This is a genomic window from Neobacillus sp. Fa239, assembly GCF_055395235.1.
Genome location: NZ_AP041611.1, coordinates 3,358,531 through 3,416,201, shown reverse-complemented (window position 1 = coordinate 3,416,201; position 57,671 = coordinate 3,358,531). Strand labels below are relative to the sequence as shown.

46 protein-coding genes (2 of these 46 only partly in view) are annotated in these 57,671 nt (G+C 39.4%); 32 read left to right on the top strand and 14 right to left on the bottom strand.

Going from position 1 to position 57,671, the window contains the following annotated elements; translation table 11 throughout:
* Positions 1-203: the beginning of an HAD family hydrolase gene (locus ACZ5XR_RS16585; RefSeq protein WP_464497411.1), read on the bottom strand. Its footprint begins 625 nt before the window's first position; the window shows 203 of its 828 coding nt (coding positions 1-203); its start codon is at positions 201-203; its stop codon lies off the left edge, out of view.
* A gap of 237 nt (positions 204-440) precedes the next feature.
* Here ACZ5XR_RS16585 and ACZ5XR_RS16580 point away from each other — a divergent pair, with 237 nt between their 5' ends.
* Together ACZ5XR_RS16580 and ACZ5XR_RS16575 are read left to right on the top strand one after the other, a co-directional pair.
* Positions 441-1,265, top strand: a complete 825-nt coding sequence (locus tag ACZ5XR_RS16580) for a formate/nitrite transporter family protein (protein ID WP_464497410.1) — start codon at positions 441-443, stop codon at positions 1,263-1,265.
* 137 nt (positions 1,266-1,402) lie between these two features.
* Positions 1,403-2,644, top strand: coding sequence for an aminopeptidase P family protein (locus tag ACZ5XR_RS16575; RefSeq protein WP_464497409.1), 1,242 nt, complete (start codon positions 1,403-1,405; stop codon positions 2,642-2,644).
* Between the two features lie 51 nt (positions 2,645-2,695).
* Here ACZ5XR_RS16575 and ACZ5XR_RS16570 read toward each other — a convergent pair whose 3' ends face one another.
* From ACZ5XR_RS16570 to ACZ5XR_RS16550, 5 genes are all read right to left on the bottom strand, one after another.
* Complete coding sequence (locus ACZ5XR_RS16570; protein WP_464497407.1) at positions 2,696-4,045, bottom strand: TldD/PmbA family protein; 1,350 nt, start codon at positions 4,043-4,045, stop codon at positions 2,696-2,698.
* Positions 4,046-4,048: 3 nt separating this feature from the next.
* Positions 4,049-5,437, bottom strand: coding sequence for a TldD/PmbA family protein (locus ACZ5XR_RS16565; RefSeq protein ID WP_464497406.1), 1,389 nt, complete (start codon positions 5,435-5,437; stop codon positions 4,049-4,051).
* A gap of 178 nt (positions 5,438-5,615) precedes the next feature.
* The gene (locus ACZ5XR_RS16560) at positions 5,616-6,677 is read right to left on the bottom strand and encodes a Ger(x)C family spore germination protein (RefSeq protein ID WP_464502347.1); all 1,062 of its coding nucleotides are present in this window, start codon (positions 6,675-6,677) and stop codon (positions 5,616-5,618) included.
* On the bottom strand, positions 6,677-7,765 hold the full coding sequence (locus ACZ5XR_RS16555) for a GerAB/ArcD/ProY family transporter (protein ID WP_464497405.1): 1,089 nt from the start codon (positions 7,763-7,765) through the stop codon (positions 6,677-6,679). The genes ACZ5XR_RS16560 and ACZ5XR_RS16555 overlap by 1 nt, the downstream gene beginning before the upstream one ends.
* Before the next feature lie 17 nt (positions 7,766-7,782).
* Complete coding sequence (locus ACZ5XR_RS16550) at positions 7,783-9,267, bottom strand: spore germination protein (RefSeq protein WP_464497404.1); 1,485 nt, start codon at positions 9,265-9,267, stop codon at positions 7,783-7,785.
* A 211-nt stretch (positions 9,268-9,478) separates the two neighbouring features.
* Here ACZ5XR_RS16550 and ACZ5XR_RS16545 point away from each other — a divergent pair, with 211 nt between their 5' ends.
* Positions 9,479-9,889 (top strand): hypothetical protein, encoded by a 411-nt coding sequence (locus ACZ5XR_RS16545; RefSeq protein WP_464497403.1) that lies wholly within the window; start codon positions 9,479-9,481, stop codon positions 9,887-9,889.
* Between the two features lie 54 nt (positions 9,890-9,943).
* On the opposite strand, the gene guaC is transcribed toward ACZ5XR_RS16545, so the two are convergent.
* The gene (gene guaC / locus ACZ5XR_RS16540) at positions 9,944-10,927 is read right to left on the bottom strand and encodes a GMP reductase (protein WP_464497402.1); all 984 of its coding nucleotides are present in this window, start codon (positions 10,925-10,927) and stop codon (positions 9,944-9,946) included.
* A gap of 321 nt (positions 10,928-11,248) precedes the next feature.
* Here guaC and ACZ5XR_RS16535 point away from each other — a divergent pair, with 321 nt between their 5' ends.
* Positions 11,249-12,331 carry an anion permease gene (locus ACZ5XR_RS16535; protein WP_464497401.1) on the top strand — a complete coding sequence of 361 codons (1,083 nt, stop codon included), beginning with the start codon at positions 11,249-11,251 and terminating at the stop codon, positions 12,329-12,331.
* Positions 12,332-12,645: 314 nt separating this feature from the next.
* Here the strand turns inward: ACZ5XR_RS16535 and ACZ5XR_RS16530 are convergent, their stop codons facing one another.
* On the bottom strand, positions 12,646-12,786 hold the full coding sequence (locus ACZ5XR_RS16530; protein ID WP_464497399.1) for a hypothetical protein: 141 nt from the start codon (positions 12,784-12,786) through the stop codon (positions 12,646-12,648).
* A gap of 196 nt (positions 12,787-12,982) precedes the next feature.
* Between ACZ5XR_RS16530 and ACZ5XR_RS16525 the strand changes: the two genes are divergently transcribed.
* From ACZ5XR_RS16525 to ACZ5XR_RS16515, 3 genes are all read left to right on the top strand, one after another.
* The gene (locus ACZ5XR_RS16525; RefSeq protein ID WP_464497398.1) at positions 12,983-14,173 is read left to right on the top strand and encodes a MalY/PatB family protein; all 1,191 of its coding nucleotides are present in this window, start codon (positions 12,983-12,985) and stop codon (positions 14,171-14,173) included.
* A gap of 71 nt (positions 14,174-14,244) precedes the next feature.
* Positions 14,245-14,889, top strand: coding sequence for a hypothetical protein (locus ACZ5XR_RS16520; protein WP_464497397.1), 645 nt, complete (start codon positions 14,245-14,247; stop codon positions 14,887-14,889).
* A 59-nt stretch (positions 14,890-14,948) separates the two neighbouring features.
* Positions 14,949-15,452 (top strand): DinB family protein, encoded by a 504-nt coding sequence (locus tag ACZ5XR_RS16515; RefSeq protein ID WP_464497395.1) that lies wholly within the window; start codon positions 14,949-14,951, stop codon positions 15,450-15,452.
* Between the two features lie 408 nt (positions 15,453-15,860).
* On the opposite strand, the gene ACZ5XR_RS16510 is transcribed toward ACZ5XR_RS16515, so the two are convergent.
* The gene (locus ACZ5XR_RS16510; protein WP_464497394.1) at positions 15,861-16,436 is read right to left on the bottom strand and encodes an isochorismatase family protein; all 576 of its coding nucleotides are present in this window, start codon (positions 16,434-16,436) and stop codon (positions 15,861-15,863) included.
* A gap of 339 nt (positions 16,437-16,775) precedes the next feature.
* On the opposite strand from ACZ5XR_RS16510, the gene ftsZ reads away from it, so the two are divergent.
* The 6 genes from ftsZ to ACZ5XR_RS16480 all read left to right on the top strand — a co-directional run bounded on the left by ftsZ (position 16,776) and on the right by ACZ5XR_RS16480 (position 25,673).
* Entirely contained in the window at positions 16,776-17,984 is a 1,209-nt protein-coding gene (gene ftsZ, locus ACZ5XR_RS16505; protein WP_464497393.1) for a cell division protein FtsZ, read from the top strand.
* 685 nt (positions 17,985-18,669) lie between these two features.
* Positions 18,670-19,995, top strand: coding sequence for a group II intron reverse transcriptase/maturase (ltrA, locus tag ACZ5XR_RS16500; protein ID WP_464497298.1), 1,326 nt, complete (start codon positions 18,670-18,672; stop codon positions 19,993-19,995).
* Between the two features lie 177 nt (positions 19,996-20,172).
* Positions 20,173-21,720, top strand: a complete 1,548-nt coding sequence (locus ACZ5XR_RS16495) for an NAD(P)H-hydrate dehydratase (protein ID WP_464497392.1) — start codon at positions 20,173-20,175, stop codon at positions 21,718-21,720.
* Between the two features lie 241 nt (positions 21,721-21,961).
* The gene (locus tag ACZ5XR_RS16490) at positions 21,962-22,945 is read left to right on the top strand and encodes a proline dehydrogenase family protein (protein WP_464497391.1); all 984 of its coding nucleotides are present in this window, start codon (positions 21,962-21,964) and stop codon (positions 22,943-22,945) included.
* Positions 22,946-23,343: 398 nt separating this feature from the next.
* Positions 23,344-24,879, top strand: coding sequence for an NCS1 family nucleobase:cation symporter-1 (locus ACZ5XR_RS16485; protein WP_464497390.1), 1,536 nt, complete (start codon positions 23,344-23,346; stop codon positions 24,877-24,879).
* A 308-nt stretch (positions 24,880-25,187) separates the two neighbouring features.
* Positions 25,188-25,673, top strand: coding sequence for an HIT family protein (locus tag ACZ5XR_RS16480; protein ID WP_464497389.1), 486 nt, complete (start codon positions 25,188-25,190; stop codon positions 25,671-25,673).
* A 70-nt stretch (positions 25,674-25,743) separates the two neighbouring features.
* Here the strand turns inward: ACZ5XR_RS16480 and pepF are convergent, their stop codons facing one another.
* A complete protein-coding gene (pepF, locus tag ACZ5XR_RS16475) occupies positions 25,744-27,558 on the bottom strand; it encodes an oligoendopeptidase F (protein WP_464497388.1) in 1,815 nt (604 codons plus the stop codon).
* A gap of 465 nt (positions 27,559-28,023) precedes the next feature.
* Between pepF and ACZ5XR_RS16470 the strand changes: the two genes are divergently transcribed.
* Both ACZ5XR_RS16470 and ACZ5XR_RS16465 read left to right on the top strand, forming a co-directional pair.
* Positions 28,024-29,409, top strand: a complete 1,386-nt coding sequence (locus tag ACZ5XR_RS16470) for an amino acid permease (RefSeq protein ID WP_464497387.1) — start codon at positions 28,024-28,026, stop codon at positions 29,407-29,409.
* 183 nt (positions 29,410-29,592) lie between these two features.
* A complete protein-coding gene (locus ACZ5XR_RS16465) occupies positions 29,593-30,078 on the top strand; it encodes a PaaI family thioesterase (protein WP_464497386.1) in 486 nt (161 codons plus the stop codon).
* 257 nt (positions 30,079-30,335) lie between these two features.
* Here the strand turns inward: ACZ5XR_RS16465 and ACZ5XR_RS16460 are convergent, their stop codons facing one another.
* Positions 30,336-32,060, bottom strand: coding sequence for a sigma-54 interaction domain-containing protein (locus ACZ5XR_RS16460; protein ID WP_464497385.1), 1,725 nt, complete (start codon positions 32,058-32,060; stop codon positions 30,336-30,338).
* Positions 32,061-32,412: 352 nt separating this feature from the next.
* Here ACZ5XR_RS16460 and ACZ5XR_RS16455 point away from each other — a divergent pair, with 352 nt between their 5' ends.
* From ACZ5XR_RS16455 to ACZ5XR_RS16435, 5 genes are all read left to right on the top strand, one after another.
* Entirely contained in the window at positions 32,413-33,798 is a 1,386-nt protein-coding gene (locus tag ACZ5XR_RS16455; RefSeq protein WP_464497384.1) for an amino acid permease, read from the top strand.
* A gap of 329 nt (positions 33,799-34,127) precedes the next feature.
* On the top strand, positions 34,128-35,696 hold the full coding sequence (pruA, locus tag ACZ5XR_RS16450; protein ID WP_464497383.1) for an L-glutamate gamma-semialdehyde dehydrogenase: 1,569 nt from the start codon (positions 34,128-34,130) through the stop codon (positions 35,694-35,696).
* A gap of 71 nt (positions 35,697-35,767) precedes the next feature.
* The gene (locus tag ACZ5XR_RS16445; protein ID WP_464497382.1) at positions 35,768-36,682 is read left to right on the top strand and encodes a proline dehydrogenase family protein; all 915 of its coding nucleotides are present in this window, start codon (positions 35,768-35,770) and stop codon (positions 36,680-36,682) included.
* A gap of 32 nt (positions 36,683-36,714) precedes the next feature.
* A complete protein-coding gene (locus tag ACZ5XR_RS16440) occupies positions 36,715-38,007 on the top strand; it encodes a Glu/Leu/Phe/Val family dehydrogenase (protein ID WP_464497381.1) in 1,293 nt (430 codons plus the stop codon).
* A 131-nt stretch (positions 38,008-38,138) separates the two neighbouring features.
* Entirely contained in the window at positions 38,139-38,285 is a 147-nt protein-coding gene (locus ACZ5XR_RS16435; RefSeq protein ID WP_464497380.1) for a hypothetical protein, read from the top strand.
* A gap of 118 nt (positions 38,286-38,403) precedes the next feature.
* Here the strand turns inward: ACZ5XR_RS16435 and ACZ5XR_RS16430 are convergent, their stop codons facing one another.
* A complete protein-coding gene (locus ACZ5XR_RS16430; protein WP_464497379.1) occupies positions 38,404-38,724 on the bottom strand; it encodes a CotG/ExsB N-terminal domain-containing protein in 321 nt (106 codons plus the stop codon).
* 204 nt (positions 38,725-38,928) lie between these two features.
* Between ACZ5XR_RS16430 and ACZ5XR_RS16425 the strand changes: the two genes are divergently transcribed.
* The 3 genes from ACZ5XR_RS16425 to ACZ5XR_RS16415 all read left to right on the top strand — a co-directional run bounded on the left by ACZ5XR_RS16425 (position 38,929) and on the right by ACZ5XR_RS16415 (position 44,745).
* Positions 38,929-40,020 carry a CotH kinase family protein gene (locus ACZ5XR_RS16425; protein WP_464497378.1) on the top strand — a complete coding sequence of 364 codons (1,092 nt, stop codon included), beginning with the start codon at positions 38,929-38,931 and terminating at the stop codon, positions 40,018-40,020.
* Between the two features lie 277 nt (positions 40,021-40,297).
* Positions 40,298-44,200: a fibronectin type III domain-containing protein gene (locus ACZ5XR_RS16420; protein ID WP_464497377.1), complete on the top strand. Its 3,903-nt coding sequence runs from the start codon at positions 40,298-40,300 to the stop codon at positions 44,198-44,200.
* A 44-nt stretch (positions 44,201-44,244) separates the two neighbouring features.
* Positions 44,245-44,745: a hypothetical protein gene (locus tag ACZ5XR_RS16415; protein ID WP_464497376.1), complete on the top strand. Its 501-nt coding sequence runs from the start codon at positions 44,245-44,247 to the stop codon at positions 44,743-44,745.
* A 51-nt stretch (positions 44,746-44,796) separates the two neighbouring features.
* Here ACZ5XR_RS16415 and ACZ5XR_RS16410 read toward each other — a convergent pair whose 3' ends face one another.
* Positions 44,797-45,738: a TetR/AcrR family transcriptional regulator gene (locus tag ACZ5XR_RS16410; RefSeq protein ID WP_464497374.1), complete on the bottom strand. Its 942-nt coding sequence runs from the start codon at positions 45,736-45,738 to the stop codon at positions 44,797-44,799.
* A 166-nt stretch (positions 45,739-45,904) separates the two neighbouring features.
* Between ACZ5XR_RS16410 and ACZ5XR_RS16405 the strand changes: the two genes are divergently transcribed.
* Entirely contained in the window at positions 45,905-47,431 is a 1,527-nt protein-coding gene (locus ACZ5XR_RS16405; RefSeq protein ID WP_464497373.1) for a DHA2 family efflux MFS transporter permease subunit, read from the top strand.
* Between the two features lie 56 nt (positions 47,432-47,487).
* On the opposite strand, the gene ACZ5XR_RS16400 is transcribed toward ACZ5XR_RS16405, so the two are convergent.
* Positions 47,488-47,787: a hypothetical protein gene (locus ACZ5XR_RS16400; protein ID WP_464497372.1), complete on the bottom strand. Its 300-nt coding sequence runs from the start codon at positions 47,785-47,787 to the stop codon at positions 47,488-47,490.
* A 693-nt stretch (positions 47,788-48,480) separates the two neighbouring features.
* Here ACZ5XR_RS16400 and ACZ5XR_RS16395 point away from each other — a divergent pair.
* The 8 genes from ACZ5XR_RS16395 to ACZ5XR_RS16360 all read left to right on the top strand — a co-directional run.
* Positions 48,481-49,833: an NAD(P)-dependent oxidoreductase gene (locus tag ACZ5XR_RS16395; RefSeq protein ID WP_464502346.1), complete on the top strand. Its 1,353-nt coding sequence runs from the start codon at positions 48,481-48,483 to the stop codon at positions 49,831-49,833.
* 59 nt (positions 49,834-49,892) lie between these two features.
* A complete protein-coding gene (preA, locus tag ACZ5XR_RS16390) occupies positions 49,893-51,179 on the top strand; it encodes an NAD-dependent dihydropyrimidine dehydrogenase subunit PreA (RefSeq protein WP_464497371.1) in 1,287 nt (428 codons plus the stop codon).
* A gap of 18 nt (positions 51,180-51,197) precedes the next feature.
* Entirely contained in the window at positions 51,198-52,613 is a 1,416-nt protein-coding gene (gene hydA, locus ACZ5XR_RS16385) for a dihydropyrimidinase (RefSeq protein WP_464497370.1), read from the top strand.
* Between the two features lie 86 nt (positions 52,614-52,699).
* Entirely contained in the window at positions 52,700-52,912 is a 213-nt protein-coding gene (locus tag ACZ5XR_RS16380) for a hypothetical protein (protein WP_464497368.1), read from the top strand.
* Positions 52,913-52,934: 22 nt separating this feature from the next.
* Positions 52,935-53,168: a hypothetical protein gene (locus ACZ5XR_RS16375; protein ID WP_464497367.1), complete on the top strand. Its 234-nt coding sequence runs from the start codon at positions 52,935-52,937 to the stop codon at positions 53,166-53,168.
* Positions 53,169-53,240: 72 nt separating this feature from the next.
* Positions 53,241-54,854 (top strand): PucR family transcriptional regulator, encoded by a 1,614-nt coding sequence (locus ACZ5XR_RS16370; RefSeq protein WP_464497365.1) that lies wholly within the window; start codon positions 53,241-53,243, stop codon positions 54,852-54,854.
* A 162-nt stretch (positions 54,855-55,016) separates the two neighbouring features.
* Complete coding sequence (locus ACZ5XR_RS16365) at positions 55,017-56,477, top strand: CoA-acylating methylmalonate-semialdehyde dehydrogenase (protein WP_464497363.1); 1,461 nt, start codon at positions 55,017-55,019, stop codon at positions 56,475-56,477.
* A 114-nt stretch (positions 56,478-56,591) separates the two neighbouring features.
* A protein-coding gene (locus ACZ5XR_RS16360; protein ID WP_464497362.1) for an aminotransferase crosses the window boundary here: on the top strand, positions 56,592-57,671 show its 5' portion. Its footprint extends 276 nt past the window's final position; only the first 1,080 of its 1,356 coding nucleotides appear in the window; it begins with the start codon at positions 56,592-56,594; its stop codon lies off the right edge, out of view.

Here is a 57,671-nt window from a genome sequence, read left to right as displayed (position 1 = left end):
ATTGAACCGTTTATACAAAAAATCGGAATCTCCAAATCTTGAACCGCTTTTAGATGAATCACATCTGCCAACGCCCGGCCTGTGTTTAAAATCAGGCAATGGCCCTGTTCCTGTAATTCCTTTAAGGCTTTCACATTTTCTTCCGATATCACATGTTCAGAGTTTAATAGCGTTCCATCTAAATCAATTGAGATACATTTCATCTTTGTACTCCCCTCTTTCAATTTCTTCATTAAAACTACTATAACAGAATGAACACCAAATGGGGTTTTACAAGCACTGGAATCATTTTTAGTCCTAACCAATTTTATCTTACAAATAGGTGAGATTAATATTTAGATGGAAAAATTAAAAAAACGTTCACAGCGGTTGTGATGTGGGATAGGTTAAAATAAAGTATGTTCAATATTTCACATAAAAAATCTAAAGGAGTCATTCTTATGTCGTTCAGCAAACCGGAAAAAATTATGGAAATTACAGTGGAAAATGGGGTCAAAAAAACGAAACTCGCTCCTTTTCAAACCCTTATTTTAGGCTTTGAAGCCGGAGCATTTATCGCTTTAGGCTATTTACTTTTTATCCGGGTAACAGCTCCCTTACCTGATTCTTTACAAGGATTAAGCAGTTTAATAGGTGCATCTGTTTTTCCAATCGGGTTAATTCTAACCTTATTGGCTGGGGGAGAACTGCTGACAGGGAATATGATGGCCGTTCCCATTGCGCGCATGGCTAATAAGGTGAGTATGAGGCAGGTTCTTTTAAATTGGTTTCTTGTTACGGTGAGCAATTTTATCGGGGCCGTTTTTGTAGCCTATTTTTTCGGACATTTAATCGGGATGACGGAAACAGCACCGTTTTTGAACAAAACCGTTAATATTGCACAGCATAAATTGGAGGCATCCTTTTTGCAGGCTTTCATTTCAGGAATTGGCTGTAACTGGCTGGTGGCAGCGGCTGTCTGGCTATCCTATGGTGCAAATGATATGGCTGGAAAAATAGTGGGGATTTGGTTTCCAACGATGACATTTGTGGCGATAGGCTTTCAACACGTAGTTGCGAATATGTTCGTCATTCCAGCTGCGATATTTGCAGGACATTTTACGTGGTGGGAATACTTGCAAAACTTTATCCCGGTCTTTTTAGGAAATGCGGTTGGAGGGTCTGTGTTCATCGCCATGGCGTACTTCCATGCCTATAAGAAAAAAGACCTGCAGCACAATGAACCAAAGGTGATCCATCAAATGGTTAAAAGCTCTGGAAGATAGGATTTTGGGGGCTACCTATATGAGGCAGCTTCTATTATTTATTTTATCACTTAAGGAAAATTATTTAGTATGAATTTTTACATAATATAGTATAGTTAAAGAGTGTTGTTCACTCCTATTTGAAAAGAGGTAATGAAATGCAGAAGGATTTTTATGAGAAAAACCGTCATCGTTTATATGAGAATTTTGAGGAGAATTCTCTGCTTGTCATGTTTGCTGGAAAAGCTCCACAAAAATCTGCTGATGAGGAATATCAGTTCGTTCCTAATCGTAACTTCTATTACTTAACAGGAATAGACGAACCTAATATTATCTTTCTTGTACATAAAACAAATAAAAAAGTAGAAGAGTATCTGTTTATTGAAAAATCAGACCCTGTCTTAGAAAAATGGGTGGGAAAGACTATTTCAAAAGAAGATGCTGCGGAAATATCCGGAATTAACAATATTCAATTCATCGAGCAATTCGATTCCTTCTTGACTCGGACTCTATTGACCAACTCAATTTCGAATCTGTATTTAGACCTTGAAAGAAGAGAATTAGGTCAGCAAACAACAAAAGCTCAACAATTTGCTAGTAAAATCCAAGCTAATTATCCATACCTGCAATTAAAAAATGTTTATCCATTTGTCTGCGAGTTACGCGTTTATAAAACGCCTGAGGAAGTTGAAGAAATTAAGAAGGCCATTGCGATTACTTATGATGGGATCAAAAACTTAATGAGCCATGCGAAACCGGGTATGAAAGAATATCAGCTGGAAGCCTATTTTGATTTTTCACTTAAGTCAGAAGGCGTAAAACATTATGCATTCCCGACAATCTGTGCAAGCGGCAAAAATGGGACAATCCTTCATTATGGAAAAAATGATGCCACAGTTGAAGATGGCAGCCTTGTCCTTCTTGATTTAGGTGCACAATATAACTATTATAATGCTGATATTAGCTATACATTTCCGGTAAATGGTAAATTCACTGAAAAACAAAAAACATTTTATAACATTGTATTAAAAGCTTTACAAGAAACGACAGAACTAATCAAACCAGGTGTGCCATTTGCCAAGCTAAATGAACATACCAAGAAAGTCCTTGCTGAAGAGTGCATGAAAGTTGGCTTGATAAAGGAAGAAACTGAAATTGTAAATTATTACTATCATGGTGTCAGTCATTTCCTTGGATTAGATACCCATGATGTCGGCGATTATAAGGATTTAATCCTAAAGCCGGGTATGGTGCTAACCGTAGAGCCAGGATTATATATCGAAGAAGAAGAAATCGGCATCCGGATCGAAGACGATGTCCTAGTAACCGAAGACGGACATGAAGTCCTATCAAAAAACATTATCCGCTCTGTAGAAGAAATTGAAGAATTTATGAAATAGGGGGACTGACCCCCACCGCAGTAATACATTAAAGCGGTGGGGGTCAGACCCCTATTCTACTGTTACCGATAAAGATTTCACTAAGACGGATGGGGAGCCGGCTTGCTGGCTAAAGATTGGAAATGTTAAGTCAGATCCGATTTCTACTGCATCTAATAATAGTTGATAGAAGTTACCGGCGATGGTCATGAGGTTTACTGGAAACTGAATCTGTCCGTCTTTTATATAGAATCCATTGGCTGCAAGGGAAAAGTCTCCGGATACTTTGTTGGCACCTGAATGCAAGCCTGATAGATTGGTAATGAAGATGCCTTCGTCAATAGAACTGAGTAATTTGTCAAAAGATACCGAAGAAGGTTCGATATAAAGATTGGATGGACCAACCTTGACGGCGCTTTTATAGGAATCCTTATGTGCATGTCCTGTTGTAACGGTTCCATCTTTTTTGGCCGTTTTCTGATTATGAAGCAAGGATTGTAAAATGCCTGATTCGACCAATGTCAATTTCTTTGAAGCAACCCCCTCACTATCAAAGGTCCTGCTGGCAAGGCCATCCTCTAGTAATGGGTCATCAACAATCGTGATCTTTTGACCCGCAATTTGCTCGCCAAGCTTATTCTTTAGAGAAGAGAGGCCAGCTTGTGTCATTTCAGCAGAAAAATTGGCTGCAAATGTACCTAAAAGACTTGCTGCCGCATCATTTCTCAACAGTACAGGATACTCTTTACTCTCTATATTCCGTTGTCCCAATTGCGAAAGGGCTTCTTCTGCTGCTTTTTTGGCAATTTCCTTAGCATTTAAGCGTTGGAAGTCTTTTGTTACTCTAAATTCAAAAGCAGTTTTCGTTTCTTCTCCATCTCTCACAATGGCTTCTACCATCACGATCAATTGATTCATTTGATCAGTTAAAGACAATCCTTTAGAATTTACTATATTTCTAGTGACCGATTCTGTCTGAATTCCGCAATAATCGGTTGCAGCAATTCGAGGATCCTGCGCGTATAATTCACGTTCAATTTCTTGAACCAGTTGTATTTTTTCGGGAATGGTCACTTCATTTAAGGCTTTCGAGTAGAAGTTTCCTTGTTCATAATGCCGGCTCCCAGCAAAAATTTCCTCAGTGTCATCCTCTTGAATGAAGCTTGCATTTTCCTTTGCATTATTTAACAAGAAGGGGATAGAGGCATCGTCGATTTTTTCCGTATAAGCGTAGCCCATTTTTCCATTGATGATTCCACGGAAGGAGACGCCGCTATCTTCAGCGATTTCATATTGATCAATTTCACCCTTGAAAATTTGACAGCCAAAAATTTCTTTCTTTTCAAAATACAATTCAACATCGGTAAAACCGCTGTGTTCAGCCTGTGAAAAAAGCTTTGTCTGGAATTCTTTTATCGTCATCGGTTATTCCCCCTTTGTCCCGCCGACTGTAATTTCGCTTACCCGGATCATCGGCTGCCCAACGTTTACAGGAATACTTCCACTCTGTGAACCACACATCCCTGCACCATGTCCCAAATTATTTCCTACCATATCGACAAGCTGTAACGTTTTTGGACCATTTCCGATCAAGGTTGCGCCTTTTAATGGTTTTCCTAGCTTTCCATTTTTTACTTCATACGCTTCCATGACAGCAAAATTATAATCACCGGTAGCAGGGTTGACCTGTCCGCCACCCATATATTTTGTATAAATACCGCTTTCGGTATTAGCAATGATTTCTTCAGGCGTTGATTTTCCTGGAGCGATATACGTATTGGTCATTCTCGAAGTTGGGGCAAAACGGAAGGATTGTCTTCTTCCTGAACCAGTAGATTCCATACCCATGCGCCGGGAATTAAACTTATCAATTAAATAGCCTTTTAAAATACCATTTTCAATCAGGACATTTTTTCTCGCCATTTCACCCTCATCATCAATATTGATAGAGCCCCATTCATTCTGGAGTGTTCCATCATCAATATATGTAACGATATCCGGAGCAACTCTTTCACCGAGACGATTCGCAAAAATAGAATTGTTTTTCGCAACAGCCGTGGCTTCTAATCCATGTCCACATGCTTCATGAAAAATAACACCGCCAAATTCATTGTCGATAATGACAGGGAATTTGCCGCTTGGACACGGACTTGCATCCAGCATTGTCACTGCAATTCGGGCGGCTTCGTTTGCATAGTAGTCCATATTTTGATTTTCGAAAAATTCAAAGCCTTGATGGGCACCCGGTCCATAGAAACCCGTTTCCATTTTGTTGTCTCGAACGGCAACAGCCTGAATGGCCAGTCTTGAACGAACTCGTTTATCTTCAATAAATTTGCCTTCTGAATTTGCAATCAGCACATTTTGTTCTTCATCCATATAGCGGACGGTTACTTGCGAAATGCTAGAGTGATAGCTTTTGGCAGAGTCAAAAACGTTTTTCATGATGGCGATTTTTCTTGATTTATCGACTTCTTGAGGCAGGAATTGAACAGGATGAATGGTGTCAAAGGATTCTTGAATGAATGGGGCAAGTTGGATACTCGAGTTTCCATGAATGGCTTGTGCGGCATTTTTTGCTGCCTTTATCAGACTTTCCTTTCGAAAATCAGTCGTATAGGCGTAAACACTTTGCAGACCATTAAACACACGAATGCCGATTCCAAAATCACGCCCAGAAAGAAAGGTTTCAATTTTGCTGCTTTGCAAGGTCAATTGATTAGTAAATCGATCCTCTACAAAAATTTCAGCAAAATCTCCGCCAGTAGACAAAGCTGCGGTTAGGACATCTTCTATTAAGGCTTTACTTAGCATACGTTCCTCCTTAATCCTCTTAATAATAGAAAGATTCTGACTTTTAAAGATAGAATCTGTCTCCTCTTCGATTATATGATGGATTCAATTAATCATACAACATTCAGCCAATTTAATTTTTACTTAAAAAAATAGAGCCAAAGCATAGCACAAATTCTATGTTTGGCTCCTTCATTCATCATTCGATAACCCCTGATTCCATAATCTCTACATTTGCATGAACGCTTACTTTCAGGTTTTGATAGTCAGTTTTCCACTTATTAAAATCAAATTTCCTTGTCCTGCTTTTAACAAAATGACCAAATCCTACAGGATCAATCTTTTTTTGCTGAAATTCTTTTATTAGCTTGAGACACTCGCGCTCAATATCTTTTTTTAGTTTTTTCTCGACCGCTTCAATTTCCTTTGGTGTAACGCGGTTTCCGGAAAACTCATTCAATACTCCCTTTATTTTAAGCTGTACATCAACCGTATTAGGATTCCTTGAAACAAGTTTCATTTTGTATTTTGATTGAATACTATCAATGGCTGCTCTTTCCTTCCCAATTTTCGCTTTTAATGTTCCTTTACTATATTCGTCGACAAGGAGCTTGAAATAGAACATTTTATCAGCAGGAATGGAATGGACAACTCGGCCAATATTAAAAAAGCTGATTCCGCTTATTTCGATTTGATTTTTACCAAGTAATCTTATTGTGGGAAGATATGGTGCTTTGCCCTTTTGATAAAAATCAAATAAGAAACGCTGAAGGTTCGTTTTAGGGACATCCTTGTTTTTCATATTATGTCGAATCAGATTGGATAAATAAATGGCATTACCCCGTTTTCCATAATTCCCATCAACTAATTTTTTTGCCTCACCCTCTGTTACGGCTAGGTAAAGGGTGTCACCAACACTGGCATCCCGCATGAATGAGTCAATTAGGTCTAATATCCCTTTTTTTTTGGCAAGCTGTTCACCAAACAGGACCACTTTAAGGCTTCCTGTTACAAGGGGGTCAGAAGATTGCCGCTGTATATCTCGTAAAAAATCTCTGCTTAAATCAGAATAGGCCGTATAGGTTTTATTTTCTACCGTTTTATCCGGCAAATAAACAGGGACTAATGCGGTTCCTCGGATCTTATTGTCAATATAGTCATAGGCAGCTCCACTTTCCAAGTTGACATCATCGACTATTTCTTTTTCAACACAACCAGTCAAAAGAAAAGCTGCAATCATGAGAGCAAGGATGATCCTCATCACTTCTTTTTCACCTTCTTCACAATCAACATTACGAAAAAGAGGAGGGGGATATATCCGTAATTTAAGAAAAAGGAAATTTTTCCAGTATAGTCAATTAAGGTGTTAATTTGGTCCCTTGTTTGAAAAATACTAATCGTAAATAAACAAATAAGAGCCATTAAGATAACACCTTTTTTTTGCTTCAGATTGGTCACTCTTCTTAAAATACGGCTTGAACACCAAAGTGCAATACAAAAATTAGGGAGAATGACTATATTCCAATTGGCGATACCAATGTATTCAAACCGTTCTACAAAAGGCATTTCGACAATTTTCCACATTGTTAAGGTAGCCCAAATATTTTTTTGAAGCTGCTCCTCAGAAAAATAACCAAAAGTTATGACGGTAAGGAGTGTATAGAGAATCGTGGTATAAAGTACACCTAAATGGGCCCACTTTTTTGATTTTTGCGGCTCTTTGATATAAGGATAAATAAATAATAGAACTTCCCAACCAAGATAGGTAAGTGACATTTGATATGCGGCTAAAAGCAAATCTTTAATCGAATGATCTAAGATTGGCAGTAAATTTCGGAAGTCTGCATACGGTAGGGTAAAGAAAAAAGTAAATATTAAGTAGGAGGGAAGGACGACGCCAAAGAATCCGATTCCTGTTACGGTTCTAAATCCTCCGTAAATAATGTAGATGCCTAAACCGCAAAATGCCAAGGTATACCAAAAGGTACTGAGATCTTGAAACATCCAAACTTGGACAACCTCGATAAATGTTCTGAGCAATGTGTCTGCAATTAGAGCAAAATATATGATAAATGGTATGGACACGATCTTTCCGATTTTATTTCCAAGCACGAAAATATGAGCGGATACGATATCACCATCAGCTATCTCACAAATTTTGTACATCATCCATAAAATGATATGCACACATAAACCGGCAATGATGACAGAAATCCATGCGTCATATCCCGCGGTCAAGGCGATGATGCGCTGGAACCCTAGAACGCCAATACCAAATTGCATCGTGTGGAGTAGAAAAAAAACTAAAAAAGGAGATATTTTTGCTTTTTCAGGCACTAATTGTTCCATAGCCCTTCCTCCGCTTCCTATTCGTCGATATCGCCTTTTTTCTTAGCTTTTTCCTTAACGGTAAAACGAACAGGGTTTTGTGTCCTTAAATACTGTGGTCTAAGCCTGCTGAACGGAAGTCGAATCAAAGCATCTTTAAGATCCGACATTCTTGGTGGATATAATGGTTCTAAAAAAGGCTTATTTAGGGAAGTAAGCCGAATTAAGTGTGTCATTAAAATACAAAAACAATATACAATTCCCAATAGTCCCCACAACTCAGCGAAAAACAGGAATGGGAAACGCAATAAACGAATCGCATTACCCATTTTATAAACAGGTGTTGTAAAAGAAGCCAGGGCCGCCAAGGCCACGATAATCAATAGAACGTTACTCGTTAAGCCTGCTTCGACCGAAGCAGTCCCAATAACGATACCGCCCACGATACCAATTGTCTGACCGACCTTGGTTGGTAGTCGTGCTCCTGCTTCCCTTAGTAATTCAATGGTCAGCTCCAAAAAGAGAGCTTCCAAAATGGGGGGGAGTGGGATTTCCCTGCGGGAGGTTACTAAAGTATTCATTAGATCCTTTGGTATTAATTCGTAATGATAGGACAGGGTTGCTACATAAACAGGTGTTATTAAAATAGAAAAGGCAACCGAAAAAAGTCGAATCAACCGAAAAAAAGAGGAAAGGAGCCAATTTAAAAAATAATCCTCAAAGGAACCGAAAAACTCAACCAGCGTTGTTGGTGCAATTAGTGCTTGTGGAGACCCATCTACTAAAATGGCAATTTTACCTTCTGCCAGAATGGCTGTTACCCGATCCGGACGCTCGGTATCCAGAAGCTGAGGGAAGGGAGAATTTTTATTGTCAGAAATTAATTGGACGATATAGGAACTATCTGTAATAGCATCAAATTGAATGTTTTTAATTCTGTCTTCTACTGTTTTTACATTCTCAGGATCAGCAATTCCGTCCATATGTAACATGGCAATGCTTGTTTTAGATAGGGACCCAATTGTTACTTCTTTAATAATTAGTTCTTTAACCGGAAGTCTTTTGCGAATTAAATTTATATTTTGCGATAAGGATTCTACAAAAGCTTCCTTTGGTCCGATTACACTAAATTCAACCTCTGGCGTTGTAATGCCGCGGACAAGCTCTTTTTGGGCAGCGATAAAGGCAAAATTTTTACTGTCTGACTCAAGTGTTAAAAGAACATATCCATTAAACAATTTCTGTTCAATCACATTTGGGTCATTGCTGACTTGAACGTCAGTATTTGGAATGATTTTCTTTACATCCTCAATTTTTTCGAAATTCTTTTCCATTAAATATGGGAGTGCATTCTGTTGTAAAATGCTTTCATCAATAAGTGTTGAAATAAAAGAAAATGAAAAGGTTTTATTGGTTTGCTGGTTGCAATAGTGAACCTTTTTAAAATCATTGGAGCGCAATAAGTATTGTTCCAGTGACTCTCTATCGATCTGTTGGTCATGCTTTTTAGTAAACCAACCCATAATGTTGTATCACCACCGTTATCAGCATGATATTTATTGTTTCCTTATCTGGAGTGATTATTAATTTTTGTTGATAATTGGTAAAAAAAATTGTGGAGATCGTTAGAAAACGAAAAAGTCGAAGTGCCAAATCCAATGCATGTTAAATAGGCAACACAATAAATAGGGCTACACATAAAATAAAGAAGACTAAAGGGCTGGAGTGGGTTCAATGGATGATTCAAAAAATAATGGAAATGTCAGAAATGATTCCAACGATAAAAAGAGGCAAAAAATTATTGATCTGGAAAATGAATTAGCATTCGCACTTTGGATTCAAGTTTTAGGTCAAATCATTGAACTTAAAAGTTTATCTGCTCTATTGGTAATTGAAGAAGATACGAATATCATGGGAGAACAACAAATCCTGACCGGTGTTTGGATCAGGACAATCGGACAAATTTTAGAAGCTATTTCAGTATCAAAACAAATAAGAGAAACCAATCAAATAAAACTTATAGAAGAACAAAAACTCGCCATAGCCGGAGATCTCCTTGTATCAATCGGTTCAGCAATAGAAGTCATCGGGGGAATCCAAGTCCTTGAAGAAGAAACAGCTAAAATTCCTGGAATCGTTCCATAAAAAAAGGGGCCAGTCCCCCGTCGCTTTAAAGCGACGGGGGACTGGCCCCAAATATTAATATATTTTATCACCATTAAAGATTGAGTTTTTAACTATAACGTAGTCTACAGTGCGAATGGCTTCCAGTTTGTTTCCACCGGCGTAGGAAATGGAGGATTGAAGGTCTTGTTCCATTTCGATTAAAGTATCGATTAATGGACCTTTGTGCTCTACATACATTTTTTTACCTTCAACATTTTTCTTTTCGCCTTTTTGAAACTCGGAAGCGGATCCGAAGTATTCTTTAAAGCATTTTCCATCTTTCTCAATGGTTTCTCCAGGTGATTCCTCATGTCCGGCAAACAGAGAACCAATCATGACCATTGATGCACCGAAACGAATGGACTTAGCGATATCTCCATGTGTACGAATCCCGCCATCGGCAATTATTGGCTTACTTGCTGCCTTTGCACACCAGCGCAGTGCTGCCAATTGCCAACCGCCCGTTCCAAACCCTGTTTTGATCTTCGTGATGCAAACCTTACCTGGTCCGATTCCCACTTTCGTTGCATCTGCACCAGCGTGCTCTAATTCTCTTACTGCTTCAGGAGTTCCTACATTTCCTGCGATAACAAAGCTTTCAGGCAAGTGCTTTTTAATATGTTGAATCATCTCAATAACGGCATTGGAATGACCGTGTGCGATATCAATCGTAATAAATTCCGGAGTAAGCTGCTGTTCTGCCAATTGTAGAATGAATTGATATTCCTCCTCCTTGACACCTACACTAATTGATGCGATTAAACCACGTGATTTCATATCTTTAACAAAAGATAAACGCTTTTCGGGTTGAAACCTATGCATGATATAGAAATAACCATTTTCTGCTAAGAAAATTGCAATCTTTTCGTCAATAATCGTCTGCATATTGGCGGGCACCACTGGCAATTTAAAGGTATGTCCCCCAAAATTTACGGTTGTATCACACTCTGATCGGCTTTTCACCACAGATTTTGCAGGTATTAATTGAATATCTTCGTAATCAAACACATTTTCCATGTACCGCACCCCTAAACACGAATATTAAAGTTAAATTTGATAAAATTGTTCGCCCATAAGGTAATTTACCTTATTTTATGTAATAAGTCAAAGATTATTTATAAATCGTATGTTATGTTTTTCTTTATCTCTGTAAAGTGGCGGGGGACTGACCCCGAAAACTGCCTGAGAAAAAATCTGAATATTTTGTATTGATTATTAATGAAGGGGACTGTATAATAAGCATCATATAAAATTATTCCTACCCGAATAGTGTGAATTAAACGTTCAAAACATTGGGAATTATTTTACCTACAAATTTGACTGAAGGGGAGATTAAACATGTTTTGGACTTATATGGCTTATCTCATCGCTTTCTTTTTTGCAATGAATATAGGGGCAAGTGGAACGGCCGCATCAATGGGTTCTCCGTATGGTGCGGGTGCGATAAAGAGTAAGCGCATCGCAATGATTTTGGTGGCGTTGGCTGCTTTTCTCGGTGCGGTTCTCGGTGGCGGAGAGGTCGTAAAAACCATTGGAAATGGGATTATCCCTTCATCTGACCTCAGCATTAAATTGGTCGTCTTGATCCTTGCAGGAGCAACACTGACCCTGTTCATCGCGAATTTAATGGGGATTCCTTTATCAACAAGTGAAGTGACCGTCGGATCGATTGTGGGTGCAGGAATTGCTTTCAAAGACTTGTACATTGATAAGCTAATCGTGATTGTCTCCTTCTGGATAATTGTTCCGATTATCTCTTTTGTGATTACCTTTGTCCTTGGAAAGGTTATAGCTGCTTCAGAAAAGCGTTGGAATGGCTTGACGAAACAGGGGAGATGGAAAAAATGGCTCGCCTGGTTACTTGTGTTGGGTGGCTGTTTTGAGGCTTTTTCTGCGGGAATGAATAATGTTGCCAACGCGGTCGGACCTCTGGTCGGAGCCGGAATGCTTTCCACGAATAAAGGAATTTGGATTGGTGGGCTTTTCGTCGCCATTGGGGCCATATTGCTGGGCAGCAGGGTCATGGAAACAAACGGTAAGAAAATCACAAAACTATCTCTTTTAGAGGGAAGTGCTGTTTCCTTTACCGGAGGAACGCTTGTAACCATCGCTTCACTATTTGGACTGCCAATTCCGTTGACACAGGTTACCACCTGCGGGATTTTAGGGATTGGAGCATCGCAAAATGGATTCGGCATTTGGCAAAAATCGGTGATCAGTAAAATTATTAAAGTTTGGCTCATCTCACCGCTTGCTTCTTTAGTTATTTCTTATACGCTTATCAATCTGTTAATTCAAACAAACATTTATAATATTTTCATCATCTTGAGTACATTGATTGCGGGAGGCGGTGTGCTAAGCTTGTCAGCCAATGTTAAGGAAGAGAATCGTACAACACATGATGAGGGGGGAGGCATTTAATTAAAGCTCTGTTGGTGAAGTGGCCAACAGGGCTTTTTCATTGGATGCAAGGTCATCTTTTTTAAAAGGCTCGTTTAAACTTGATTGTTGATTGCAGCGAAGTGGCCTCGCTTTCCGCGGGGAGGTCCGGGAGCCTCCTCGGTGCTTAGGCGCCTGCTGGGTCTCCCGTGACCTCTACTTCCCGCAGGACATTGATTTACATCCTTGAATCCGCCCACGCACGAAGGAAATGCGATAGCATTTTCGTGGAGTCGAGCGCCCTTCGCTCCGATTAACTGTTGTACAAAAACAACATTCGCCTTTATCGCAGCCAATTAAAAAAACGACTTCACCCTTTCATGCTGTTTCTTACATTCTGTACAGGTATATTCAATCTCTAAAGCATCTTCTCTTACCATATGCTCGGTTTCTTTTTTACATTGATCACAATAAAGCTGTTTTGGCATTTCAATCATTCCGCAAGCCTCCAGTATTATTCGGATTTGTCAGCATTCCATTGAAGAATATTATCCCTAAAAAAAGGAAAAGAATAACGACATTTAAAAATGATTGATATTTACTGTCGATATAAATGGAAAAACTTGCCCTAATCGTTTACCATTTTAATTAGAATTCGCTCCATATTTTATATGTAGAGGAGGTTCATGATATATGAAATACAATTTTGATGAAATTGTTAATCGGAGAGGGACGTTTTCAGTAAAATGGGATGGAGGCAAGTTTATTAAAGAAGTTGGTCTTACTACAAGATATGACGAGGAGACGATTCCATTATTTACAGCAGACATGGATTTACCTGTTCCTCAACCCTTAATTGATGCCTTGCATATAACCGTTGACCACCGAATTTTTGGGTACTCCATCTTTCCTGACGAGTATTATGAGGCCATACAGCATTGGTTCAAGAAGCGCCATGATTGGACCATCCATAGGGAGGAAATCCTATACAGTCCAGGAACCGTTCATGCTTTGACGATTGCGGTGAGAGCATTAACAAAGCCAGGAGATGGGATTATGATCCAGCGTCCTGTTTATCCCCCTTTTACGTCAGTGATTGAAGCAAACCATAGAGAAGTTGTCAATAATCCCCTTAAATGCGACGAAGAGGGTTATTATCAGATTGACTTTGAAGATTTTGAAGCTAAAGCAAAACTGGAAACAACAAAGATGTTCATATTATGTAATCCTCAAAATCCGACAGGGCGAATTTTTAAAAGGGAAGAGTTACGGATGTTAGCCGATATTTGTTCGAAACACAATGTCCTCATTGTGGCGGACGAAATTCATGGTGACCTTATTCGGTGCAATCAAACCTTTATTCCGATTGTAAAAGCAGCTGAAAGTGTGGACCATATTATTACGTTTACTGCCATCAACAAGACTTTTAATGTAGCCGGGCTCCATTGTACCAATGTCATCATATCGAACCCGGAACTTCGCAAAACAATGAGTCAAGTATTGGGAATGCACTTACCATCACCCTTTACGGTTGCTGCCCTTATTGCCGTTTATCACGAGGGGGAAGAATGGTTAGACCAACTGAAGGAATATATTGATGGTACAATGAATTGGGTTGTAGAATTTTTAGCGGATAGGATGCCGAAAGTTAAGGTGAGAATCCCTGAAGGAACCTATATCATGTGGATGGACTTTCATGATTATGGCTTAACACCTGACGAAGTTCATGACAGGATTTATAATAAAGCCAATGTTTTATTAGAGGATGGGAATAAGTTTGGCGAAGAGGGTATGTCTTTTCAAAGGATTTGTATTCCGTCACCGAGACCTATGATCAAAGAAGCATTTGAACGAATCGCCAGAGAATTTGATGATATCAAATAGAAAATTAGTCCATAACACTTGTAATTGGATGGATAAAAAAGAAATTTTTTAATTGGAGAGGTTGTAGGATTATGTCGAATAGGACACAATATGTGTGGTATGCGAGTTATGGCTCGAATATTAATGAGGATCGATTTTTATGTTATATAAAAGGTGGAAGTCCGGCTGGTTCCTTGAGAATGGAGACAGGCAGCAAGGATTCATCTCTCCCTGTGGATGAGTCTACATATATTATCCACCACCCCCTATATTTTGCAAAGGAAGCTGAAGGATGGCATTCTCAAGGTGTTGCCTTTATCGGATTAAAGCAAAATGCAGAAAGTGTTACATATAGTAAGATGTACTTAATTACAATGGAACAGTTTTTGGATGTTGTAAAGCAAGAAAATAGTGGGATAGAAGTGGATATTGATTTAAGCGAGGTAATAGAGAAAGGAGCACTCATTTATCGGAAAAATTCTTGGTATGGAAATATTCTTTATCTTGGCGAACAAAAGGGGTTTCCAATTTTTACCTTTACTGCACCGTGGGATATTAACGACATAGATTGGAAGAAACCTTCTCATCAATACTTAGGCACGATTATTAAGGGCTTAAAAAAGAATTATACTACTGAAAAAGTCTATGATTACTTCAAAAATAAGCCAGGAATAAAGGGTAACTATTCAGATGAAGAATTAGCGAAATTAGTGGAGTCTGACCTGCTCCTTCTTTAACGCTTTAATGCACCGGGGGTCAGACCCCAAAATAGACCAAATGATGGAGGGATTTTCACATGTATACTTCTGTAGCTGAGTTTATTCAGGAATGGAATCAAGAGGGCGCTTCGACTCAAAAGGTTTTGGATGCGTTAACGGATGAATCTCTTGGGATGGAGGTTTCTCGGGAAGACCGATCGCTAGGGAGGATTGCCTGGCATGTTGTGACGAGTACACCTGAGATGTTGAATGAGTTTGGGATTAAGACTGAGAAGGTGGAAAACTCAACTTCCATTCCAACTAATGCTAATGTGATCGCTGACGCTTTTCGGAAGGTAAGTGCCGACACTGTGGAAGCCGTGAAGGAGCAGTGGACAGATGAATCATTAAAGGACATGGTAAATGTGTTTGGAATGACTATGCCTAAAGCAGTTACACTTTCTCTTCTCCTCAAGCATATCATCCATCATCGCGGACAAATTACCGTCCTTATGCGCCAGGCAGGGTTAAAGGTACCTGGAGTATATGGGCCTGCTAGAGAAGAATGGAGTATGATGGGGATGGAAGTCCCAATCATTTAGAAACAACGAAATACTTTTTTAAGCATACTGGAGACAGTGTGCTTATTTTTTTGCCGGAACCTTTTTGATGATGAATGGAGATAGGAATATAGGAGATTGAGATGTAGATTTATTTTTTACTTGAAAAAACGAATAATAAAATATTCGAGCAAAGCAAGAGGAAACAGACAATAGGAATAGAAAGTTTAGAATAGAGTGCACTTATTTACCTCCCTTTTAAATGTGAAGTAAGAATGCATGACTAAAAATTGTATTTCTATAGTTATAGTCTACGTTGAAAACGCTAAGGAATGATTGAAAGAGTGTAAATATTTCGTTAAATTTAATCAGAATTTAAGGAATGGTTTCAAAATGATGGTCTAAACAAACAGCCCTTTTTGATGAGCTGTTTGTTGTAGAAATACATCTTTAATTCGCTGATTCATTTACCTCAATTAAAAATTGCTCCAGCGTTCTTACCTTCCCGATACGTGGGAAAATATATTTAATGCTGGCCTCATGCTCCTCCTGACTGAAAGTAGTCATGGCATCTGTGATGAATATTTGGTTGTACCCAAACTGAAACGCCTCTCTGGCAGTGCTTTCTACCCCAATATTAGTCGCAATCCCGCACAGTACAATTGTATCGATGCCTCGACGGCGAAGCTGCAAATCTAAATCAGTTCCAAAAAAAGCTCCCCATTGACGTTTTGTAACAACATAATCACTGGTTCCAACACCAAGCTCCGGTGCAAATTCAGCCCAATCAGCAGGACGCTGAACGGAAGTGTTCGATGATTGGTCTGTTATCGGTTTTAATGCATCCTTCCCGTCCAGAAAATTTACTTTAACAAAAGAAATAAACCCTTCATGTTGACGAAATAAAGAAATTAGCTCAGTGGTTTTTTCGACTACCGCTTGACCGCCCGGCATAGCAATTATCCCTTTTTGGAGATCAATGATCACTAAAGCCGTTTTTTTAAAATCGATTTTCAATGAACTCATTCATAGGTCCTCCTCGATGGAAATCAAATCTTTTTATATCATACAAGATTAAAATGGTAAATACTAGTTTTTGCAATTTCTTCATAAATATAGTATAATTATCTGAAAATTTAGATATGTGTAATCTTGAATTAGCAGGAAAATGAAAAATAGCTAGAAAATTATACCTATTGGCCATGAATGACAAGAGTACTATATTAAAAAGCTTATTATTTTGATAAAATAAAAGAATATAAGCAATTATTTATTACATAATGCGAAAGTCTAACAATTCAAAAGGAAAATATGATTCTTTTCGAATAAAGGGCAGGTATTTTGAAGGATGTAGGAGGAAGAAAAATGTGGGATTTTGACATGGGCATAGATCAGGTTGCAAGAATAAAAGTGATTGGTGTCGGCGGTGGTGGTAATAACGCCGTTAACCGAATGATTGAGGATGGAGTTCAAGGTGTAGAATTTATTGCCGTGAATACCGATGCACAAGCGCTTAAACTATCAAAAGCTGAAATTAAAATGCAAATTGGGTCCGCTTTAACTAGGGGATTAGGAGCAGGTGCCAACCCGGAAGTAGGCAGATTAGCTGTTGAGGAAAGCAGGCTGCAGCTTCAAGAAGTCCTAAAGGGAGCCGATATGGTATTTGTAACAGCCGGTATGGGTGGCGGAACAGGAACGGGGGCTGCACCAGCCATTGCGCAAATTTCCCGCGAACTTGGCTCGCTAACCATTGGGGTTGTCACTCGTCCGTTCGGATTTGAAGGTCATAAAAGGTCTAAAAATGCTGCAAACGGAATAGAACAGATGCGCGAAGCGGTAGACACGTTAATTATTGTTCCTAATGATCGCCTATTACAAATTGTTGATAAAAGAACACCAATGATCCAAGCCTTTCGTGAGGCTGATAATGTCCTTCGTCAAGGGGTTCAAGGGATCTCGGATTTAATTGCTGTCCCGGGATTGATCAACCTGGATTTTGCAGACGTGAAAACAATCATGACCAATCAAGGAACGGCCTTAATGGGGATTGGCGTGGCAAAAGGTGATGGCCGTGCAGTGGAAGCAGCGAAAAAGGCTATTTCGAGTCCTTTATTAGAAACTTCTATTGATGGTGCATCAGGTATCTTAATGAACATCACTGGCGGAAGTAATTTAAGTCTTTTTGAAGTACAGGAGGCAGCCGATATCGTCGGTTCTGCAGCAGATAATGACTTAAATATGATATTTGGTTCGATTATTAATGAAAACCTAAAAGATGAAATCATGATCACAGTAATAGCTACTGGATTTGAGGAGAGAGAGAATCGCTCGTCCAATCCTCCATTGAAAGAAAGCAGGCCGCCACTATCGCGCCATAGCCGTGATCAGATGGTACATGAAACAGTATCACATGAATATGGTCGTCATAGAGAACATCCAGAACGAGATCGTCCAAAGAAAAGGCAGGAGCAAGAAGAAGTATCGCATGACAATGGCAGACAAAGACACCAACCAGAGGATTCACTCGAAATCCCAACCTTCTTACGAAATCGAAACAAACGTTTTAATAAATAATCTATTAAACAGCAGACCATCAGGCTGCTGTTTTTATGTGCGCTTGGCAGCGCATCGCTCTAATGGGTGAAAGTCCCTAACATGCCGTTGTGGCGGAAATGTATAGCTGACAGGTAGTGCGAGTATCGTGAGATTTCGTGCGGAGGACTTGAAGGCAAAACTCGGAACAGGTGGCTGTAACCATGTTGGCTGGTAAGGTGGGATAACCTTGCATAAAATGGGGATGTCCAATACCACTCTGTATCTTATTAGTTATGAGGACTGGATTCGAGTGAAAGGCGATGAACGTGACCCAAGGAGATCTCATCATCTCCACCGTAGGTGGTAACTCTTTTTCAAAGCCGCGAAGGACAAGAAATGGATTATGGAAGGTGAGAAGTCAGAGCAGGGGATAGTAGTGAATAAACTTGTTGGAAACGCCACAAAGACAAGTGACTTATCACAAAGTTGATAAGGCGGGCACTGACTCAAAAGGCAGTGGACTGATGCGAAGCCCGTCTGTCCATCGAAGAAAAGCAATACGAACTTATTTACTCGTCATGTACTAAACAGAAGTCGATGAGGCAGAAAGCCGAAGAATCGAGACCGAAAGAAAGTAGGTTGTTTAGGGCGAAGTACTAATATCAAATATCAGCCATTGGTTTACCTATTCAGTTGATATTGTATTGGGAAAGGAATCGAATGCATGAATGAATCAATAGGAAAACGAAGCTTACGTGTAGTGGAGAATTCTAAAAAGAAACGCAAGTGGTACAGCCTAATGGATAAATTATGGAACTATCAAAACCTGGAACAAGCTTTCTATGACGTGAAGAAAAATCGCGGTTCACACGGAGTGGATAAAGTAACGATTAAAGATTATGAAATTGAATTGGAACACAACTTAAGAGTGCTCCAAGAATCTTTGCGTTTGAAAACATATCGTGCAAAACCAGTTAGAAGAGTTTTTATTCCAAAAGCTGATGGTACAAAACGTCCACTGGGAATTCCAACAGTAGAAGACCGAGTTCTCCAAGCTGCAACTAAAAGAATACTTGAACCAATCTTTGAACAGAAATTCTTAGACTGTAGTTTTGGATTTCGTCCGAACCGTAGTGCACATATGGCGATAGACAAAATCCGAAAGGATTTGATGGATGGGTACACCTTTGTAATTGATGCCGATATAAAGACTTATTTTGATTCAATTCCTCATGATAAGCTTATCGAATTAATCAAAGAAGAAGTTGTGGATAATAGAGTATTGGCGCTAATTTTGCAGTTCTTAAAATCGGGAATCCTTGAAAATGGTATTTTCTATGAGAGTGACAAGGGGAGTCCTCAGGGTGGCGTAATCAGTCCATTGTTAGCGAACATCTATTTGCATCCGCTCGATGAAATGATGATGGAAAGAGGTCACCGTATTACAAGGTACGCGGATGACTTCGTCATCTGTTGCAAATCCCGAAAGGGAGCAGAAAGAGTACTAAGAACGGTAGTGAAGCTCTTAGATGAAAAGTTAGGATTGAAAGTGCACCCAGACAAAACTAAGATTGTAGACAACTACGAAGAACCGTTTATCTTCTTAGGGTATGTTTTCAAAAGAGGATATTTCCATTCTCCATCAGACAAAGCAGTAAAGAAGTTTAAGAAAAGTATCAAAGATGTAACGAAAAGAAATCTAACAGTTAACCTGGAAGAATTCGTCAAGCATCGATTAAATCCCATTATTAGAGGATGGGGAAGATACTTTGGAATTGGCTTTTCAAAAAAACTATTTCAAAAATTGGATACATGGATTCGAAGAAGGCTAAGAATGATTCAGTTAAGAAGCTGGAGAAAAATAAGAAAGCTCCACAGGGAGCTTCGGAAAAGGAATTGGAAGGGTGAACTTCCGCATCTTTCAATGACTAGATGGAGGAATTCTAAGACTGAGCACGTTCATTTTGCGATTCCGAATGAAAGGTTTCGGGAAATTAAACTTGTTTTTCTTTTAGACATATACAACGAACTACATCCCCAAAGGGGATAAAGTGGAGGAGCCGTATGCGATGACCCGCACGTACGGATCTGTGAGAGGCGCATGAAATTTCTCATGCGCCTACTCTATTCGTTTGGAATAATCTTAATTTAATAATCGAGTGGAAAGTGCAGCCTTCACAAAAGTTTTTTATAATGAAGAAAAGCATGTAAAAAGAAGGGAAAACAGATGTTAATTGCAGGGCAAAAAGAAATGCAGCAAATGGATCAGTATACGATCGAAAAACTTGGATTACCAGGCGTTGTCTTAATGGAAAATGCAGGAGCCATGGTAGTGGATGAAATACTTGCACACACATCCATTAAAAATCCGAAGGTAATCGTGCTTGCGGGGGGAGGAAATAACGGCGGCGACGGGTTTGTTATTGCCAGGAGATTAGCTGACCGGGGATGGACCGTTCTGCTTTGTGTGCTTGTAAAACCCGAAAAAATTAAGGGTGATGCAAAAATACATTTCGATGTTTATCGGAATCGTGGACTGCCCATCTTTTTTCTTCATGAAAGAACCTTTGCTGAACTGGAACATGTATTACAGGAGTCTAATATTATAGTTGATTCAATTTTAGGAATTGGGGTAAATGGGCCAGTACGTGACCCTTTTCACCAGGTAATTACAATGGTGAATGAGTTAGATGGGAAGAAACAAGTTATTTCTGTTGACATCCCATCAGGTGTTAGCAGTGATACAGGGAAGGTTGAAGGGGCTGCTATAAGAGCAGACAAAACCGTTACTTTTGTTTATCCAAAAAAAGGCTTCTTCTTGCAAGATGGCCCCATGTATGTCGGGGAGTGGAAGGCGGTGGACATTTCTGTACCGGCTGCAATTGCTAGTGACCTTGGACTGCTCCTTCCGAAACTCATAACCAAAGACCTTGTTAAATCATCTCTACCAATTCGTCCAGGGAATGGTCACAAAGGAACGTTTGGCCATGCGCTTGTTCTCGGAGGGTCTCGGCACTATGTAGGTGCCCCAATATTCTCTGCAAAGGCGGTACTCTATTCTGGTGCAGGATTGGTCACGCTGGCTGTTCCTGAAAGTATGTACACGATTGTCTCTTCCCAAAGTCCAGAATCATTACTCCTGCCTTTATCCGATGAAAATGGTCATTTTTCCAAACAAGCAATTGAGGAAATTGCACCAAGAATTGAGCAATTTGACAGCATTGCCATTGGCCCGGGCATGAGCAGGTTTCCTGGTGGCGATGAGTGGCTGAAATCCCTGCTGACCACTCTTACCAATCAGCCCATTGTTGTTGATGCTGATGCACTCTTTTTATTACGTAAAGAATTGGATAAGCTCCGGCAGTATAATGGAAGTGTGATTTTTACGCCGCATCCAGGTGAGATGGCTCAATTAATCAATAGAACCGTAAGTGAAGTCGAAGAAAATCGAATCGAAATTGCGAGCACTTTTGCAAAGGATTTTTCAGTGTTTTTACTTTTAAAAGGTCATCGACCGATTATTGCTTGTCCTGATGGCCAAGTATACATTAATCCCCACGGCCATGATGCACTCGGAAAAGGTGGGAGCGGGGATGTTCTGACGGGGCTCATTGCTTCGTTCCTGGCGCAGGGAGCTTCGCCAATTCAGGCGCTACTTTCTGCAAGCTACTTACATGCAAGGGCTGGGGAAGAAAAAGCAAAGCTTTTATCACACTATGGTGTTTTACCACTTGACCTTATTGATGGAATACGAGAACAATTAAATCTAATTTAAATGCTATTGCCAGTATAATTTTACAGTTAATAGAAAATACTAATTTTTGCTGTAAACAGTGCCTTTTCCTCTCAAAAAAGCACTGTTTTTTAATGGTCTAAGCCCGCTAAAGCCTTGACAATTGAACGATAAAGTTTAATTTTTGATAAAATCTATTTTGAGAAAATTCGCAAAATAAATTTTATTAATTTAGTATGCTATAATAAAAATATTAAAAACAATTTAGTTAGGAGTAATCGCGATGCTAAAAGATTTTTTTATCGGTTTATCTCAAAATCAATTTCTTAATAGCGCAGCTAAAAAGTACGGCTTAAAAATGGGTGCCCAAAGTGTGGTTGCTGGTACAAACATCCCAGAAGTCATCAAAAGCATTAAAGAACTTAATGCTCAAGGAATTTCCTGTACAGTCGACAACTTAGGGGAGTTTGTGTTTAAAAAAGAAGAAGCAACAGAAGCAAAAGACCAAATTCTTAATGTGATTGAAGCCATTCATGAGAATAAAGTTGATGCTCATATTTCTTTAAAGCCTACTCAATTAGGGCTGGACATTGAATATGAATTCTGTTTAAGCAACCTTAGAGAAATCGTTGACCGCGCAAGCCGCTATGATATTTTCGTTAACTTTGACATGGAAGATTATGGTCACCTTCAGCCATCTTTTGACCTTTTGGATGAACTTTCAAAGGAATATGATAATGTCGGCACAGTTATTCAAGCCTATTTCCATGAAGCTCAAGAAAACCTGGAAAAATATAAAAATTATCGTCTTCGAATTGTAAAAGGTGCTTATAAAGAACCAGAAGAATATGCCTACCAGGATAAGAAAGACATTGATAGAAACTTCATTAAATTAATTGAATGGCATCTTTTAAACGGAAAATTCACATCGATTGCCACACATGACCATCGAATTATTAATCATGTGAAGGATTTTGTGAAAAAGAATGACATTCCAAATGATAAATTTGAGTTCCAAATGCTTTACGGTTTCCGAAAAGATCTTCAATTAAAATTAGCGAATGAAGGCTACAACTTCTGTACCTATGTTCCATTCGGAAATGATTGGTACGGTTACTTCATGCGCCGTCTTGCAGAAAGACCGCAAAACTTAAATCTTGTCGCGAAGCAAGTATTTAACAAAAAAACCAACACGATGATCGGCTTGGCAGCTGGTGCATTCCTTTTAGGAAGAGTATCTAAGTCTCAAAAGAAAAAACGGAAATAAAGAGAAAGCGCTTAAAGAGGATGTCCCAAAAGGGTGATGGGACATCCTCTTTTTTTGATATTTTTGTAGAAATTTGTTGAGAGATTTTCTAGTAGAAAAGGAATAAATAATGGTAAAATAGAAGGTGTTTATTAATATAGGACAAAATGTAAGCCTTTACAAAACATATAATAAGAGGTAAAAATGATTTTACTTTTTGTCCAATGACAAATGCTTGTTCTCTCGATATATTATTTATATAGGTGTACGATTATGCACTAAAAATTCGGAATATTCCAAAAAACAGTAATATTATGTTATTTTATAAAGGTAGGTGAATGCCAAGATTTATTCTCGCTCGTATGTTGCCGCTTAGATTGCTGGAAGAGCTAGGAAAAACCAATAAGGGAGGAATTTTATTGAAGACGCAAATTGAGCAAAATGGAATTGTCATTTTGACGCCTGAAACAGCCAATAGTTTAAGTAACAGTGAGATGTGGAACGACGATTTAAGGCCTACCACTCTAAAGGAACATTCCTGGAAGGGACTTAACTTTGCCACTTTATGGATTGGGATGTGTTTGTGTATCCCGGCTTATACGATGGCAAGCGGAATGATTTCTTTAGGTATGAACTGGTGGCAAGCCATTGGCACGATTTTAATTGGTAATGTTATCGTACTTATCCCTATTTTATTGAATTCACACGCTGGTACCAAATTTGGAATTCCGTACCCGGTTTTTGCAAGACTATGGTTTGGCTCAAAAGGGGCACACATTCCAGCATTGGCCAGAGCGCTTGTTGCCGCAGGATGGTTTGGGATTAACACCTGGATTGGTACGGGCGCAATTGATACGTTGTTATCTGCTTCCTTCTCGTTCTGGAGCTTCCCTGGTCATACCGCCGTTGTCTTTGCATTATTTTGGATCTTAAACGTAGCCGTTGCCTATAAAGGGCCGCAAGCAATGAAATACTTAAGTTTAATTGCCACTCCTGTAGTTGGTGTATCAGCCATTATTCTTCTTATTTGGGCATTCACTCATTCTGGCGGCTGGGGACCGGTTTTATCAACACCATCCAAATTCCAGACCGTTGGTTCATTTTTAAAAGTATTTTTCCCTGCTGTCACTGGAGTTATTGCTTTCTGGGCAACACTTGCCTTAAATATTCCTGACTTTTGCCGTTATGCGAAAAGCCAAAAGTCACAAATGGTGGCACAAAGCTTCTCTCTACCACTGACGATGGCCATTTTCTCCTTCATTGGTATTGCGGTTACCTCCGCAACTGTCGTTATTTTCGGTCAAGCACTTTGGGATCCGGTAGCATTGCTTGCTAAGTTCCCTCCATTTGTCATCTTCTTAGGGACGATTGTAATTGTTATATCTTCTTTAACGATTAATGTTGGGGCAAACGTCGTAGCGCCTGCCCGTGCGATTGAAAATTTAAATCCAAAACGCATTACCTTTGGAATTGGCGCCTTGGTTACAGGTTTATTTGCCATCCTAATTCAACCATGGTACATCATGGAGAATTTCGGAAACTATATTTTTGGCTGGTTAGGAACTTACGGTGCTTTGCTTGGTCCAATTGACGGAATCGCGATTGCCGATTATTGGCTTGTACGCAAAAGACAAATGGCACTCCATGAGTTATATGATGTCAATGGCCGCTATAGTTATACAGGAGGCTTTAATAAAAACGGGGTTTATGCCTTGATTATTGGTGTCGTGATTCCAGTTCTCGGACTGATCATTCCTGGACTTCACTTCCTTTGGGAAAATGCATGGACATTTGGGTTGTTTATTTCCATTATTTCCTATACTTACTTAATGAAAGGCGATAAGAGCGTTCTTCAAAAAGGGGAATATGAGAGAATTACGATTTTCAAAGCATCCAGTGTAAATTCTTTCCAAGATTCAGTGGATAATAGTAACCCGAATGTTGATTTATATTAAGTTAAAAACTGCTGCCCCGAAGATTATATTGGGGCAGCTTTTTTATTTGCCAGTCTTTGAAAAAGGTGAATGTTGATTTTTTACTACTATTGATTGGAGAGGAGGGCGCTCGACTCCTGCGGGATGCAGAGGTCACGGGAGACCCCGCAGGCGCCTAAAGCGCCGAGGAGGCTCCCGGACCTCCCCGCGGAAAGCGAGGCCCTTCGCTGCAATCATCAACCAAGATTAACAAAACTATTTGCCAAAAAGTAGGTAAATAGTAAAATAAAACAGATTGAATTTTTTGGTTTTTTTTGGGAGTGGTAATAATGAGGACCATAACATTATCAAATGGAAAAAAAGTCGAAGTGGAGTGTTTAAGCTGCGCTATAACAAGTGGAATGATTCAGCCGGATGGCGGGGTTATTGTTGAAACAGAATATTTCCATGCCCATCAAGATGTTGCCTATCCAATCGAAGGATTAGTCATTCTAGCTTCCAAACGGCATATAAAGTACATGGATGAGTTAACAGAATTGGAAAAACTCGATTATATTCATCTGTTAACAAAGATTAGAAAAGCCCAAAGAGAAATTTTAGGAATAGATTATGTTTATTATTTTTACAATGAAGATACTACCCATCATTTTCATACATGGTTGGTCCCGCGGTATGAATGGATGTATGAATTTGGCCGCTCTGTCGAGTCTGTAAGGCCCGTGCTTCGATACGCGAGGAATCAATTGAACACGGAGGAAGATAATAAAAGAGTGTTAAAGGCTATTGAGGCCTTAAAAACAGAGTTGAACCATTAAACAGTCACTTACATTTTTCTTCAGAATCTAAAATAAAGTGCCCCAAAATTTATTTTGGGGCACACGTTTTTTATTCATAAGAACGTTCTAATGCATCAATTAATGAACCTACATATGAAACAGCTTTTCTGATAGGTTCCGGCTTTGACATGTCCACACCGGCATGCATTAAGAGATCATGAGGCTTCATGCTCCCGCCAGCCCTTAAAACTTCCAGCCATCGGTCTACTGCAGGCTGTCCTTCTTCTTGAATCAATTGAGCAACAGCGGTGGAGGCTGTCAATCCGGCTGAATAGGTGTATGGATATAGGCCCATATAGTAATGTGGCTGGCGCATCCATGTAAGATTAGCACCCTCATCGATCTCAACGGTGTCTCCCCAGAATTCAGAAAGAACAGCGCCTGTTACCTCGGATAAAGATTTTGCTGTCAAAGCCTTTCCGTTTTCAGCTAGGGTATAAACTCTTCTTTGGTATTCAGCTTCAAGCAAATGGGTGACAAAGTTATGATAATAGGTTCCGAGAAGTTGGAGAATAACCCAGCGGCGCATCTCCTTATCGTCATACTTCGCCAGTAAATACTGACCCAAAAGCATTTCATTCATTGTCGATGGGGCTTCAATAAAATACATCGATGGGCGTACATTCATGATCCGTTGGTTTTTATGAGCTAAATAAAAATGACCGGCATGACCAAATTCATGTGCCAATGTAAAACAGCCGCGCATATTATCCTGCCAGGTAATCAAAATGTAAGGGTGGGCACCATATGGACTTGAGCAGAAAGCACCTGTAGATTTTCCAACATTGTCCGCCAAGTCAACCCATCTCTCTTTAAAACCTTTTTCGATCATTTCACTGTATTCCGGTCCCATTACCTTCAAAGCTTCGAGTATTAATTGACTGGCTTCCTCGTAAGTTGTCTTTGGGTTGAAAGTGGAATCAAGAGGTGCTTTTAAATCACAAAACAGCAATTTATCAAGGCCTAATACCTTTTTCTTTAATTCGGCAAACCGACGCATATGCGGGGCTAATTCTTTGAAAATAATATCGATTTGATTGTTATACATTTCTAGTGAAACCTGCTGTGGTTCCAATAGCATATGTGTAACCGAATCATATTTTCTTAAGCGTGATAGGGTTACTTGTTTTGTTACTTCAGTGGAATAGGCCGCTGCTATGGTATTTTGATATTGTTTTAAAGTTGAAACAAAAGATTCATACGATTTCCGGCGTAAAGCTGTATCTGCAGAAAACTCATATCGGTTTTCAAATAAAGCGAAGGATACAGGTAATTCCTTTCCTTCCGTATCCTGGATGGGCGAAAATTGCATATCAGCCAATTTAGCCATTTGATAAATTTGATAGGGAGCTGCTTGAACCTCGCCAAGTGCTGCCAATACTTCTTCAGTTTCTGCTGACAGTCTATATTTTTTTGTTTCGAGAAGTTCATGAAGAGTTTTTTGAAACGGTTGAAGTTCAGGCTCATCCTGTAGATATTTTTCGATCGTTCCATCTTCAAGTCCGAGGATTTCTGAATTTATAAAAGATAAGGCAGCCATCACTTTTGTTCTTAATGCAGAGAATTTAGCCGAATTTGCCTGATTTACCGGATCAGTTCCATCAGCAGATTGCTTCAGGCTGGCATATGTCCCGGCTTTAACTATTTTCATTAAAAGCTGTTCTTGGGCGGTTAAGCATGCTAATAATGCTTTTGGATTCGTATGGAATGTCCCTTTAAAATGATTAATCTTTATCATTTCATCCTCAATAACCTCTAATTCAGTTTCCCAGGCTTGTTCGGAAACAAACAAATCCATTAGATTCCAAGTCAATTCCATCGGTACTTCTGAGCGAGTAAGTCGTTTTTCAACCGTTTTCTCCATGTAAATCCTCCTAAAATTAATTCGTATACCTAAATATTATCATATATTATTAGAAAATTAAGTCAATTTTAATTAAAGATTAGTAGGTAAATAGTTCTATTTTTTTGATGAAACTTGGGATATTTTCATTCGAGGATAGTTTTTCTGTTAAAGAATATGGTATACTTGAAAAGTAATATTAGTTAAATATTCTGAAATTAATCAGCCGTTTTTTAAGAAAAAACATCATTAAAACTTTACATCTTGTATGATGTATGCGCTTTCTGTTATAGTTATACTATAGAAAGATAATTCGAAATTTTCGTAAGAACTAGTTAACTCTAAGGAATTTTATTTTTCAAAGAGTAAAACACTAGTGAGAGAGAGGAGGATGGAATTTTATTATTCTAATACAGTGAAAATGAGTGGAGAAACGAACAAGTAATTATTTTAAAAGAAATAGTTCAAAACAAGGGGTGGGTCTTTTTGAGTCATAACCAAGAGAATTTAAGTAAAGATTTAAAAATCCGTCATATTACCATGATTTCGATTGGAGGAGTTATTGGTGCAGGTCTATTTATGGGAAGCGGTGCCGTTATCCATCAAGCTGGACCGGGAGCAATCGTATCTTATGCGCTAGCAGGATTACTGGTTATTTTTGTCATGAGAATGTTAGGAGAAATGGCAACTGTTAAACCGACTAGCGGCTCGTTCTCTACCTATGCACGTGAAGCAATCGGGCCTTGGGCTGGGTATACAATTGGCTGGTTATATTGGTTCTTCTGGGTAATCGTAATAGCCATTGAAGCTACGGCGGGTGCAGCCAATATTCAATTTTGGTTTCCTAATATCCCAAACTGGCTTTTAAGCTTGGTTCTAACGATTTTATTAACTCTTACAAATGTATACTCAGTTAAATCCTATGCAGAATTTGAATATTGGTTTTCCTTTATCAAAGTGGCAGCCATCACTTTGTTCCTGATCATTGGACTAGCAGTTATCTCAGGGATTATGCCTGGTGTTCATTCTCCTGGAACTCATAACCTCATAGGACTAGGCGGATTTATGCCGCATGGAATTGGTGCGATTCTTCTCGGCATTACCGTCGTTATTTTCTCCTTTATGGGTACCGAGATTGTTGCAATTGCTGCAGGTGAAACAAAAGAACCGGGAAAAGCTATTCGAATTGCCACTAATAGTGTAATTTGGCGAATCCTTATCTTTTACATTGGTTCCATCGCAATTGTTGCAACTTTGCTTCCATGGAACTCAGCCAATCTACTAAAAAGCCCTTTTGTGGCCGTGCTTCAAAATGTTGGAATTCCAGCTGCAGCACAAATTATGAATTTTATCGTTCTAACTGCTGTTCTATCTTGTTTAAATTCTGGTCTATACACAAACTCACGTATGCTGTTTGCTATGTCAAAATCAGGAGATGCTCCAAAAGCATTCTCCAAATTAAACAAAAAAGGTGTTCCTGTAAATGCGGTCCTTTTTGGAACTGTGTTTGCCTATATTGGAGTTATTTTCGATTACATTTCTCCAGATAAAGTGTTCTTATTTTTAATTAATGCCTCAGGCGGAATTGCACTATTAGTTTATTTAGTTATTGCTGTTTCACATCTGCGTATGCGTAGAGAAGTAGAAAGAACAAAACCGGAATTGTTAAAAGTAAAAATGTGGTTATTCCCTTATCTAACTTATGTAACAATCCTTGGTATTTTAGGGATTCTTGTGGCCATGGCTTTCATCCCGGACATGCGTCCACAATTCTACTTGACTATGCTTATTGCCGTATTGGTTGTCGGTTCCTATTACTTTGTGCGTAAGAAAAACGGAAACGGCACTGTAAAAGAGGATAAAGTAAGCTAAGTAATAATAATCTATATTGTGAAATTTGAGAAAAGGTGCAGGAGTAGTCCACTAATTGGATGCTCCTAGCACTTTTTTATTAGAAAATTTAATTCGATGATATTCGTACGAGTTGATAATGGTTATTGAAACATACCAATTTGGTTAAATATGTTATACTTTTTATAAAAAGGGGGAGAGACAATGGAAGAAAAAATAGTACATGCGATTCAAGATGAATACCCGGATGATTTTGCCTGGTGCTATGGGTGTGGTCGATTGAATGAACAGGGGCATCATTTCCGCACAGGCTGGCAAGGAGAACAGACTGTTACGATTTTTATACCCAAACCTGAGCATTTAGCGCTTCCGGGGTTTGTTTATGGGGGGATGATTGCCTCGTTGATTGATTGTCATGGAACCGGTTCCGCTTCACTTGCATTACATAGAAAAAATGGTCAAGAACCGGGTGAAGGGGCTGAGCCGCCCCGTTTTGTCACTGCTTCCTTAAACGTTAATTTCCTAAGGCCGACTCCCCATGGAGTGCCGTTAAAAGCCGTTGGAACAGTACAGGAGATCCATCCGAAAAAGTGGAAGGTTACGACAGAAGTGTTCGCCAATGATGTCCTTTGTGCAAGTGGAGAGGTTGTCGCAGTTGTCATGCCCAGTACATTTTTAAAAAAAGATTAATAGGTAGCTTTACTTGAAGAAGTCAATTAAAAAAGTCGGTTCCTTAACGTACAGGGAATTCGACTTTTTTATATTTGAATTTGCTTAGCGTACAAAGAGTAAAGTTTGCTATAGATACGCCAACTAAAATAAGCAAAGCAAAAAGAGTGCAGTTTGCTTTGCTTATTTTTCCCTTTTGCCTTCCAAATCTTAAAACAGCGCAAGCCTGCTAACCTTCCATCCGATAGGACACCGGAACCTTTATAGGGAGGGGGTTGTTACTCACTATTTGAATCTAGTCCGTATTCTTTAATTTTATTGTATAGAGTTCCTCTTGATATACCGAGTAACTTGGCTGCTGCACTTTTGTTTCCATATGTTTTACGTAAGACATCTTCAATCATTAAAGATTCTTCTTTTGCTAATTCCTCTACTTTTTTGTATGATGGGTCCTCCTGGTTTGGTACACCATTTATATTCAAAGACTGGGTGGAGGTAACGATCCCTCGTGGAAGATGTTCGAATGTAGTAATATCACTATCGTTAAGCAGGATCAAACGTTCTACTACATTTCGAAGTTCCTGAACGTTTCCAGGCCAATGGTAGTTTATTAAAGCGGTCATAACTGCAGGATCGATCGTCGGCATAGACTTCTTGTATTTAATCGTAAATTCCTGCATGAATTTTTGCACCAATTCAACAATATCTTCCAGTCGTTCACGTAATGGAGGAATATCGATTTTTATCACAGCCAATTGGTAATAAAGATCTTTATGGAAATTCCCTTCTTGTACCAGTTCTTCGATTCCGGGTGATGCAGAGGCAATAATTCGGGTTTGGGCTTTAATGGGTTTATTTCCCCCGAGGCGATGGAACGACTGACTCTCCAAATAATTCGAAAGTTTTACCTGGATGTCAATAGGCATCCGATCTATATCTTTAATGAACAATGTACCGCCGCCCGCTTGTTCCAGTTTGCCCGCTTGGCCTACTTGTCCCTCATCGGTAAAAGAATTTCTATGATATCCAAACAATTCTGCTTCTAAAAGTCCTGAAGGAACTGATAAGCAATTGACGGATAAAAAAGGTTCGTTCTTTTTGGAACCGCCAAAATGGATCGCCTGTGCCAGCGTCGCTTTTCCCGAACCAGATTCACCTGTCAGCAGGACAGGGATATCGGCTGTAGTGGTTTTTTGTGCCATTTGCAGGACTTGTTTGATCTCAGGATTCACCCCGATGATGGTGGAAAAGGGCTCTTCCTGATGGACTTGTTGTGGAAGCGATGAATACAGCTCTTCATTAAGCCGGACAATTCGGGTAATATCTTGCTCTGTGGCAACTCCTCCAATAATCTTATTATCTTGAATAATTGGAGAAGCATTTATTAAAACGTGAGTATTATTGTCAGGCCGATGGTATGCTTGTCGGACAGGGAATCCCTCATTTAAGATACGATGTAAGACAAGCGCCTCCGACTGGAAATATTCCCCTATTTTCCGGCCGAGAATTTGTCCGCGGGTGATTCCGTATGTTTCCTCTGCTGTAGCGTTCCAACAAATTACCTTTCCTTCCCGATCGACAGCCGTTACCGCATCGTTTACTGTTTCCGACAATGTATGGAAGTAAGCGCTTACTTCTATTTGTTTCGCTTGGAGGCAACGAATCCATTCTCCGGCGGTTAAAATGCCAACAATGTCCTTTTTTTCATCATTCTTTATCAGAACCGGACGTCTCCAATCTGCTTCTGATTCAGCAATTTCTGACAGTGTCAAGACTGTTGAGGGAATCCAGCGAAATTCTTCAAGAAAAGAACCGATAGGATAAGAGTCAGGGTGTGATGCAAAAAAATCTAATTCACTATTCATAATGATATAGTGTGTTTTCTCCGCGCAAACGACAACATAATGGAATTGCAGGAGCATGTTTTTCAGTTCCGCTAACGGTGTGGAAGGCGCTGTCAAAATAAAAGAGTCATCTATATTGACTTGTCCGGATTTAACCATATTAATCCTTTCTTAATAAAACATTATTATTTCTATCAATTTTATCACATTTGGGTATCAGTATCTAGAGTGTATAAAATTCCTGTATAAGGTGAACGTATGTTTACAAATATGTATAGTTGTATATTTTACTAAAGAATTAAACAAAATTGTTTTATTTGATTGACAGATGTGAACATTTTGTGTATAAAATTTTAATATATAAAATTTTGAAAAATTTAAACATTCACTCTCTTATTTCTGGATGAATGCAGGAGTTGATTTGCCAAAATAATGTAATCGCTTACAAGATGCGTGTTTACTAAACTATTATTTCATTAATACCAAAAATATTATAAAGGAAGTGTAGACCATGAATCACCAGCAAACGGAGTTAAAGAAAGACTTAAAGATTCGTCATATTACCATGATTTCTCTGGGAGGAATCATCGGTGCCGGTTTATTTGTAGGGAGTGGCTCCCTCATTAATGCATCCGGACCAGCTTCCATTTTTTCGTATGTCTTCGCAGGGCTGCTTGTCGTTTTGGTTATGCGGATGCTGGGGGAAATGTCCATCGTTAATCCAACCAGTGGTTCTTTCTCAACCTATGCCCGAGAAGCCTTGGGACCATGGGCTGGGTATACAATCGGCTGGTTATACTGGTTTTTTTGGGTAATCGTCATTGCTGTTGAAGCGATTGGGGGTTCCAATATCATTCAATACTGGTTTCCTTCCTGGCCATCCTGGTCTGTCAGCCTCACCCTCACTTTGTTATTAACGCTGACTAACTTGTATTCAGTTAAATCATATGGTGAGTTTGAGTATTGGTTTTCACTTATCAAGGTTGTAAGTATTGTCATATTTTTGGCTCTTGGAGGGGCTATTATATTCGGACTGATACCAGGTGTACATTCGCCAGGGACATCCAATCTTCTCCATAGAGGAGGATTTATGCCCCATGGATTCGGCTCGATATTTGTAGGGATTGCTCTTGTTATGTTCTCGTTTATGGGAAGTGAAATTGTAGCAATCGCAGCAGGGGAAACATCACATCCTGAAAAAGCCATTACAGTTGCGACAAACAGTGTTATTTATCGAATTATCATTTTTTATCTGGGCTCCATTTTAGTTCTGGTTACGATTCTTCCATGGGATTCTCATACTCTATTAAAAAATCCGTTTGTTTCTGTTCTTAATGTTTTACACATACCGGCTGCTGCTGAAATCATGAACTTTATTGTTTTGACAGCCGTACTTTCTTGCTTGAACTCAGGTCTTTATACAAGCTCCCGCATGTTGTTTGCGATGGCAGAAAATGGTGATGCTCCCCGTGTGTTTTCAAAGGTAAACAAAAAGGGAGTGCCGCTCTATGCGATCTTGGGCTGTACGGTAGTATCCTTTGTTAGTGTAATTTTTAATTACCTGTCGCCTGATAAAATCTTTCTCTTTTTGGTCGATGCTTCCGGAGGAGTAGCGTTGCTTGTTTATCTAGTAATTGCATTTTCCCAGCTGCGATTAAGAAGAAAATATGAAAAAGAAAACCCTGAAGCACTCAAAATAAAAATGTGGTTATTCCCTTATTTGACGTACGCAACCATTTTTGTCATTACCATAGTTTTAATAATGCAAGCATTTATTGATTCCCTGCGTTCACAATTCTTTTTAACCGCACTGATTGCTGTGTGTGTGGTCGGTTCATTTTTTATCTTTAGAAATAAACGCTCAACTAATTTAGCAACAGACAAGCAAGCGCTTTAGTCTATAGTTTTAAAAAGCCAAGAATTCACCTTGAATTCTTGGCTTTTTTGTATATCTTACAAAAACCCTTTGAACAAAACTGTCTATTTATTAATACTAAAAAACAAAACTGTTGAAAATAAAATAAATTTGAACAAAATTTAAAAAACATATGTACAAAAATGTATATTGCGTTTTATAATACAGTTGTGTTGAAAATTATAAATTATTGAATAATTCAAAAACAGGCGTGTGTTTCAGAATTTGAATTTTTTTGAAAAAACTCTTAAACAATTGTTTTCTATCAACTTTATAAAAAATAAATTATTTTTCAAAAGGGAGAGAATTGCATGATCACTGAATCTAAGAATACAATTAAGCCTTACAAACATGAACCATTCACAGATTTTACAATCGAAGAAAACAAACAAGCATTTGAAAACGCTTTAAATTTAGTCAACTCTCAGTTAGGTCAAGAGTATCCGCTTATCATCGGAAGCGAACGCATTACAACCGATAAAAAAACGATCTCGGTGAATCCTGGTAATAAGACAGAAGTCATTGGTACTGTTTCCAAAGCTGATAAAGAATTGGCTGAGAAAGCCATGCAAGTAGCACTTTCCGCATTTGAAACGTGGAAACAGCATGATCCGGAAGAACGGGCAAACATTTTATTTAGGGCAGCCGCTATCCTTCGTCGCCGCAAACATGAATTCTCAAGCTACCTTGTCAAAGAGGCTGGAAAGCCTTGGAAAGAGGCGGATGCCGATACAGCTGAAGCTATTGACTTTCTTGAGTACTATGCCCGTCAAATGATGCGATTAAAAGACGGTATGCCTGTAAACAGCCGTGACGGAGAAATTAACAAGTTTACTTACATCCCACTAGGTGTTGGTATTATAATTTCACCGTTTAACTTTCCATTAGCGATTATGGCAGGAACTGTAACCGCTGCCACCGTGGCAGGGAACACCGTTCTACTTAAACCATCTGACAATACACCGGTAATCGCGGCAAAATTCGTGGAAATCATGGAAGAAGCAGGACTTCCTGCAGGGGTGTTGAACTATGTTCCGGGAGAAGGTTCCGAAATTGGTGATTACCTTGTGGATCACCCGAAAACCCGCTTCATCTCCTTTACAGGTTCCCGTGAAGTCGGCTGCCGAATCTATGAGCGGGCCGCAAAAGTACATCCGGGGCAAATTTGGTTAAAGCGTGTGATTGCCGAAATGGGTGGAAAAGATACAGTAGTCATTGATAAAGACGTAGATTTGGATTTAGCGGCCTCTTCGATTGTTTACTCGGCTTTTGGATTTTCCGGACAAAAATGTTCCGCTGGTTCCCGTGCGGTGGTACATCAGGATGTTTACGATGAAGTGCTTGAAAAAGCAGTTGCCTTAACAAAAACATTAACCATTGGAAACCCAGAAGATGCCAATACCTTTATGGGACCGGTGATCAGTCAGGCATCTTACAATAAAATCATGAAATATATCGAAATTGGCAAAAAAGAAGGCAAATTGATGGCGGGCGGAGAAGGCGACGACTCCAAAGGGTACTTTATTCAACCGTCCATCTTTGCCGATGTCGATGAAAAGGCACGTCTCATGCAGGAAGAAATCTTTGGACCGGTACTTGCTGTTTGCAAGGCACATGATTTTGACCACATGATGGAAATTGCCAACAATACGGATTATGGCTTAACCGGCGCTTTAATTACAAACAATCCTGAACACATCGAGCGGGCCAAACGAGAATTCCATGTAGGAAATCTTTATTTCAATCGCGGCTGTACGGGAGCAATTGTTGGATACCAGCCATTTGGCGGATTTAATATGTCAGGCACGGACTCAAAAGCAGGAGGACCTGATTACCTGATCCTGCACATGCAAGCAAAAACAACAAGTGAATCACTATAAGAACAAATAGGCAGCTTTTCAAAAGCTGCCCATTATAAAAATAGGAATCAATCACTTTGGAGGGATCATCTATGTTGGCAGAAGTTTCAAAAAATGTTTTTCTTTACGCCTCCCAAAGCAAGGGATTAAATAAAGCAGCAAAAAAGTGGGGACTTCGATTTGGAGCTTCTCAGGTAGTTGCGGGAGATACGATTGAAAGCGCCATTAAAAAGGTTCAAGAATTAAATAATAAAGGCTTGGTTTGTACATTGGATCATTTAGGTGAATTCGTCTTTAGCGAAAGCGAAGCAACCGAAGCAACCGAATATAATGTCAGAACATTACAAGCTATTGCCAGAGCCGGGGTAAACTGTGGTTTATCGGTAAAAATGACCCAGCTGGGGCTCGATATTGACCGGGATTTTTGTGTGAAAAATATGCGCCGAATTCTTGAAACAGCAAAGAAGAACAATAATTTCGTCCGCATCGATATGGAAGATCATGCACATTGCCAAATGACATTAGATATCCTGCGAGAATTGCGTCAAACTTATGACAATGTTGGAACTGTGATTCAAGCCTACTTATACCGTTCTGAACAGGATGTAAAGGATTTAAAAGGGATCTCTCTTCGATTAGTTAAAGGTGCTTACAAGGAACCTCTTGAAGTCGCGTTTCAGGAGAAAGAAGAAGTGGATAAAAATTATATGCGAATTATCGAAAGGCATTTGCTGAGCGGAAGCTATACTGCAATTGCTTCCCATGATCATCACATTATTGCTAAAGTCAAAGAATTCGCCCAAAAACACAATATTCCACGGAGCCAATTTGAATTTCAGATGCTGTATGGATTTAGGACAGATATGCAACTGAGTTTGGTTAGGGAAGGGTACAAAATGCGCGTTTACGTTCCTTTTGGGAATGATTGGTTTGGATATTTTATGCGCCGGTTGGCAGAAAGACCACAAAATGTAGCGTTTGCTCTTAGGGGAATCTTCTCTAGGTAATCTAAAGAACTTGTTATTAAGGGGTGTAAAAAATGGGAGTTACGATTCTTTCCAAAAATGATCAAACTCAAAAATCAGACAATCAGCAATGTGAAACGTTAGGTTTATTGAATTCAACTCAGCTCATTATAAAAGAAGCTGTACAGAAGTTAGGCTATAACAATGATATGTACGAGTTATTAAAAGAACCAGTTAGAATCCTCACGGTACGGATCCCAATCCGAATGGATGATGGTTCCATTGAAGTATTTACCGGCTATCGTTCCCAACATAACGATGCAGTAGGTCCTACAAAAGGAGGCGTACGTTTCCATCCTGAAGTGACGGAAGAAGAGGTAAAAGCACTATCGATTTGGATGAGTCTAAAATGCGGAATAGCGAATCTTCCTTACGGTGGAGGAAAAGGCGGTATTATTTGTGATCCAAGAAACATGTCCTCTGGGGAATTGGAAAGATTAAGTCGTGGATATGTTCGTGCTGTCAGCCAAATTGTGGGACCGACAAAAGATATTCCGGCACCGGATATGTACACGAACTCTCAAATTATGGCTTGGATGATGGATGAGTACAGTCGTCTTCGAGAGTTTGATTCTCCCGGATTTATTACAGGGAAACCGATTGTCTTAGGGGGCTCAGAAGGCCGTGAAACGGCAACAGCACGCGGCGTGGTAATTTGCATTGAAGAAGCGGCAAAGAAGAGGGGAATTGATTTACAAGGTGCACGTATTGTAATCCAAGGCTTTGGGAATGCAGGAAGCTTTTTGGCAAAATTCTTGCATGATGCAGGAGCAAGAGTGATTGGAATTTCGGATGCAAATGGGGCTCTTTATGATCCAGAAGGGCTGAATATTGATTATTTGCTTGATCGACGCGATAGTTTTGGTACTGTCACTAATTTATTTACCAATGTCATCACGAATCAAGAATTACTCGTAAAAGAATGTGATATTCTCGTGCCGGCTGCTATCTCAAACCAGATTACAGCACAAAATGCTCATCATATTAAGGCTTCGATTGTAGTAGAGGCAGCAAATGGGCCAACAACTCTTGAAGCAACAAAAATTTTGGATGAAAGAGGAGTCCTCCTTGTGCCAGATATATTGGCTAGTGGAGGTGGTGTCATCGTTTCTTATTTCGAATGGGTTCAAAATAATCAAGGATATTATTGGTCGGAAGAAGAAGTGGCTGAAAAACTACAAAAAGTCATGGTCGATTCCTTTAAAGCGATTTATGAAACATCACTGGCCCATAAAGTGGATATGCGTTTAGCGGCTTATATGGTTGGAATTAGAAAACCAGCTGAGGCTTCACGTTTCCGTGGCTAGGTATAAAGTTTATTTTCTTATTTAAGGTGAGGGTCTCGCTGCCTTTAAAGCAGGATAAACAACAAATTTTTATCTATCAATCTATAGAAAAAGTATGAAAATAATTCTTTAAAATTGGAGGAACTTTTTTCATGTGGATCATCACTGTCCATTCCAAGAACAACATTACAATGTTTGAGTTTGAAAATGAAAAAGAAGCAAAAGCCACTTTTGAAAGAACACAAGGCTGTAAAATTCTTACTCAAGTGATTTATTTTAATGATGATTATTTTAATTAATTTACATAGCTTATGAATTGCAGGTTCCGCATAAGCGTGTGGATGTCTACTTTGAAGCTCCTAAAACAAATTAAAATAGGTGACAGGCACCATTTCGATGGTGCCTGTCACCTGTCTTTTAGGTTTGTTTTATCCGTAGTTCCCACATGTTGCCATCATCACAACAGGTACTGATTTGTTGGTTGCCCCTTGTAGTTGTATGCCAATTACGAGGATTTCTGCAAGGATTGTGATGTCTTGTTGTATTTTTTCGAGTAGTACTGCTGCTAGAACTGCTACTTGAACTGCTGCTAGAACTGCTCGATGTGTGTTGGTTTCTTGTTGTATTTCTGCGGGCAGTATTTCCAAAACCTGGATCACGGAACATGAAATCACCGAATTCGGATCTTCTTACTTCCTCCGCAGCGCTTTGGATTCCTTCTGCTGAAAAATCGCTCATTTTTGCACCTCCTTTAATTCAAGAAAAGGGAGTACGAAAACTGAAAAGACCTGTCTATTCCATAAAACCCTCTCTTCTCTTACTAAGTTACGTACGGATACCCCAATTTGCATGGGTCAAATGCCTAATGACGGGGAAATTGCCTGATGATAGGTGACATGCGTTTAATATCCCACATACGATTATTAGAGGGAGTGATATACAATGGACGAGGGTAAAAAAATAGCACAATACAAGCTTTTTATAAACTCCATTGATCTAAGAGAACTCAAAAGAGATATTTGGATTGACGATCCGATCCCGGCGCGATTGTCAGTAGATGGGAAAAAACTCGAGATTGACCTTAGTTACCGCGGCTCGCATATCCGGGATTTTATTAAGAAATCCTATCAAATCACTTACTATAAACCTGTTCAATTCAGGGGCTCGAAACAAGTCCACTTAAATGCTGAATTTAAAGATCCCTCCTTAATCCGCAATAAACTGAGCTTTGATTTCTTTTCTGAAATCGGTGTGCTCGCTCCACAATCAAGGCATGCTTTTTTAACGCTTAATGGGAAACCAGAAGGGGTATATTTAGAAATCGAATCTGTTGATGAAAACTTTCTGATAAGAAGAAAATTACCGAACGGGGCAATATTTTACGCGATAGATGGGGATGCCAACTTTTCACTCATGAGTGATTTAGATAAAAATACGAAAAAATCCTTGGCATTAGGCTATCTAAAGAAATGGGGAGCATCTTCAGATGACTTTTATTTACAAGATTTTATTTTTAAAATAAATACGTTTCAAAGATTAGAGTTTGAAAAAGAAATCGGGAAATATGTACATGTGGAAAAATACTTACGATGGGTAGCGGGGGTTATTTTTACCGCGAATTACGATGGGTTCGTCCATAATTATGCGCTTTATCGAAATGGGGATACAAGCCTTTTTGAAATCATTCCTTGGGATTATGATGCTACTTGGGGCAGGGATGTGAATGGCAAACGGATGGAGGCGAATTACGTACCGATTGAAGGTTTTAATACCTTGACTGCCAGGCTCTTGGATGTGGATCGGTTTCGTAAGTATTACCACAGCCTCCTAAAAAACATTATGAATGAACAATTTACGATAACGTATTGGATTCCAAAAGTAGAGAAGCTGCTTCAATCCATTCGGCCGTACGTATTGCTTGATCCCTATAAAAATCAAGTAATCGATACATTCGATAGGGAGTTGGAAGTAATAAAATTGTATATGATAGAAAGAAGAGACTATTTAACAAAGAAATTATCAACAATTGAATAAATACATGGAGCGTTCCTGGTAAATCGGGAACGTTTTTTTCGTATTTAAATTATTTTACTATTTTAATTTTATACGATTAATTAAACGTATATAAACTATTAAAACCTTAGAAACGTTGATTATACGTAAAAAATAAACTTTATAAAGAATTTATTGTTCTTTAAAAGAAATATATTATAATATTATTGTAGGGGATCTTTTTACATAAGCACCATATTCATCCATCCTTGATTCAAAGGTTCAATACAAAAAAATTAGGGAGAGATGCTGATGTCTTATGATTAATTTCAAAAAACTGAAAAGAGTCGGACGGAAAGTTCAAGGGAGCGTGATGGCGGGGCTTTTGGCAGTTGCTGTAATTCCAATTACAAGCAGTGCTAATGCTCCATCAGCATTAGCAGCGATGGCTCCTGATGGTACCCCGGATTATTACAACACGCCAAACTATGCCAACAGCCAGCTGCCAGAGGTTGATGCTAAAGGAAATATTGTTGCGAACACAGGAATCCGAAAATTTGTCGACGGACTGCCGGGATTGGGAAAAGCAAACGAAAATAACCTTGGTCAATATTTGCCGGTTGCAATCCCTGATACGACCACCTATCCTGGAACGGATTACTATGAAATCTCTTTAGTGCAATACACCGAAAAGATGCATAGTGATTTGCCGCCCACCACACTTAGAGGTTATGTGCAAACCAATACGACAGATGAAACCGTAAGTAAGCCAAGCTATCTTGGACCTATGATTATTGCTCAAAAGAATCGCCCCGTCCGTGTCAAATTTACGAATAAATTGGGAACAGGCAAAGACGGTGATTTGTTTTTACCTGTTGATACATCGCTTATGGGGACCGGAATGGGACCAGATAGGCAGCATATGTATACACAAAATCGAGCAACGCTTCATTTGCATGGAGGTCTAACGCCGTGGATCAGTGATGGAACACCGCATCAATGGATAACTCCTGCCGGGGAAGATACTCCTTATCCAAAGGGTGTTAGTGTGAAAAACGTTCCTGATATGCCTGACCCTGGAGATGGGTCAATGACCTTCTTTTACACAAATCAACAGAGTGCCCGCTTGATGTTTTATCACGATCACACCTACGGGCTTACCCGTTTGAATGTCTATGCAGGTGAGGCAGCAGGATATCTTCTTCGTGATGATGTAGAGAAGCGATTAATTAACGCCGGAATTATTCCGAAAGATGAAATTCCACTAATCGTTCAAGATAAGACGTTTGTGCCAACCGATAACCAATTAACAGCAACAGACCCAACCTGGGATAAAACCAAATGGGGAGGACAAGGAAATCTATGGTTTCCACACGTTTATATGCCAAACCAGAATCCTTATACCCTTGAAGGTTCCAGTCCAATGGGACGCTGGGATTATGGTCCATGGTTCTGGCCGCCAAACACAAGCTTAAAAAATGACCCGGTTGATAATCCTTTATACGATTCAAATGACCCCAACCATGTACAGCCGCTGAAGAACCCGGGTGTTCCCAAGGTTTCTGCCGTTCCGGAAGCATTTATGGATACACCAGTGATAAATGGCACGGCTTATCCAACACTGACCGTCGATCCTAAAGCATACCGTTTCCGAATTCTAAACGCATCGAATGACCGGATGTGGAATCTTCAGCTATATCAATCAAAAGCAAGCTTTGAAAATAAGGATGGAACGATGTGGGATCAGGCCGGCAAATTGCTAGATGCCGATTTTGATGAGGTACCAATGGTTGATGCCGTGAAGAGGACTGGATACCCTGCCACATGGCCAAGTGATGGAAGGGATGGGGGCGTCCCTGATCCAGGAGCAGTTGGACCAAATATGATTCAAATCGGGAATGAAAGTGGATTCCTGCCAAATGCTGTGGAACTTAAAAATCAGCCAATTGATTATGAATATGGCCGCAGAAGCATTACCGTTCTAAACGTTTCCAGCAAGACCCTTCTTTTAGGACCGGCTGAGCGGGCGGACGTAGTGGTCAACTTTAGCAAATACGCAGGGAAGACACTTATCCTTTATAATGATGCGCCTGCACCGGTTCCTGCTTTTGATCCGCGCTATGATTATTACACAGGGGACCCGGACCAATCTGCTACAGGGGAAAATACAGGCGGAGCACCTACAACCATACCTGGTTATGGTCCTAATACAAGAACGATTATGCAAATTAAGGTAGCTGCTGCTGCTTCAAATGCAACAGATACTACCCAAACAACGTTGGACAATTTAAAAACGGCTATTCCAAAAGCATTTGCTGCCGACCAAAATCCAGTGATTTTTCCGAATTTAAACAAGGAAAAATGGGTGAATATTCAAGATACATCGACCACCTTTACACCGTATGGAAGTACGACACCATTAAAAATGGATTTGCAGCCAAAAGCCATTGCGGAAGAATTTGAACAAAATTATGGCCGAATGGATGCCACATTGGGTGTTGAAATGCCGAATACCAATTTTCAGAATCAAACCACGATTATGCTGGGATATATCGATCCTGCTACAGAAGATTTGACAGATTCCATCACACCGATGAGTCCTGTTGCAGGCGATGGAACGCAGATTTGGAAGATAAGCCACAACGGAGTCGATACCCATGCCATCCACTTCCACTTATTTGACGTGCAAATTGTCAACCGCGTGGGCTGGGATGGGTCGATAAGATTTCCTGATCCGAATGAACAGGGCTGGAAGGATACAGTGCGAATGAATCCTTTAGAGGATTGTATTGTCGCTCTCCGACCGGTGGCGCCAAAATTGCCGTTTGGTTTGCCTGATAGTATTCGTCTCCTTGATCCAACCATGCCAGAAGGTTCAACAACAGGTTTCATGAACGTGGATCCAAAAACAGGGAATCCGGTAACCGTCACAAACCAAATGACAAATTTTGGTTGGGAATATGTATGGCATTGCCATCTTCTAGGGCATGAAGAAAACGATATGATGCGCACGATGATTTTCCACTTTGCACGGGTGAAACCAAAGGCATCAACACTTAGTGTTACCAGGATTTCAGGGGGGAATTCTACACTAAACTGGATAGACGCCACACCGGCAAATGTTGCGTATATGACCACGCTTGGAGATCCGAGCAATGAGATTGGTTTCAAAATAATGCGTGCCCCGGTGGCAAATGGAGTCGTTGGCTCATACTCACAAATTGGTATGGCATTAGCTAACGTTACTTCGTTTACCGATAATACCGCAGATGTAAATACAACCTATCGCTATATTGTAAATGCGTACAATGCTACAGGTGATACAGATTCAAATGCAGTGGAAGCAGCTGGTCTGCCTTTAGCACCGACTAATCTTAAAGCTGTACAGTCTGGTCAGAATGCAAGTTTAACCTGGACTGATAACGCAACAAACGAAACAGGATTTGTTGTAGAACGGTCCTCAGATGGGGTGGATTTTTCCGTAATCGGAACCCCGGGCCAGTTAAAGAATACAGGCATACAAAGTTTTACAGACAGCTCAGTGGCACCGGGCACATACACGTATCGAGTCAAAGCTGTAAATGGTACATTGGAATCGGCGTATTCAAATTCGGCTGCTGTTACCATTGTTAACATACCTCCACCACCAGCACCGAATGCTCCAAACAATTTAAAAGCAACTTTACAAGATGGTCTAGCAGTTAATTTGACTTGGAGAGATAATGCAAATAATGAAACGGGTTTTGTCGTTGAACGTTCAATGAATGGAGGCAACTATTCCGTCATTGCAACACTGGGTTCACGAAATAGTACTGGCAATGTCAGCTTTACTGACCTAACCGTTGCAGCAGGGAATGCGTATTCTTATAAAGTTAAAGCGATGAATGGAATAACTTCATCCAGCTATTCGAGCACTGTGCAGGTAAACGTACCGAATATTCCTAGTGCTCCTACCAATTTGCAAATCACCGCCCAAAGAGTAAATGGCTCGGATACGATTACACTTTTCTGGTCGAAGCCATCTGGAACAGTTACTTCATACAATGTTCAATATGCCACCAATAGTGGATTTACACAAAATGTTTCGTCGGCAAATGTAACATCAGCTTATTTTACGAAATCCGGTTTTAACAGGAATGTAACCTACTATTTCAGAGTACAAGCATTGAATCCAAGCGGTTCTTCCCCATGGTCTTCTGGCGTTAATGTCCGTACACCTTAGAGGATCACATAAACCTTTATAAATAATGAAAAGGAGGCAACAGAATGAGGAAAAGGCTTATTTATATGTCAGTGCTTGCCGCTTTGCTCGTGGGGATATGCTCTGTAGTGGCGGTATGGCATGACAATATTGCATTAGCCAAAAAACAATCAGCTATGAAAATTACACCTGCGGAAAGAATGGCAAGATATTCAGTAAAGAAAAATCATAAAGCAGTAACTCCAATTCGCAGGAGCCGTTTAACCCAAATAAATGTCATTACTGAATCAGCAAAGGTTCTGGGCACGTTGCCAATAAACATCATCGATCAGATGAAAAAAGGAAAAACATTGGTTCAAATCGCACAAGATAGGGGATTGACCAAAGCACAATTTTTAAAGAAACTAACTGATTTAGATAATCAAACTGTCACATCAGCGGTTAATTCGGGAATGATTTCCAAAAAACAAGGAGATGTGATAAAACAAGGTCAGACCGAACGGCTAAAGAATAATTTAAATCTTAAAGCCATTGACGTCAATGACCATCAGGCCATGGATATATGAACCATTAATTAAAAAGAAAGCAAAACACAAAAAACCTAATCCGATTCAGGACTAGGTTTTTTGTGTTATGATTTCCGGCTCTGAAAAAAAAGAAGTAACCAAATCATTGAGCTGACTGAGGTCAACCTTATTAATAAAATCTAATTCTGTAGTTAAGGTTAGCAAAGCACTCTCAATAATAAACTTTCGCGGTTCCCTCGATTGCAATAATTCATCCAGAACAAAGTCCAACAATTCATAATACTTCACTTGAGCTTCTTGCACTTGTACTTCTTTATTTATGGTTTTCTTAATTTCGTTTGTGGTATGGATCAGCTCTTCTTTAAATAAATGATCACTCTTTTGACAATTTGGAAACCACGTTTCCAATAATTCTGGATTTAGTAATTGCTCTCCCGATTCCGCAACTTCGTCAATTATTTTTACGATTCGGTTAACACTGAATTTAACGACACGGTGGATTTTTGTATGTTCGCCATTGGCTAAAAAATCAAAATGAAGATTTAATTGAACCATTCCCATAAACATGATGGCACAATCTAATAAGTAGGGTTTTTTTGCTTCGCCAAAGAGATCGATGAACCTTTGATAGACCCAGCGGAGCATCATCATTTGTCCACGTTTGAGAAATTCCTTCATTTCCTTATCATTCGAAAAAAATACTTCCTCAAATAGAGCAAATAACTTATTTTTCTTATTTGACTTCATTTGCAATTCCATTTGTTTGATAAAAATCTCAATATCAGCCGGGTCCTGACCAATCAGCAGTTTGTTCCGTTCTATATCCATTTTCTTAAAGATGGTTTTAAAAATGGCGATTAGTAATTCATTTTTAGAAGAAAAATAGTTATAAAAAGTTCCTTTAGAAATACCGCTGAATTCCAAAATATCCTGGATAGACGTAGCTTGAAAACCCTTATCGATAAATAATTGATGCGCTTTTTCTATTACATGCTGCTTCCGATCTTTCAATAAAATCACCTTGATTTCCATTTGTACTCCCTGTATAAATATATAGTACATTATTTTATTAGTTAAAACAAACCTAGTAAAAAAGGATTATTTTTCAGTTGCATAATTTGAACTGCTGGTATATGATAATGTCTATGTGAAATATAAGTACAAAAAATTGAACCAAAGGTTTAAAGGGGGAACTAACATGGATCAATCGATGAATCAAACAAATCGCCCTCCATACGGGATTCTTGCCATCCTGATGATTGGCGCTTTTATTTCAATGTTAAATGAGACATTGCTTAATATCGCATTACCATCTATTATGAAAGACCTAAGTATTGGAGCGTCGACGGTACAATGGCTTTCTACAGGTTATATGCTTATAAATGGAATCATGATTCCAGCAACAGCGTTTTTAATTCAAAGATATACGGTGCGCCGGTTATTTTTAACGGCGATCAGCTTATTTTTAGTTGGGACCATTCTTGCGGGTTTTGCACCTAATTTCTCGATTTTGTTAGTGGCAAGGATGATTCAGGCATCCGGCTCGGCTATCATGATGCCATTATTAATGAATGTTATGTTAACAAGCTTCCCGCCTGAAAAACGCGGTGCGGCGATGGGGTTATTTGGGTTAGTGTTTATCTTTGCACCAGCTGTGGGACCTACTTTATCTGGCTGGTTAGTTGAACATTATGATTGGAGAATGCTTTTCCATATTGTAACGCCAATCGCAGCAGCCATTCTATTAGTTGGAATTTTCTTACTGAAGGATAAAAAGGAACATGTTGAAATTAAACTTGATGCGTTATCCTTTGTGTTATCAAGTATAGGATTTGGCGGAATCCTTTATGGATTTAGTTCAGCTGGTAACAAGGGCTGGGATAGCCCAGAGGTTTATATAACAATTATCGTAGGGGTAATTTCTTTAATCCTTTTCATATGGCGCCAATTAAAACTAGATGTTCCAATGCTTAATTTCCGAATTTATAAATATCCAATGTTTACTTTATCATCAGCCATTTCTATCGTGATTACAATGGCAATGTTCTCTGCAATGCTGCTACTACCAATCTATGTACAATCGATTCGCGGGATATCCCCGATTAAATCTGGATTACTTTTATTGCCAGGGTCTTTATTAATGGGAATTATGTCACCAATTACTGGTAAATTATTCGATAAATATGGCGGTCGTGTCCTTGCGATCATTGGCTTAACGATTACAACACTTACGACATATTTTCTAAGCAAATTAACACTTGATACGACCTATACGGAATTAATTTTGATTTATTCTGCGCGGATGTTCGGGATGTCAATGGTTATGATGCCAGTAATGACAAACGGCTTAAACCAATTACCGACTCGTTTTTATCCACATGGTACCGCGATGAACAGCACATTGCAGCAGGTTTCTGGTGCAATCGGTTCAGCTTTATTGGTCACGATTATGTCCAACAGGACAAAAACACACGCTGCAGATTTATTGGCAGCGGCAAAGAAACATGTTGCGGCAAATCCAACACCGGCGGCAATGGCAGAAATGAAACAAATCCCACTAAAGGCTATGCTAGAAGGGATTAATGATTCATTCTTGGTTTCGTGTGCTATTGCCTGTGTGGCACTCGTGCTTGCGTTCTTCATTAAACGTTCTAAACAGGCAGAGGACGTTCAGGATGTAAAATCTCAAAATAAAAAAGTAGCAAAAAAATTAGTGGAAAACTAATTTCATAAGAAAGGGCATCGGTTTTATCGATGCTCTTTTTTTTTATTTCAATATTTTCAACTAAAATCCTGTTCCGATATCGAAATGGCTGAACCGCTTGACGTATGCTCATTAACCCATCCAAGAGAGGCGCCCGAAACCGCGGACCAGTTGGGAATATCAGATTGGTGCTGTTCGACCCAGCTCATACAAAACTGGGGATCAATATTATAGTCGAGGCACTGGGATAAAAACGCTTGAATCGTTGCCTCATTACAGTTTTCCCATGAGCCGCATGTGTTGCTAAAAACATTTTCCATTTTAGTCAATACGGAAAGTTCATTTATGAAATGACTAAATTGATTATCATTTGTCACATCCATTCCTCCTTGTCATAATTTATTAATCGCTACTAACGATGACATCTTAAGTATGTCCAAGGAAAAATAATTTAATTGCCACAATCTTATTATTATATGCAAAAATGTCTATTTGTTTTATATCGTAAAACATATAATTTAATCCTTCTAAACAAAACTGCGCCAATAGGAGTCGCAGTTTATTTGTTTTTTCGACAATATTTTTGGTAATGTCGAAACCTTTTAAGGGATTAATAATGAACAGATATAATAACTGATTCGGCTTTATAGGAGAAAAAGTAGGTAAATTCAGAAAAACTAGCTATTTTATTATATTTTTCTAATCTAATAATAAAAATTTAAATTCGAGTTTATTTTACAAAATATTTGAATTATTTGTGATAAATTGATAGAGTATTCATAATAATTGCACAAGTTGTTGGACGTTTATTTTACATAACGGAAAGTTAATATGGTGCACCATTTTACAGGTTGTATAATGAAAACTAGTTTTACTGCCTGTAAAATTAAAATATAGTGCAGAATATTCTGTTAACTAAAGATTACATAAGAAAGTGTAAAGGAGGAAGGTAATCGAATTAATTTTTTCCGATAATTTTTAAAGCGCTTTCATTTTCATTTTATTATGAATTCTGGAATCTTAAGACTAAAACAGGAAAAAAGGAGGCTTTCTCTTTGGAAAATAAAAAAATGCAGCGTATTTCCTTTACTGATCTTGAAAAAAACTTTCAAGAGGTAGAACCCGCATTAACCAACCGTGAAGCGGTAGAAGAATCCAATCGATGCCTATACTGTTATGATGCCCCTTGTATTAAGGCCTGTCCGACAGGTATTGATATTCCTACATTTATTAAAAAAATAGCCTCAGGGAATTTGCTTGGATCAGCAAAAACCATTATGTCCTCGAATCCAGTTGGAGCAAGCTGCTCAAGGGTTTGCCCTACTGAAGAGCTTTGCGAGGGTGCATGTGTCTTGAATCACTCTACTAAACCAATCATGATTGGAAACCTGCAAAGATATGCTACCGACTGGGCCATACAAAACGAACAAACTCTTTTCCAACCAGGGGAATCTAACGGAAAGACCGTTGCCGTCATCGGCGGTGGACCTGCCGGGTTATCTGCAGCAAGAGAACTGGCACGATTAGGGTTCGATGTAACAATATTTGAAGCTGCCGAAAAGGCAGGCGGATTAAATACATATGGTATTGTTTCATTCCGTCTGCCTCAATCTATTTCATTCTGGGAAGTGGAACAGGTTGAAAAACTTAACGTTAATATCCGGACAAACACTAGGGTTGGAAGAGATATTTCGCCAGAATATTTGCAGGAGAATTTCGATAAAATTGTTCTGGCAACAGGAATGGCTCATGTTCCAAACTTAGGTGTTGAAGGGGAAAACTTAGAGGGTGTCTTTGACGCCATTGAATTTGTAAAAGCAACGAAGAGCGGGTTGTTATCTTCAGATCTTATTGGCAAGCGGGTCGTGGTTATTGGTGCTGGAAACACTGCGATTGACGGTGCAACTTGCTCCGTTCGATTAGGTGCCGAAAATGTCAAAATCCTTTATCGCAGAACCGAAGAAGAAATGACCGCCTATGACTTCGAATATGAATTTGCTAAACAAGACGGTGTTGAATTCCGTTGGTTGACGGCTCCAAAACGAATCATCGGTGATGAATTTGGCAAAGTATCAGGGATTGAGTGTATTAAAATGGAGCTGGGTGAGCCGGAAAAAGACGGGCGCCGCAGCCCGGTGGCGATTAAAGGCTCAGAATATATGATCCCGGTTGATGCAGTTGTGAAAGCCATCGGTCAGACTAGATACATTGAATTAATTGAATCGTTTGGCCTCGATCATAAAGGCGGCGTGGTCCAAGTGGAGAAAGATACCTTCCAAACTTCTAATCCCAACATTTTTGCATGCGGCGATGTTGTGTTTGGCAAGGGAAAAGGAGATGCCATGGTGGTAACGGCTGCCCAGCAAGGAAAAGACGTGGCTTACGCCATTCATAATCAATTTGCTGCCATAGGAATTGTCTAAACAGTACCTATACTAGAATGATAGAATCTTCATATTTAACATTGAAGGGGGATAAAAGGATGGCAGATTTACGAATTAATCTTGCAGGGATTAAGTCACCAAATCCGTTTTGGCTTGCCTCTGCACCGCCAACGAATTCAGGATATCAGGTGCAGCGCGCCTTTGAAGCTGGTTGGGGTGGGGCAGTGTGGAAAACATTGGGTGATCCGATATTAAATGTTTCCTCCAGGTTTGCAGCAGTAAGCTTTAACGGTCAGCGAGTTGCCGGGTTCAATAATATCGAGTTGATTACCGACAGACCTTTAGATGTTAATTTAAAGGAAATTTATGAAACGAAAAAACGGTTTCCAAACCATGCGATCATTGCATCGTTAATGGTCGAGCCTAAACAGGAAAAATGGCATGAAATTGTCAAACGAGTAGAAGATGTTGGCGTTGATGGCTTGGAGTTAAACTTTGGCTGTCCACATGGAATGGCTGAGAGGGGAATGGGCGCAGCTTCAGGGCAGGTACCAGCCCTTGTAGAACGTCAGACTTATTGGGTAAAAGAAGTAGCGAAAACACCAGTTATCGTAAAATTAACGCCCAATATTACGGATATAACCGTAACGGCTGAAGCAGCTGTCCAAGGAGGAGCAGATGCTATCAGTATGATTAACACAATCAATAGCTTAGCTGGAGTGGATCTAGACTCCTGGAATACGATCCCGCATGTTGCTGGTAAGGGTGCCCACGGCGGCTATTGCGGTCCGGCAGTTAAGCCGATTGCCTTAAATATGGTCGCAGAATGTGCAAGAAATTCCAGAATCAATGTTCCGATTTCTGGAATAGGCGGAATTTCCAATTGGCAGGATACGGTGGAATTTTTACTAATGGGTGCAACAGGTGTCCAAGTCTGTACAGCCGCGATGCACCACGGCTTCCGCATTGTGGAAGACATGATTGAAGGATTAAGCAATTATTTAGATTCAAAAGGTATTTCATCTGTTAACGAAATTATCGGAAAATCTGTTCCGAGGTACTCAGATTGGGGCAACTTGGATCTAAACTATAATATTGTCGCAAAAATTAATCCCGATGTTTGCATCAATTGTAATAAGTGTCATATCGCTTGTGAGGATACCTCACACCAATGTATTGATATGCTGACTGATGCAAATGGTAAAAGTTATCTTAAAGTACGTGAAGAAGATTGCGTTGGCTGTAACTTGTGCTCAATTGTCTGCCCGGTTGATGGCGCGATTGACATGATTGAGGTCAAAAATGGGCTTCCACCAATGACCTGGAATGAACGCCAGGCCGCATTAGGTGCTGCCGCAGAATGTAAAGTCGATGTGACGAAATAATTTAGGAGGATGATAGATATGAAGAAACTTATTAAAAATGGAACTGTGGTAACAGCTTCTGATATTTTTCAAGCGGAAATTCTAATTGAGGATGGAAAAGTAGCACAAATAGGATCGAATCTATCTACTCTAGGCGCAGAGGTCATCGATGCGAAGGGCTGCTATGTATTCCCTGGAGGGATTGACCCGCATACTCACTTCGACATGCCTTTTGGCGGTACTGTAACGAAGGATGATTTTGAAACAGGGTCAATCGCTGCCGCTTTTGGTGGAACGACATCGGTTATCGATTTTTGTTTAACAGAAAAAGGAGTACCTTTAAAAAATGCCATTCAAACCTGGCATGGTAAAGCCGATAATAAATCCGTTATCGATTATGGCTTCCACTTAATGATTGGCGAAATCAATGACAATGTATTAGGTCAGTTGCCACAAGTCATTAACGAAGAAGGGATTTCCTCTTTTAAAGTATTTATGGCTTACAAAAATGTACTTCAAGCCGATGACGAAACCTTATTCCGTACTCTTACCTTTGCAAAAGAGCATGGAGCGCTGGTGATGGTACATGCTGAAAACGGCGATGTCATTGATTATCTAACGAAAAAAGCATTGGCGGAAGGTAAAACAGACCCAATTTACCATGCGTTAACAAGACCGCAGGAATTAGAGGGAGAGGCGACTGGACGGGCAGCGAAGCTTACCGGCCTGGCAAACTCTCAATTGTATGTCGTTCATGTTACCTGTGCTGATGCCGTTGAGCAAATCGCCGAAGCGCGCCGAAAAGGTTTTGATGTATGGGGTGAAACCTGTCCGCAATATTTAGTTCTTGATCAAAGCTATATGGAAAAGCCTAATTTTGAAGGCGCCAAATATGTTTGGTCACCGCCATTAAGAGAAAAGTGGAATCAAGAAGTATTGTGGAATGCCTTGAAAAATGGCGACCTGCAAACATTAGGATCAGACCAATGTTCGTTCGACTTTAATGGGCAAAAAGATTTAGGCAAAGGCGACTTTTCAAAAATTCCTAACGGTGGACCAATCATCGAAGATCGTTTTTCAATCTTATTCTCAGAAGGTGTCAAGAAAGGCCGCATTAGCTTGAATCAGTTTGTTGAACTTACTTCAACAAGGGCAGCTAAATTATTCGGCCTATTCCCGAAAAAAGGTACGATTGCTGTTGGAGCTGATGCCGATATCGTTATTTTCGATCCAAACGTTGAGAGAGTCATTTCTGCTGAAACCCATCATATGGCTGTTGACTACAATGCCTTTGAAGGGATGAAAGTAACCGGTGAACCTGTTTCAACATTAGTACGCGGTGAATTTGTTGTTCGCGATAAACAATTTGTCGGAAAACCTGGTTCGGGTCAATTTTTAAAGAGAGCCAAATATAACACACCCATTAACCAAAGTGAGACATTATCCATTAATTAACATAAAGGAATCCTTATGATTTTATCGAATTAAATAGGTATAGAGCTGCTTGCCTATTGCCATCTATTTTTGATAGGGGGGGTAAGATGTCTGAACATCAACAATTTTTAGCTGAACGGGATCAGATTGATTTTCTTATTCAAAAGGGTTATCGAATTAATAGTATAAGTGAGCATTTAAATGGCTCTTCAGTAAATTTCATTCATCCTGTAGAGAATAAACAGGAAACACTATTAGTCGGTAATGCCAACGCCAGAAAGTATTTTGCCAGCTTGTTTATTCAACAGAATAATAGATAGAGATGATTATTGGGGGGAAGGTATGGAATTCTTACTGAGAACAAAAGATAATGCCTATCCTTGCGTGGTGACCATAGATGAAGATAACGGACGCTATACAATTCGTAAATCAGATTCAAGTGGTGAGGTTTTCAATTCACCCAAGGAATTAATTGCATGGATTTTGGGAAATTGGAGATCCGATGATTTTTTAAACAAGGAAGAATTTGAGGAAATGCTAGAAGAAATTCGTATATACTTCCCAATCATTCATTAAAAGAGAAGAAGAAAGGGTTTGGTTTTTTGCCAATCCCTTTCTTTCTTAAATTACATAAAAGAGGACAATACGATGAAAGAAAATTTGCAATTAAAAGTATCTTATATATTACGGCGAAAGCACTTTAAAGATGCAATGGTGGTAGCTGGAATTGAAGGTCTGCAGCGTATGGTGAAGTGGGTTCATGTTCTGGAAGTAACCAGTGTTCAGAATTTATTGAGTGGACAGGAATTGATTCTTTCAACAGGTGTGGCATGGAGAGAGGAGAATTTATTTGTCTCTATGATTCAGCAGCTTATTGACAATCAAGCGGCTGGCTTATGTCTTGAGCTTGGGACCTATATAACCGATATTCCAGCAATTGCGATTGAAATTGCCAATCAACATCAATTTCCAATCATCGTCTTCCCAAAAGTGGTTCCGTTCGTTGAAATTACACAGGATATTCATTCCATCATGATCAATCAGCAATATCAGATGATTTCCGACTTGGAGAACTATTCACAAAGCTTAAATAAACAGCTGTTAACCATTGAGTCTTACGAGGATATCCTCCAATTTATTTTCGCGACATTAGATGTTCAAATCATTTTTCGCTTGAAAAATCTGGAGTATGAATTTGTCCCTGAAATGAATCAAGAGGCGCAGCGAACACTCATTTCTCAAATGGATAAAGCCAAAAAAGAATCAAGCCATCATTTCGCCTTTTCTCCGATCAATCTATTCGGCCAGGAATATGCTGAACTGATTATTTATTCAAAGGAAATTCCAATTAGCGAATTTGATTTATTAATTTTGGATCGTACGGCAACAGCCCTCGCGCAGCATTTATTAAGGGAATTATATGTCGAAGAAAAAAAGCGTGTGGAAGAATTTGAGTGGCTTCAAGGCTGGCTCGATGGTGAGCAATCGCTCGATAGCATTAGTGAATACCTGGTGGAAAATGGGATCAAACCAAAAACAAATGATGCGGTTGTTCTCATCGCCAAGGTGTCGTCCTTAAAGGAAAAATTTAGCCAGGATGTCACCTATTTAAAATTGCTGTTCCGCTCTGTGTTAGAACAAAATGGCTTTGCTTTGTTCTCTGTTGAAAAAAGAAATGAACTGATTTTCATTTTATTAAACAACCGCCCAAAGAAAAATCTGAAAGAACGGATCAAAAAAGCGATTGATACGATCAATGATTCAGAATTTATCAAAAAGCATAATTCTACCAAAGTTTTTATCGGTGCAGGAAAATTCATTGAATTATTAAATGATATCCATAAAAGTTATACTACAGCAAAGGAAACCGTTCGGATTCAGCATAATTTAACAAAAAAGGAAATTTATTATTTTTATGAGGATTTGCATTTATATCGACTAATTTCGCAAATTAATAGACATATAGATTTGCAGGATCTTGTAAGGGAATATTTACATCCGGTTTTACAATATGACCAAAAATACAATGGAAAGCTGCTCGAGACATTAAAGGTTTATTTGGAGTGTAATGGTTCAAAGCAGGAAACCTCCAACCGGCTTTTTATTGTCAGACAGACGTTATATCACCGGCTCCAAAAACTTGAAAACCTATTGGGAGCTGACTTTATGGACCATGAAAAACGGGTAGCCATTGAGTTCATGATCCTGGCTAATGATTATTTGTCACCTTCCCAGGCAATTCAGGACTTAAAGGCACGTTAAAAAAAATTGGCGTTAAAGGTTTCAATATTGTTCAAATTGTCGAAAAATTAGCAACGCTAATTTTACACTTTGTCTAATGAAACCTATGAAAAGATAAGCGATAATTAACTTATAAGTTTTCCATTACTTAAAAATTATTCTAAAAAATTAGGAGGACAAAACATGAGTATTACAAAGAATGACACAACTGTATTAAAGAATTATATCAATGGTGAATGGGTAAGCTCCAATAGCGAGCAAACTCTTGATGTATTAAATCCAGCAACAAATGAAATTTTGGCTAAGGTCCCTGTTTCAACGAAGGAAGATGTTAATCAAGCTGTTGCAGCTGCCAAAGATGCTTTTAAATCTTGGAAAAATGTTCCTGTACCAAAAAGAGCAAGGATCCTATTTAAGTTTCATACTTTGTTATCCGACAACCATGAAGAGCTTGCCAAATTGATTGTTCAGGAAAATGGAAAGGCTTTCAAAGAGGCCTATGGCGAGGTTCAACGGGGAATCGAATGTGTCGAATTCGCTGCTGGTGCACCAACCTTAATGATGGGTGAAAATCTTTCTGGAATTGCTGAAAATATCGATTCAGAAATGTTCCGTTATCCATTGGGTGTTGTGGGCGGTATTACTCCGTTTAACTTCCCGATGATGGTTGCACTTTGGATGTTCCCAATGGCGGTTGCCTGTGGAAATACATTCGTATTAAAACCATCTGAGCGCACTCCGCTTTTAGCTAATCGATTAGCCGAGCTTTTCACTGAAGCTGGTGCTCCAAAAGGAGTATTGAGTGTCGTTCACGGTGCACATGATGTTGTTAATGGTTTACTTGACCATAAAGATATTGCTGCTATTTCATTTGTTGGTTCACAGCCAGTTGCTAAATATGTATACGAGCGTGCAGCTGCAGAAGGAAAGCGTGTCCAAGCCCTTTCTGGTGCCAAAAACCATCACATTGTTATGCCGGATGCCGATTTAGACAAGGCTGTTTCAAATATTATTAGTTCCACTTTCGGAAGTGCCGGACAGCGCTGTATGGCATGTAGTGCAGTGGTTGTTGTCGGTGACAATGCACCATTCCTTGCGGCTTTAAGTAAAGCAGCTGATGAATTAATTATCGGAAACGGTATGGAAGATGAGGTGCTTTTGACTCCTGTAATCCGTAAGGAACAGCGCGAGAGAGCCCTTGGTTATATCGAAAAAGGAATCGCAGAAGGTGCCGAGCTAATCAGAGATGGCCGCAGAGAAATCAATGACCTTCCTGAAGGAAATTTCATGGGACCAACTATTTTTGATCATGTAACACCAGATATGACGATTGCTAAGGAAGAAATTTTTGCTCCTGTACTAAGTCTTCTACGTGCGAAGGACTTAGATGAAGGGTTGGAATATATCCGTAAATCCAGATTTGGTAACGGCGCTACCATTTATACAAACGATGCAAAAGCAGTTCGTCAATTCCGTGAAGAAGCTGATGCCGGAATGCTTGGCATTAACGTAGGCGTACCTGCAACAATGGCCTTCTTCCCATTCTCAGGTTGGAAGGATTCATTCTACGGTGACCTCCATGTAAACGGTAAAGACGGCTTAAACTTCTATACTCGTAAAAAAATGATTACTTCTAGATTCTAAATAAAATAGGGAAGCGCCCGTTAACCGATAGATACGAGCGGCTGGGCGCTTCTTTTAAAAGCTTATTTTGGGAAAAGCTAAAAATTGATCTAATAAAAAAAAGGAGTGAACATAATGGTAAAAACAAGTGATTCTCAGGAAACATTACTCGAGCAGGATGATCGGTATCTTTGGCATGCAATGAAGCCTTATAATCCTAAGGCAACCCTTGTCGCTAAAAAGGCTGAAGGTTCATGGGTAACAGATGTGGATGGAAACCGTTATTTAGATGCGATGGCAGGCCTATGGTGTGTCAATGTTGGTTACGGAAGACAAGAGCTTGCTGAAGCTGCTTATGAGCAATTAAAAGAATTAGCTTATTTCCCGCTTTCTCAAAGTCATGTACCTGCTATTAAACTAGCTGAAAAATTGAATGAAATGCTTGGAGATGAATACGTCATCTTCTTCTCGAATAGCGGTTCTGATGCAAACGAAACGGCATTTAAAATCGCCCGACAATACCACCAGCAAAATGGTGAACCAAATCGTTTCAAAATCGTTTCCCGCTACCGTGGATACCATGGTAACTCTGGTATGGCATTGGCAGCTACTGGTCAAGCGCAAAGGAAATTTAAATATGAGCCGCTTGCACCAGGATTCGTTCATATTGCCCCACCAGATTCCTACCGTGACGATACAAATGTGTCTGACCCGCATGAGTTATCGTCCGTTAAGGCGATTGACAATGTAATGACTTGGGAGCTTGGCGAAACCATTGCGGCGATGATAATGGAGCCAATCATTACAGGCGGTGGAGTTCTTGTACCACATGAAGGCTATATGAAAGCAGCAAAAGAGATTTGTGAAAAACACGGTGCTCTTCTTATTGTCGATGAGGTTATTTGTGGATTTGGCCGCACAGGTAAGCCATTTGGCTTCATGAATTATGGTGTAAAACCAGACATCATTACCATGGCTAAAGGTATTACCAGCGCTTATCTGCCTTTATCAGCTACAGCTGTTCGTAAAGAAATTTACGAAGCCTTCAAGGGAACGGAAGAATATGATTATTTCCGTCATGTAAATACATTCGGCGGAAGCCCTGCTGCCTGCGCATTGGCACTGAAAAATCTTGAAATCATGGAATCAGAGAAATTATTTGACCGTTCTCGTGATTTAGGTGCTCAATTATTAAATGATTTAAAGAACCTATTG

Excerpts from the sequence above, each read along its gene's own strand:
- ACZ5XR_RS16580 (WP_464497410.1), top strand. The coding sequence starts at position 441 with ATGTCGTTCAGCAAACCGGAAAAAATTATGGAAATTACAGTGGAAAAT.
- ACZ5XR_RS16575 (WP_464497409.1), top strand. The coding sequence starts at position 1,403 with ATGCAGAAGGATTTTTATGAGAAAAACCGTCATCGTTTATATGAGAAT.
- ACZ5XR_RS16570 (WP_464497407.1), bottom strand. The coding sequence starts at position 4,045 with ATGACGATAAAAGAATTCCAGACAAAGCTTTTTTCACAGGCTGAACAC.
- ACZ5XR_RS16565 (WP_464497406.1), bottom strand. The coding sequence starts at position 5,437 with ATGCTAAGTAAAGCCTTAATAGAAGATGTCCTAACCGCAGCTTTGTCT.
- ACZ5XR_RS16560 (WP_464502347.1), bottom strand. The coding sequence starts at position 6,677 with ATGAGGATCATCCTTGCTCTCATGATTGCAGCTTTTCTTTTGACTGGT.
- ACZ5XR_RS16555 (WP_464497405.1), bottom strand. The coding sequence starts at position 7,765 with ATGGAACAATTAGTGCCTGAAAAAGCAAAAATATCTCCTTTTTTAGTT.
- ACZ5XR_RS16550 (WP_464497404.1), bottom strand. The coding sequence starts at position 9,267 with ATGGGTTGGTTTACTAAAAAGCATGACCAACAGATCGATAGAGAGTCA.
- ACZ5XR_RS16545 (WP_464497403.1), top strand. The coding sequence starts at position 9,479 with ATGGATGATTCAAAAAATAATGGAAATGTCAGAAATGATTCCAACGAT.
- guaC (WP_464497402.1), bottom strand. The coding sequence starts at position 10,927 with ATGGAAAATGTGTTTGATTACGAAGATATTCAATTAATACCTGCAAAA.
- ACZ5XR_RS16535 (WP_464497401.1), top strand. The coding sequence starts at position 11,249 with ATGTTTTGGACTTATATGGCTTATCTCATCGCTTTCTTTTTTGCAATG.
- ACZ5XR_RS16530 (WP_464497399.1), bottom strand. The coding sequence starts at position 12,786 with ATGATTGAAATGCCAAAACAGCTTTATTGTGATCAATGTAAAAAAGAA.
- ACZ5XR_RS16525 (WP_464497398.1), top strand. The coding sequence starts at position 12,983 with ATGAAATACAATTTTGATGAAATTGTTAATCGGAGAGGGACGTTTTCA.
- ACZ5XR_RS16520 (WP_464497397.1), top strand. The coding sequence starts at position 14,245 with ATGTCGAATAGGACACAATATGTGTGGTATGCGAGTTATGGCTCGAAT.
- ACZ5XR_RS16515 (WP_464497395.1), top strand. The coding sequence starts at position 14,949 with ATGTATACTTCTGTAGCTGAGTTTATTCAGGAATGGAATCAAGAGGGC.
- ACZ5XR_RS16510 (WP_464497394.1), bottom strand. The coding sequence starts at position 16,436 with ATGAGTTCATTGAAAATCGATTTTAAAAAAACGGCTTTAGTGATCATT.
- ftsZ (WP_464497393.1), top strand. The coding sequence starts at position 16,776 with ATGTGGGATTTTGACATGGGCATAGATCAGGTTGCAAGAATAAAAGTG.
- ltrA (WP_464497298.1), top strand. The coding sequence starts at position 18,670 with ATGAATGAATCAATAGGAAAACGAAGCTTACGTGTAGTGGAGAATTCT.
- ACZ5XR_RS16495 (WP_464497392.1), top strand. The coding sequence starts at position 20,173 with ATGTTAATTGCAGGGCAAAAAGAAATGCAGCAAATGGATCAGTATACG.
- ACZ5XR_RS16490 (WP_464497391.1), top strand. The coding sequence starts at position 21,962 with ATGCTAAAAGATTTTTTTATCGGTTTATCTCAAAATCAATTTCTTAAT.
- ACZ5XR_RS16480 (WP_464497389.1), top strand. The coding sequence starts at position 25,188 with ATGAGGACCATAACATTATCAAATGGAAAAAAAGTCGAAGTGGAGTGT.
- pepF (WP_464497388.1), bottom strand. The coding sequence starts at position 27,558 with ATGGAGAAAACGGTTGAAAAACGACTTACTCGCTCAGAAGTACCGATG.
- ACZ5XR_RS16465 (WP_464497386.1), top strand. The coding sequence starts at position 29,593 with ATGGAAGAAAAAATAGTACATGCGATTCAAGATGAATACCCGGATGAT.
- ACZ5XR_RS16460 (WP_464497385.1), bottom strand. The coding sequence starts at position 32,060 with ATGGTTAAATCCGGACAAGTCAATATAGATGACTCTTTTATTTTGACA.
- ACZ5XR_RS16455 (WP_464497384.1), top strand. The coding sequence starts at position 32,413 with ATGAATCACCAGCAAACGGAGTTAAAGAAAGACTTAAAGATTCGTCAT.
- pruA (WP_464497383.1), top strand. The coding sequence starts at position 34,128 with ATGATCACTGAATCTAAGAATACAATTAAGCCTTACAAACATGAACCA.
- ACZ5XR_RS16445 (WP_464497382.1), top strand. The coding sequence starts at position 35,768 with ATGTTGGCAGAAGTTTCAAAAAATGTTTTTCTTTACGCCTCCCAAAGC.
- ACZ5XR_RS16440 (WP_464497381.1), top strand. The coding sequence starts at position 36,715 with ATGGGAGTTACGATTCTTTCCAAAAATGATCAAACTCAAAAATCAGAC.
- ACZ5XR_RS16435 (WP_464497380.1), top strand. The coding sequence starts at position 38,139 with ATGTGGATCATCACTGTCCATTCCAAGAACAACATTACAATGTTTGAG.
- ACZ5XR_RS16430 (WP_464497379.1), bottom strand. The coding sequence starts at position 38,724 with ATGAGCGATTTTTCAGCAGAAGGAATCCAAAGCGCTGCGGAGGAAGTA.
- ACZ5XR_RS16425 (WP_464497378.1), top strand. The coding sequence starts at position 38,929 with ATGGACGAGGGTAAAAAAATAGCACAATACAAGCTTTTTATAAACTCC.
- ACZ5XR_RS16420 (WP_464497377.1), top strand. The coding sequence starts at position 40,298 with ATGATTAATTTCAAAAAACTGAAAAGAGTCGGACGGAAAGTTCAAGGG.
- ACZ5XR_RS16415 (WP_464497376.1), top strand. The coding sequence starts at position 44,245 with ATGAGGAAAAGGCTTATTTATATGTCAGTGCTTGCCGCTTTGCTCGTG.
- ACZ5XR_RS16410 (WP_464497374.1), bottom strand. The coding sequence starts at position 45,738 with ATGGAAATCAAGGTGATTTTATTGAAAGATCGGAAGCAGCATGTAATA.
- ACZ5XR_RS16405 (WP_464497373.1), top strand. The coding sequence starts at position 45,905 with ATGGATCAATCGATGAATCAAACAAATCGCCCTCCATACGGGATTCTT.
- ACZ5XR_RS16395 (WP_464502346.1), top strand. The coding sequence starts at position 48,481 with ATGCAGCGTATTTCCTTTACTGATCTTGAAAAAAACTTTCAAGAGGTA.
- preA (WP_464497371.1), top strand. The coding sequence starts at position 49,893 with ATGGCAGATTTACGAATTAATCTTGCAGGGATTAAGTCACCAAATCCG.
- hydA (WP_464497370.1), top strand. The coding sequence starts at position 51,198 with ATGAAGAAACTTATTAAAAATGGAACTGTGGTAACAGCTTCTGATATT.
- ACZ5XR_RS16380 (WP_464497368.1), top strand. The coding sequence starts at position 52,700 with ATGTCTGAACATCAACAATTTTTAGCTGAACGGGATCAGATTGATTTT.
- ACZ5XR_RS16375 (WP_464497367.1), top strand. The coding sequence starts at position 52,935 with ATGGAATTCTTACTGAGAACAAAAGATAATGCCTATCCTTGCGTGGTG.
- ACZ5XR_RS16370 (WP_464497365.1), top strand. The coding sequence starts at position 53,241 with ATGAAAGAAAATTTGCAATTAAAAGTATCTTATATATTACGGCGAAAG.
- ACZ5XR_RS16365 (WP_464497363.1), top strand. The coding sequence starts at position 55,017 with ATGAGTATTACAAAGAATGACACAACTGTATTAAAGAATTATATCAAT.